This is a genomic window from Streptomyces sp. NPDC001157 (genome assembly GCF_053598255.1).
Map to the genome: position 1 here is coordinate 223,354 of NZ_JBSFJW010000003.1, position 41,688 is coordinate 265,041.

Here is a 41,688-nt window from a genome sequence, read left to right on the forward strand (position 1 = left end):
GGCCGCCACCGCGGCACCGCTCCTGACCGGCCACCGCATCATCGGCGTCGACTGGTCCCAGGACGCCCTGAAACGGGCCCGCACCCACCTGTCGTACGCCATCCGCGGCGAACTCACCGACGGCGGGCTCCCGTTCAAGGCCGCCTCCGCCGACGCGGTGCTGTTCAGCGAGGTGATCGAGCACCTCGTCGACCCGGATGCCGCCCTCGACGAGATCCGCCGTGTCCTGCGTCCGGGCGGCCATCTGATGCTCTCCACCCCGAACCTGGCCGCCTGGTACAACCGCGCCCTGCTGCTGGCGGGCGTACAGCCCGTCTTCTCCGAGGTCAGTCTGCGGGCGATCCACGGCCGACCGGGAACGGAGGTGGTCGGACACCTGCGGCTGTACACCGCCCGTGCGCTGCGGGAGTTCGTCGCCGCGTCCGGCTTCGAGATCGTGGATGTCAAGGGCGCCCCGTTCCACGGCGTACCCCGCCCCCTCCGTCCCCTCGACCGGCTGGCCTGCTCCAGACCCTCGCTCGCCTCGATCCTTCTCCTGCACGCCCGCAGGACAAAGACGTAGAGGGGGCACGTCATGTGGTGGGGAGTGGCCGCGGCCCTGATGGCGAACACCCTGTACAGCCTCGGTTTCGTCCTGGAGAAACGGGCGCTCACCTCGCTCCCCGAGGTGACGATCCGCAACCCCGTACGGCTGATCGGACTGGTGCTGGGCAGCCCCCTGTGGATCGGTGGTTCCCTCGCCCTCGCCTCCGGTTTCGGCGCACAGCTCGTCGTGTACCGGACGCTGCCGATCGCCGCCGCCCAGGGCATCTTCGTCTCCGGTCTGGTACTCCTCGTCCTGCTCTCCGCCCGGCTGCTGGGCGAGGAGACGACCGGACGGGAACGGTACGCGCTCGGCGCGATCCTCGCCGCGCTGCTGATGGTCGTGCTCTCCCTCAAGGAGGGCTCGGACACGGTCAGCCGCAGCGCCCCGTACCAGCTGATCCTGCTGGTGTGCGTGCCGTCGCTGGCGGGTGGGGTGTGGCTCTACGGGGCCGCCGAGCGCAGGACCAAGCACCGCCACCGGGCGCCGACCACAGGCGTGGAGTACGGGGTGGCCGTCGGCCTGCTGTACGGGGTCAGCTCGCTCGCCATCAAGGGCGTGTCGAGCTACCTGACCTCGAGCGGGCTGGGTGGTGCGGTGGTCGACCTGCTCAAGTCCCCGTACCCGTATCTCCTCCTCTTCACCGGCGCGTTCGGACTGGTGATGTCGCAGGCCGCGCTGCAGCGCTGCCGGGCCTCGCTGATCGTGCCGGTGTGCACGACGGTGACCTGCCTCTACACGGCCGTACTCGGCACCCTCTCCTTCGGCGAGGCGCTCCCGCACGACCCGCTGCGGCTCTCCCTGCGGCTGGCGGGCACGGTCCTCGCCGTCTCCGTCCTGCTGGCCATGCCCAAGCACGACCGGCACGCACCCCAAGATCCTCCCCAACCCCCCGTCGCCACCAAGGAGTTGACCCCTCCATGAACCCCGACGACCCGCTGCTGCGGATCCTGGCGTGCCCGCTCGACAAGGGGCCGCTGCACCTCGTCAGGCCGGACGGCCCGACCGTCCCGGAGTCCCTGTACAACCCGCGCCTGCACCGCCGTTACCCGATCGTCGACGGCATCCCGCAGCTGCTGCCGTCGTCCGGGGAACAGGTGACGGACGACGAGCACGAGGCCTTGCTCAAGCGGATGGCCCAGTGACCGTGACCCCGCCCCGCACCCTGGCCGCCCGGCTGGCCCCGCTCCTCCCCCTCCGCTTGGTGGCCGCCGCCGCCCGGGCGGTCTACCCCCGCTTCGAGCCCGAGCTGGCCCGGCTGGCGGACCTGTGCCCGCCGGGCTGCGGCACCGCCGTGGACGTCGGCGGCTGGTACGGGCCATGGACCCGGCGCCTGGCTCCCCGCGCCCGCCAGGTGGTGACCGTCGAACCGGTCCCCCATCTGGCCCGCCTGCTCACCTCCACCGCCCCGCCGAACGTCCGTGTCGTCCAGGCCGCCGCCTCGGACCGGCCCGGCACCGCCCGTCTGTGGTTCCCACCGGACGACGCGGGCGACCGGGGCGTGTCCTCGCTGGTCCGCCGCGACATCCACGCCCGGGCCCTGCACGTCCCCTGCGTCACCCTCGACGAACTCGGCCTGCGGGACGTCGACTTCATCAAGATCGACGTGGACGGCAACGAGCTCGCGGTCCTGCGCGGTGCCACGGGCCTGCTGGCCCGGGACCGCCCGGCCCTCTTCGTGGAACTGGAGTCCCGGATCCAGCCGATCGCCCCCGTCGTCACCTATCTGTCCCTGCTCCGCTACGACGGCTGGGTGCTGCCCGGCTCGGCCTGGGTGCCGCTCGCGAAGTTCCCCTTGGAGGCCCACCAGACGAGCACCTCGCACGTTGTCGCCCAGGGCCTGCTGGGCCGTGTCCTGCCCTTCCGCAGGCACACCCGCTACGTCAACTCGGTCCTGTTCCTCCCGGACGGCCGCCGGCCCGGTGTCAGTGGCGTGAGCAACCATGGTGCCCATGCCCTCCGGAAAGCGCCCCGCTAGCCCGTTCACCCCCCTCGACTTCCAGCTGGTCCTGCTGCGCCGCATGGCCGACCACACCCCGGACCTGGTGGAGGACGCCCGCCGCGAGCTGGGCGTCTCGATCGCCGACATGAGGGAGGCCAACAAACGCTGGCAGGCGATGCTGCACTCGCCACGTTCCCGCGCCGCAGCCTCCCGCTACCGCTCGATCCTGGGCGCCCCCGAATCGACGACCACCCGAAAGATCGGCGACCTGGACTGCGAAGCCCTGCTCTGGCCCGTTCCGCTCTGGCCGGACCTGCGCTTCGAGGTCCTCCTCGCCCCGAACGGCGCCGTCTGGAACGAATGGCTGGTCCGCGCTCCCGGAGCCGAAGGACCGGTTCTGAAGACCCTCGACGACCTCACCCCCTGGTCCTGCACGGTCGACGAGGCCGCCCGCGCCTTCGCGCCCGCCCGGCCGCTGGAGGGCACGGCGCCCACGCGGTGGGGGCTGGCGTTCACGGCGCCGGACGGGGAAGGCGTACAGCGGCGGGTGGTCGCCGAGTTCACTTGGGGGCTGTTGCAACGGACGGCGATCGACGAATGACCAGCGCCCCGAACGGACGGCGAATGGCCGGTCAGGGCTTGCGTTGCCGTCCCCGCAACGGGGGCCGAGGCCGGGTGGGGCGTATGGGCCCCACCCACCCGTCTTGCCTTACGGGGAAGTCGGGCGGGCGCGTAACCCGAAAGCGACGGCAAGGTTAGGCGAAAGACCATCCGCTCCACCGCTCGACCCGAATGGCGACTGCGGGGCCCTTGGGAGGGGACTCCTTGTACTGCTCGTACTTGCCGCATAGCAACTCCACCGCGCGGCGCGGCTCCTGCCCGTCCTCCAGCACTTCGCCACGGCCGTCGGCGCGAGCCCACCACAGCATCGACCAGTCCTTGTCGTAGTGGTCCACGAGCACGGTCACCGACGGGTTCTCCCGAATGTTGCGCAACCTCCGCAGATCCCACGTGCTCTTGGGCTTGTGGTCGACCGCGAAATAGAGGACGTCGCTCAGGACGACGAAAGTGATGGGGACCGCGTGGGGCACCCCGTGGGCGTCGGCTGTCGCCAGCCTGGCGACGGGGGATGCGGCAAAGCGTTCCCGGGCGACGAGCGGCGAGAGCTTCATGTGCCCCACCGTAGCGAGGCTCTGACAGCGGAGGAGCCTGCCGTCCGGCCGAGGGCGGTGATCTGCGCGCCGCTGTGAGCGTCTGCGGCTGCCGACCTGCTGGCCGCGGACGTGGTGGATCAACCGGGCTGGGTTACCGGAAGGCTTTAGCCGCCTTGCAAAGGATCCGTTGCAAAGAATACGTTGCAACAGATCCTTTGCAAGGCTACCTTTGTACGCATGAACGAGCCCCAGGACCCACAGGTCCGCAGTCTCGACGCCCGCTCCCTGCGCGGGCTCGCACACCCCCTGCGCATGCAGCTGCTGGACGCCCTGCGCTTCGGCGGTCCGGCCACCGCGTCCCAACTCGCCGAAAAACTCGGCGAGTCAAGCGGCGCCACCAGCTACCACCTGCGGCAGCTCGCGGCCCACGGCTTCATTGAGGACGCCCCCGAGCGCGGCAAAGGACGGGAGCGGTGGTGGAGGGCGGTCCACAAGGGGCTGCGCTTCGACGACGCGCTGCTCACGGATACCAACCCGGACGTTCGCGGGGCCGCCGACCTGTACCTCCACGAGGTCGCCACCGCTCAGACCAGAGACCTGTCGACCTGGCTCGGCAACCGCCAGGCATGGCCGCAGGAGTGGAACCGCACCTGGGACATGAGCAGCGCGACACTGCGGCTGACGCCCGAACTCACCCGGGAACTCGTCGAGAAGATGCACGCGCTCGTCGACACCTACCGCGATCGGGCCGCAGACGAGGACGACGCCGACACCGCCCAGGTACGCATCCACACGCACGCGTTCCCCCTCACCACGGAATGAAAGGCAGCAGCCCGATGCACCCCCAGACCCACCTGGTCCTGCACCACGCCCGCGCCGCCGAACTCCGTGCCGAAGCCGACGCATACCGCCTCTCCGCCGCAGCCCGCCACCGCCGCGACCTCCGCACCCGCCTGGGCTGGACCCTCGTGGAGGTCGGCCTGCGGCTGGCGGCCGCGCCCAAGACGGCAGCCGCTCTTCCCTAGGGAATCGCCATGGGACGAGGAGGAGTTACTGGTGTTCCGATGGGCCTTGCCGTCGGGAGAGGGCCAGCCTGCGTCGCTCTCGGTCGATCCCGGTGACGACGACCGTGACCTCGTCGCCGACCTGGACGACTTCCGCCGGATTTTGCACGGGCATCCGGGTGAGCTCTCGCAGGTGGACCAGTCCCTCGATTCCGTCGGCGACCTGAACGAAGACGCCGAACGGGACTAGCTTGGTGACCTGTCCGTGCAGTTTCTGCCGCACCGCGGTGCCGTCGGCGAATGCTTCGAAGGGGTCCGGCTGCGTCGCTCGCAAGGACAGTCTGGCCTCCAGGTTCCATGTGTCGAACTGGAGGAACTCGCATGAGACCCGCTGTCCGACCTGCACGACATCAGAGTTCCGGGTTCTCAGACGGTCCGCTAATCATCCTCCCAGCCTTTCACGAGGAGCTGCGCATTGGGCGGGAGGTGTGGTCACGCTGCGGTCTTGAAGGGACGTCCGGGTGATCCGCATTGGCCGCGAGGCGTTACGCGGCCTGTTCGCCCGTCACGGTGTCCCCTTCCAGCGCATCAAGAAGTGGCTCGGGCTGGGCACCACCGGGTGAAAGGCCGGCCGAGTTCGGTCGAGCGGGTGGTGGCCGTAGCGATGACGAAGTCCTCGTCATCGGAACTGAGTTGGCGGGGAGACCGCGTAGGTTGGCCGGCGGAGCATTGGCGGGTCAGCGCCGGGCCAGCGTGCGGGTGAGTCCGGCAGCGATGGTCGTGGCGAGGATCCAGCCGGCGGCGATGAGCACTGCGGCCAGCCACTGCTGCCAGCCGTGCGGGTTGAAGGCCTGCTGCTGGCCGAAGCCCACCACGGGCAACAGCAGGTCCAGCGTGTACAAGAGTGGGTTGAACGGCGGTGCTTCGACCGGCTTCACCGCGAGCGGATGGTGTACGGCAAACGCCCACGTCCCAGTGAGTAGCAACAAGAGCAGCCATCCTGCGGCCCGCAGAGGCCGGTATCCGTAGCCGACCGTCCAGTCCTGCAGCAGACCCCACCAGCGCAAGGCGGCCGGCTGTATCGCCTGTCGCCTGCGGTACTTGGCCAGGAGCACATCTCGCGCCGCATCATCGAGGCCTTGCCGGATGTAGGCGGCGGCGAGCTGCTCGTAGGGTTGGGGCAGGTAACCGGCGCGCTCTCTGGCCAGCCAGGCCAGCCGCTCCCCCACCGGGTGAGTGACCTTCAGATGGTCGTAGGTGAGGCCGTCCAGGAGGAGGACCTGGGGCCAGCGCGCCGGGAGGTCCGCGAGGACGCCAATGCGTGCATGCCGGAGATCGACCAGGCCGTGGAGCTGCGTGCTGTGATTGGTCCTGAGTGAACCTGCGGTGATCCTGTTCAGCGTGAGCGCTCCGTCGATGGTTGTTCCCTCAAGACACAGGTCGCTGTGGATGCGGCTGTTGGTCAGGGATATGTGGCCATCGGAGAGGAACCCGTTGCAGCAGTCGAGCGTGCCGCCGACGGAGAGCCCCCAGGCCGTGAGGGTGTTGCCCGATGGGTTCGTCAGGCGAGCGTCCGGGAGTTCCACACTGGCGCCCACGCGCGCATCGGTGAGCACAATCTGCCCGGTGGAGACCAGCCCTTCCCCGCCAATGCGCCCGAGCACGTGCAGCCGTCGCGCCGAAAGGGTCTCACCATGTGGGTGGTACAACTGTGCGCCGGCGAGAACGACGGATCCGTCCACGTGCGTCTCCTCCAGCATCAGCTGCCCGGTCGCAGTGAAACCGGAGCCGGCAGCAAGGTCGCCACTGATGCGGGCGAGGGAGGCATCCAGAGCGCGCTCGCCGGCACCGTCAAGGGTTGCGCCCTGCAGCAAAAGCGGGCCCTGCACACTGGCCCCCGTCAAAACGACCGAGCCCTCAGCCGTGAATCCCGCGTCCAGGGCGAGAGGACCATCCACGTGCAGGCGTTCGGCGTTGAATGCAGTGCCGCTCCCGTTGCGAAGCCTCGCGCCCGACAGCCTGCAGCAGCGGGATATTTTCGCGTCTTGCAACCGAAGTTCGCCCTCGGAGACCAGCGGGCGTCCACGCGCTGGAAGGGACGCCCCACCGAAGAGTCCTCCCTCCACGACGAGCCCGTCGCCGTTGAGGGTCGCACCCGCGCGGTGGGTGATGCTGGCGCCTTCCAGGACCAGGGTTCCGCCGACTCGCGCGCTCCACAGCAGTACCTCTCCATCGATGGTTGCATCGCGGCACAGCAGATCACGCTCCACGACGAGGCTGTCGCCATGCAGAGCGGGAGCACCGCCAGTACTCAGGCCAGTCAGGTCCACCGTCCCGACCACGTGGGCGCGGGTGAGCCGGACCGGCCGGCTGCTGCGGCAGCCCGTGAGCCGTAGAAACCCGTCCACGCGCGCGTCTTGCAGGAGCAGCCCTGGAAACGCTGAACCACTGAGATCGATGAGTCCGGTGGACGCGGCTTCCAGTACCGGCTGCTGGTCAAACGTGCAGTCCTGGGCGACCAAGGCATACTGGAGGTCGCAGCCCGACAAGTCCAGAACTCCCGTGACAGTCGCGCCGCGCAGCCGAAGCGCAGGCACGCACCCCGGCCTTGACTCACACTCACCTAGCAAGAGACGAACAAGGACTTCCGCCCGGACGACTGCACTGGAGACAGGCGGGGGGTCCGCGACGTGATGACGCAGATCGACCTGTCGTCCGGCAGGGAACGCATCCCACACCGATTGCTCTACCTCGGACAGCCCGGTTCCGGACACTCCACCCCCCGCGCCGTCGTCTCCACAGAGTTCCCTCTGGAGATCCTCGGCAGGAATGTGCAGTTCCAACCCAGGCGGCTGTTCCCCGGCTGTCGGAGCTTACGCCGACAGCCGGGGAACGGTTACCGGATCGGTTACTGCTGTCCTTGTCTCAGCGGGCTCTCAGCGGATCTAGCAGCCGACCTCCGCAAGGATCGCCCCCACCACGGCGGATACCGACCCGGGATGCAGATCGAGGAACAGATTCGGCTCGACCAGCTCCAGCTCCATCAGCCGCGGTTCCCCGTCCTCCCCGTCGACGAGGTCCACGCGCGCGTACAGCAACTCCGGAGCATCCGGTACGGCGGCCAACGCCCGCTCCGCGACGGCCAGTTCGGCCGGACTCGGGGCCCATGGCACCAGGTCCGGGTGGGCCACCTTGTCGTCGTCGTAAGCCGTGCCCGGCGCCAGTACGGCGCCCTTGCGGCTGGCGTGCAGGAAGCGGCCGCCGAAGAACTGCAGGGCCCGCTCGCCGCTGACGTCGATGCCGGACAGATAGGGCTGGACCATCGCGGTCAGCCCCTCCTCGTGCATGCGCGCCAGGTGCCGTACCGCCGTGTCGTGGTCGTCCGGCGTGTAACGGGCGGCGTACCGGGCGCCCGCGCCCGAGGTCGGCTTGATGACGTACTCGTGGTCGTCCTGGAGGCCGGGGGCGTCGCCGGGTGCGAGGTACCGGGTGGGGACGACGGGGACTCCCGCCTCCGCCAGGTCCCCGAGGTACCGCTTGTCGGTGTTCCAGCGCACGACCTCCGCCGGGTTGGCCAGCCGGGTGACCTGGGCGCACTTCTCGGCCCACGCCACGAATTCCTCCGCCCGCCAGCTGTAGTCCCAGGTCGACCGGATGACGACGAGGTCGAACCCGCTCCAGTCGGTGTCCGGGTCGTCCCACGGGACGGCGACGGCCTCGGCCCCGGCATCCCGCAGCGCCTGCACCAGTACGGGCAGGTCACGGTCCTTGCTCGGCTGCGCGCCGGGGTCGTAGGTGGCGAGTGCGACTCGGGGCACGGCGGACTCCAGTTCGTACGTCATACGGCGGTGGATCGCTTCGCAGGCTAACCAGGGCCTCCGCAACCGAAGCAACCGGATTGACCTTCCCCCACGGTGAAGCCCCAGCATCGGTGACAGGAACACGGGGAGGACTGACTGCCGGATGCGCAGCGACATGCTCACGATCGGTGCCTTCGCACGGGCCTGCCGGCTCTCGCCGAAGGCTCTTCGCCTCTACGACGAGCTGGAGCTGCTGCGCCCCGCCCGGGTCGACCCGCACACCGGCTACCGCTACTACGCCGCCCGGCAGCTGGAGCAGGCCCGGCTGGTGGCGTGGCTGCGGCGGCTGGGCATGCCGCTGGCCCGGATCCGGGAGGTGTGCGCCCTCGAACCGGCGGCCGCCGCCGGGGAGATCCGCGCGTACTGGGCGCGGGTGGAGGCCGAGACGGCGGTACGGCGGGATCTCGCCGCGTTCCTCGTGGATCACCTGACGGAACAGGAACAGCCGAGGAAGGACACCATCATGCTGGAGCTGCGGTACTTCGCCCACTCCGACCGCGGCCGGGTCCGGCCCGCCAACCAGGACACTGCCTATGCGGGCCCACGGCTGCTCGCCGTCGCCGACGGGTTCGGGCCTGCCGGTGCGCCCGCGAGCAGCGCGGCCGTCGAGGCGCTGAGGTTCCTGGACACGGAGGAGCTGTCGGCGGGCAGCGTGCTCAACCTCCTGGAGGACGCCGTGCAGGGCGCGACCGAGGCGGTCCGGGATGCCACGGACGGCACCGAGGACAACGGCACGACCCTCACCGCCCTGCTCTGGACGGGCTCCCGCCTCGCCCTCGTCCACATCGGCGACTCCCGCGCCTACCTGCTGCGCGACGGAGAACTCTTCCGTATCACCCACGACCACACGGTCGTCCAGTCGCTGATCGACGAGGGCCGCCTGACCGAGGAGGAGGCCACGGCCCACCCGCAGCGCACCCTCCTCCTCAAGGCCCTCGGCGCCGCCACCCCGGACCTGCGCCTTCACGACGCCGCCCCCGGCGACCGTTACCTGCTCTGCTCCGACGGTCTGCCGACCGTGCTCCCCGACGCCCGCATACGACAGCTCCTCGCCACCGAGACGCCGGACGCGGCCGTAAGGGCCCTGGTCGACGCGGCGAACGAGGCCGGGGGCCCGGACAACGTCAGCTGCGTGGTGGCGGACGTGGTGCGGGAGGCCTTTTGATCGTCAAGGGCGGGGCGGCTGGTGTAGGAACGGTGGTGTCGTTCTGCCCTCACGGATGGAGTGCATCGCGTGTCCTCTCTCTTTCCCGCCCTGGTGAGCCGGAGCGAGCAGGTGGCTCTGCGCTTCGGCGACCGGTCCCTGACGTACGCCGAGCTCGCCACCGCGACCGGTGCTCTCGCGGCCCGGCTCCCGCCCGGCGGACGGGTCGCGATCTGGGCGACGCCGGCGCTGGAGACCGCGGTGGCCGTGGTGGCGGCGCTGCGGGCCGGAGCGGCCGCCGTACCGCTCAACCCGAAGTCGGGCGAGAAGGAGCTCGGGCACATCCTGTCCGACAGTGCGCCCAGTGTGGTGCTCGCGGCTCCCGGCGACGAACTCCCCACCCCGGTGCGGGACTTGGAGCGTATCGACGTCGACGCGACCGGCACCGGAAGCACCGCCCTCGCCCTCCTGATCGACGACGAGGCCCCCGCCCTGATCGTCTACACCTCCGGCACCACCGGCCCGCCCAAGGGTGCCGTCCTGCCCCGCCGGGCGATCGCCACCACCCTGGACGCGCTCGCCGACGCCTGGCAGTGGACCGGTGACGACGTACTCGTGCACGGGCTGCCGCTGTTCCATGTGCACGGGCTGGTGCTGGGCATCCTGGGCCCGCTGAGGCGCGGCGGATCCGTGCGCCACCTGGGGCGGTTCACCACGGAGGGCGTGGCGCGCGAGCTGAACTCGGGCGCGACCATGTTGTTCGGCGTGCCCACCATGTACCACCGGATCGCTGGGGCGCTCTCCGAGGAACCGGAGTTGGCGAAGGCCCTCGGCCGGGCGCGGCTGCTGGTCTCCGGTTCCGCCGCGCTCCCGGTCCACGACCACGAGCGCATCGCGGCCGCCACCGGACGGCGGGTCATCGAGCGGTACGGCATGACGGAGACCCTCATGAACACCAGCGTGCGGGCGGACGGCGAGCCGCGCGCGGGCACGGTGGGCGTGCCGCTGCCGGGTGTCGAGCTGCGGCTCGTGGAGGAGGACGGGACGGCGATCACCTCGTACGACGGCGAGACCGTCGGCGAGATCCAGGTGCGCGGCCCGAACCTGTTCACCGAGTACCTGAACCGGCCCGACGCCACGGCCGCCGCGTTCACCGCCGACGGGTTCTTCCGGACGGGCGACATGGCCGTCCGCGAGGCCGACGGCTATGTGCGGATCGTCGGCCGCAAGGCCACCGACCTGATCAAGAGCGGGGGTTACAAGATCGGGGCCGGTGAGATCGAGAACGCGCTGCTGGAGCATGCGGGGGTGCGGGAGGCTGCGGTCACCGGGGAGCCGGATGCGGATCTGGGTGAGCGGATCGTGGCATGGGTGGTGCCGGTGGACCCCCAATCACCTCCCGCTGCCGAGGAGTTGGCGGACCATGTCGCGGGCCGCCTCGCCCCGCACAAGCGTCCGCGCGTGGTCCACTACCTGGAGAGCCTCCCCCGCAACGACATGGGGAAGATCATGAAGCGGGCGCTGCACCGTGCCTGAGCCCCGCCTCTCCGCCCGCGAGATCCTCGCGCTGGTCACCGACGCCTCGACCTTCACCGAACTCCCGTACCCGGCAAGGGACTCCCGCCCCGACGGCCCCCTCGCCTGGCGGGGCTACGACGCCTCGCGCGCCCGCGCGTCCGAACGCACCGGCGAGACGGAGTCGGTCGTGTGCGGCACCGCGAGCGTCGCGGGCACCCGGGCCGTACTGATCGCCTTCGAGTTCGGCTTCCTCGGCGGCTCGCTCGGCGAACGGACCGGCGACCGTCTGGAGGCCGCCTACGGCCACGCCCGTGCGCACCGCCTCCCGGTCGTCCCGCTGGTCGCCACGGGCGGCAGCCGTATGCAGGAGGGCATGCTCGCCCTCACCCAACTCCAGCGCGTGGCCCACCAGTCGGCCCTCACGCGGGAGGCCGGCCTCCCCCAGATCGCAGTCCTTCGGGACCCGACAACCGGCGGCGGCTGGGCCACCCTCGGCGCGGGCGCAGACGTGATCCTCGCCCTGCCCGGCGCCCAGGTCGGCTTCGCGGGCTCCCGCGTCCGCCCCCCGGACGCGGACCCATCGGCGTACACGGCGGAGGCGCAGGTGGCGGCGGGGTCGGTGGATGCGGTGGTGCCTGTCGGCGAGCTGCGGGAGACGCTGGGATTGTGGCTCCGCCTGCTTTCCGCGCCCCAAAGGGGCGCGGGGAAGGGCGCGACCAGCCACAACAACGCCGCACACGCCATACGACCCAAAGCTGCACGACCTTCAGCGGCCCCGCCCCCGTTCGCCCTCGCCGCTCAGGAGCTGCCCGAAACTGGCTGGGACGCAGTCCAGAGCGCTCGCTCACCCCAACGCCCCCGCGCAGAGGCGTACTTGACGGCATACTTCACGCACCGCGCAGCGATCCACGGCGACCGCTGCGGCGGCACAGACCCGGAAGGCATCCTCTGCGGCTTCGGCGACCACGCCGGACGCCCCGTCGCCTACGCCGCCCAGACCGGCACCCCCACCCGCCCAGCGGGCTACCGCACCGCCACCCGCCTGGTCCGCCTGGCCGACCGCCTCGGCATCCCGGTGCTGACCCTGGTCGACACCCCGGGCGCGGCCAACGACGCGGAGGCGGAGCGGCAGGGCGCGGGCGCCGCGATCGCGGAGCTGTTCGGCGCGGTGGCGGCCGCCCGCGTACCGGTCACCACGCTGGTGATCGGCGAGGGCGGCTCCGGCGGCGCACTGGCCCTGGCCGCGCCCGGCAACACCTGGGCCACGCCGGACAGTTACTTCTCGGTGATCGCTCCGGAGCTCGCCGCCGCAATCCTCAAGCGCCCGGCGGAGGAGGTCGAGGCCACGGCCGACCAGCTGCGCATCCGGCCGCAGGACCTGGTGGAGCTGGAGGTGATCCGGGGCATCGTCGGGCCGTGACCGGCAACCCGTCCCCGCAGAACCCGGGACATCGCCAAGCACCGTCGGCAACAATGAAGTTCGGCGAGGTCACACGGCACACGGGGGAGCGAGCGGCACCATGGACGGGTTGATGGAGTTCAGGACCGAGGACGGTGCCCGGGTCGTCGTGGAGGGCGTGGAGAGCGAGACCGGCGCCCGGCTCGTCTCCCGCGGTGGCAGTCCCGTCCAGGCCGCGCGGACCTTCGAGGCCGCCCTGGACGGGGTGCGGGCGGCGGCCGAGTCGGCGCTGAGGGTGTTCCGGGACGGCTCGCTGAGGCCCGACACCGTGGAGCTCGAGTTCGGGGTGAAGCTCAGCGCGGAGACGGGCGCGGTCATCGCGAAGGGCGCCGCGGAGGGGCATCTGGTGGTGAAGCTCAGCTGGTCACCGGAGCCGTCCCGGCCCGCTCCGGAACCGCCGCAGGCTGCTCCCGCGGACACCGGCCGGTCATGAGCACAGCTGCCTGGCATGCCCGTGTCGAGTGCGGGAGCGAGGTCGGCGCGGGCTTCCTCGTCTCCGCTGGGCGGGTGCTGACGTGCGCCCATGTGGTGCGGCAGAGCGGCGCGGCGGACGTGACGGTGTCGTTCCCGCAGCGCAAGGAGCTCGGTGCGCTGTCCGCCACGGTGGCGGTGCACGGCGGCTGGGAGGGCGCCGCGGCCGACCCGGGTGACCTGGCCGTACTGGAGCTGGAGCGCGAAGTGCCGCTGGCCCCCGCGGTGTTCGCCCCGCCGGGGACCGAGCACGGCGTTCCCTCGCCGCTGCTGGAGGCCTACGGCTTCCCGGTCGGGTACGACGAGGGCACGCTCGCCCAGTACCGTGCCGTGTCGAGCACGCTGATCGCCGGTGAGTGGGTGCAGCTGGAGGCCGCCACGGCTCACGGGCAGCCGCTGGCCGCCGGGTTCAGCGGGGCGGCGGTGACGCTGGGGGACGGCCGGGTGGTCGGCATGGTCTCGGCGATCGCGGGCGCGAGGGACGTACGGGTGGGCCGGATGCTGCCCACCCAGGTGATGGCCCGCTACTGGCCCGAGCTGGGCGAACTGGTCCCCACGCCCGTGCACCGGCCGGACGCCATGAAGCGGCTGTACACGCTGGTGCGGCGGGCGGTGGCCGAGGGCACGGACTGCGACCCGGACCGGCTGTACGTCGATGCCGTGGGCCCTTTCGGGCCGCCGCTGCCCGAGGGCGGGTTCGGCTCGCTGTGGGACGCGACCGGGTATGTGCAGTGGGAGGTGCCCGACCCCGAGGCGGCGACCCGGCTCGCCGACCGGCTCGCGGAACTGCTCGACGCACCGGAGGCCGTCGCCGCCGCGTCCGCGTGGTCCCCGATCGTCGTCGAGATCGACCGCAGCGGCGCGGGTGCCGACCAGGTCACCGTGGAGGTGTCCGCCTACCGGGGCGGACAGCGACGGCGGGTGGGCTCGCACCGGCTGCCGCGCACCGCCGTACGGGCCTACGTGCAGGAGCGCATCGACGAGGCGTTCACCCAGCTCGCCCCGGACGCGGACGAGCTGATCACGTTCGTGCTGCCGCGCGAGTGGCTCAACGAGCCGGTGGCGCACTGGGAGTGCGGTGCCGACGACTCCACTCCGCTGGGCTGCGCCTATCCCCTCGTCGTGGTGGACCGGGCCCGGTACCGCAGTGGTGGCCTGCGCCACCGGCTGGCGAAGAAGTGGCAGAAGCTGGACGCCTGTCCGGGGGCGCGGCTGCACCGCGTCGAGTGCGGCACCCCGGAGCATCCGCCGAGCCTGCGCAAGCGGCTGCGGGACGACGACGCCGAGCTGGCCGGCTTCGGCTTCCCGCCCGCCACCGCACGGCACCACTTCGAGATCGGCCTCAACACGCCCGTCCCGGTGCTGCTGTGGCCGCGGACGGGCTGCGCCGACTCCCGGCACGAGGCCCCGTGCACCGGTGCCGCGTTCCTCGACGAGCTCGGCGCCTTTGTCACCGGCATCCCGCCCGCAGAACTCCCCTCCCACATAAGGGAGTTGCGCGAGACCGCAGAAGCGGACGAAGCCCCGGAGCGGCACTGGGCGAGGGACGTACAGCTCCTCTGGGACGATCCGCGCTGCTTCCCCGAGCCCGCCGCCAGCCTCCACTCCCCCGTCGCCTGAGCCGCCCGCCGCACCTCACGGAGAGAAGCCCCATGCCCCTGTGGCCCGTCTACACCGGCACCAACGAGCCGCACGACGGCATCACCGAGCTGCCGCCGCCCCCGCCCTGGCGGGCCTTCGACGGCGGACCGGTCCTCGGCCTGCCGGACGCGGACGAGGACGCAGCGGCCACCTCCCCGGACCGCACGCATCGCGCCGAGACGTACCGGGCCACGGAGCAGACCGTCCAACTGGTCAACGCGGCTCTGTATCTGCGCCGCCCGCTGCTGGTCACCGGACCGCCCGGCACGGGCAAGTCCTCGCTGGTCTACGCGGTCGCCCGCGAGCTGCGCCTGGGCCCGGTGCTGCGCTGGAACATCACCAGCCGCAGCACCCTGCACGACGCCCTCTACCAGTACGACCCGCTCTCCCGCCTGTACGCGGCCCGAAACAGCACGACCCAGGAGACGGGCATCGAGGACCATCTGCGCCTGGGCCCCCTGGGCACCGCGCTCCTCCCCTACGCCCGCCCCCGCGCCCTGCTCATCGACGAGATCGACAAGAGTGACCTCGACCTGCCGAACGACCTGCTGAACGTGCTGGAGGAGGGCCAGTACGAGATCCCGGAGCTGGTCCGCGCCGCCCGCCGCACCCCCGAGGCGGAGGTGATGGTCGACGGCACCGACGAGCGGGTGACCGTCCGGCGCGGCCGGGTCCGCTGCAAGGCGTTCCCCTTCGTCGTGCTCACCAGCAACGGCGAACGCGAGTTCCCGCCCGCCTTCCTGCGCCGCTGTGTCACCCTGCGTCTGCGCCAGCCCGACGACAGCCGGCTCGCCGACATCGTCCGAGCCCACTTCCACGAGGAGCCCGACGCGGACGCGCAGCGGCTGATCGACCGGTTCCTGTCCCGGGTGGGCGGCGGCGACCTGGCCACCGACCAGCTCCTGAACGCGATCTACCTGGCCCGCTCCTCCGACCTGCCCGCCGAGAACCTCGACGAACTGGCGGAGCAGCTCATGCCCTACCTCGGCGAGACCTCGCAGAGCGATGCCTTCTGAACCCTCCGGCACCCCGGAACCCCTCGCCCGCCTGGCCGACGTACTGGCCCAGGCCGCCGACGGCACCCGCCCGACGCCGCTCGAACTCGCCGAACTCCTCTGGCTGGCCGGCCACATGGAGCCCGCGGGCGAGGCTGCCGCGCCCGCGGCGCCGGAACCTCCCGCCCCGGACGCCCGCCCCACGCGGACCGCCGAGCCCCCGCCCCCACCGCTCCCGCCTCGGCGCGACCCGATCCCCACCCCGCCGTCGCGGCCCCACCGCGTCCCCCTGCACCTGCCCGGCCCCGGACCGGCGACGAAGCCACACGCCACCCTGCTGGCCCCCGCACCCCCGATGCTGCGTCACCCCCTGGCCCTGCAGCGCTCCCTGCGCCCGCTCAAACGCCGTATCGACGCCCCCGTACGCCTCGAACTGGACGAGCAGGCCACCGCCGACCGCATCGCCCGCCTGGGCGCGGCCCCCGAGTGGTGGCTGCCGGTCATGCGCCCCGCCCAGGAGCGCTGGCTGCGCCTGAACCTGGTCTACGACGACGGACCCACGATGCCGGTCTGGCGCCCCCTGATCCACGAACTGCACACCGCACTGGCCCAGTCGGGCATCTTCCGCACGGTCGCCCTCCACCGCGCCGCCCCCGACGGCACGATCCGCCACCACGCCTCCCACACCCCCCGCGACGGCCGCACGGTCACCCTCCTGGTCAGCGACTGCATGGGCCCGCAATGGAGGGAGGGCCCCGCGGGCAGCCGCTGGTACGGCATGCTGCGCCGCTGGGCCTGGCGGATGCCGCTGGCCGTCGTACAGCCCCTGCCCGAGCACCTCTGGCAGGACACCGCCCTGCCGACGGCACCCGGACGGCTGTCCGCCCCGCACCCGGCGGCCCCCACCGCCGCGCTCACCTTCACGCCGTACGACCCGACGGACCATCACGAGGGGGACGGCGCCATCGCCCTTCCCGTGCTGGAACCGGGCCCGCAGTGGCTGGCGAACTGGGCGGCACTGGTCGCGACACCGGGAGGCACGGAGCACCCCGCCTCGGCCGCCCTCCTCAGCCGCCCCCTCCCGGCCGACGACGACGACCGCACGGACGTCGCCCGCCTCTCCGCCGAGGACCTGGTCCTCCGGTTCCGGGCGACGGCCTCCGCGGAGGCCTTCCGGCTGGCCGGTCACCTCGCCCTCGGCCGCCCCGACCTGCCGGTCATGCGACTGGTGCACGCGGCCCTCGAACCCCGGCCGCGGCCCCAGCACCTCGCCGAAGTGATCCTGAGCGGCATGCTCACGACGGTCCCGGGCCCACCCGGTTCGTACGCCTTCCGGCCCGGGGTGCGGGATCTGCTGCTGCGCGGCCTGCCCCGGACGGCGCGGGGCCGGACGGCCGAACTGCTCGCCCGGGTGGGCGGGTTGATCGACGAGCGGGCCGGGGCGGCACCCGGGGAGTTCCGGGCCACGGCACCCGCGGCCGGCGGAACGCCGACGGCGGTGGACGGCGAGGCGTTCGCGACGGTGCGTCCGGAGAGTGCGCGGCAGCTGGGTGGGGAGGGCGGGGTGCCACCGTCGGTCCCGGAAGGTCTCGGCAGCCGCTACCGGCTGATCCAGCGGCTCAAGCCGACCAGGTCCCTGTGGAAGGCGCAGGACACCGAGGAGAACCGCACCGTCGTGCTGCGCCTGCACGAGCCGGTGGCGGATCAGGCCTGGCGCGAGGCCTTCCTGCGGGACGCGGCACGACTGCGGGACCTGGACCACCGCAACGTCGTCACCGTCCACGACTTCGGTATCGACGACGACGTCCCCTACGTCGTCATGGAGCTCTTGGACGGCCTCCCGCTGAACAGCCTTGCCGCGCCCTTCGGTTACCGTCTGCCGGCGCCGCTGACGGTGTCGGTCGGCAGTCAGCTGGCCGACGCCCTCTCGGCCGTCCACGCCGCGGGCCTGACGCACGGCGGCCTCCACATGTCCCGGGTGGTGCTCCTCGCGGACGGAACGGTGAAAATCAGCCTCTTCGAGCCGGGCCGGGCCTCGGGCCCGCCGGGGCGCGCGGAGGACCTGCGAGCACTGTGCGAGCTCATGCTGCAACTGGCCTCGGGCACGTCACGGCTGACGACACCCATCGAGTCCGACTGGCTGGGAAATCTGCCGTTCGAAGTGCGGGGGACGTACGCACGGGCCTTCAACATGCTGATGTCGCGCTCCCTGTGGACCCAGCAGCAGGGCATGAAGTTGCTCATGGAACCGGAGCTGCGGCCGAGCGCCCTGGCGGCGTACGACCAGCGCTTCTACTACGTCCTGGGTCCGCTGGGCGTCGCACTCCCGCACTCGGCTCCCGAGTTGGAGCCGGACGAGCGGGCCATGCTCGCCATGCTGCTCCTCAAGACCGGCCACACGGTGCCCTACGACGACCTCAGGGCAGGCATCTGGAACCGGGGCGAGGAGCCGAGAGACGCCATGGCCGAGCTCGGCCGGCTCGCGTCCCGGCTGCGGACGGTGCTGGGCCCCGGCGTCCTGGCGACCCGCCCCGACGGTTACGCCGTGCACACCAGCGCGGACCACGTGGACCTGGTCCACTGCGACGAGCTGGTGTGGCGGGCCGAGGCGCTGCGCACCGGGGACGCCCTCACCGAGGCGTACGAGGTGATCACCGAGGCGCTGAGCCTGTGGCGCAGCGGCGATCCGCTGGCGGACGTGCCCGGTCCCGCCGCCAGGAGCGCCCGCACCCGGCTACTTCAACTCCGCCTCGGCCTGTACCGCACCCGTGCCGAACTCGACCTGGACCTGGGCGAGTTCGAGACGGCCGCGACCAGTCTCGACAGGCTGGTCCGCGAGTACCCGTCCCGCGAGGACTTCCGCCGTCTGTACCTGATCGCCCTGAAGCGCCAGGGCCGGATCGCCGAGGCTCTGGAGGCCTACGAGGAGTACCGGCTCTCCGGCGGCACGAATCCGGAACTGCGCCTGCTGGGGCGGGAACTGCGCGAGGAGTTCGGCGAGACCCTCGAAGACGCGGAGGAACCGGAGTACGAGCCGGGCCCGGACCAGAACACCAGCTTCGGCCTGTTCGCTCCGGACGAGACACCGGAGGGGAGCTTCCGTCCGGAGGAGCTGTCTTCGCTGCTGTACCCGGACGAGGAGCCCGCCGAGGCCCCGCCCGGGTATGCGGCCGTCGCTTTCTACGACCTCGCCGACGGCCCCGAGGACCAGGACTCCCTCCCGGCACTGGGCCGCTGCGTGCTGCGGCTGATCACGGCGAGCGGGCTGGAGGAGACGTACTACGAGTTGCACAGGCGGGACAGGGGCTACGGGGTGTCCCTGGACTCCGGCGCCGTGAGACCCCTTCTCAGCGCCACCTTGCGTCAGTTGCGGGCCAGGCTCGTGGAACTGCCCGGCGCCCGCATGGCCATCAGCTTCCAGGCCGTCGACGACGAAGAGCCCGACTGGGCGGCGGCCCGGCAACTCCTGGACACATCCGGCGCGCCCGGCGTCATCAACGTGTCGCCCGCCCTACGTGCCGGGCTGGGCGAGACCGACAGCCCGACGGCCGACTGGTACGACCTCCCCCATCTGCCGAGTACGTCCGACGGCGGCACCCCTCCCGCGTCTCCCGCACTGGGCCCGTTTCCTCTGCCCACCGCACAGCCCCTCCCTGAGTCCCACGGCATGACGAGGAGCGTCGTCTACGCCCGCCCCGGCGGCGAGGTCAGCCTCACCCGCACGCCGGACGCCGAGAGCTACTACGAGGTCGACCTCACCGTCCAGCACGACGCCATCGAGCTTGGCCTGCCGAGCAGCGGAGTCGGCGACTTCGTCGCCTGGGCCGAATTGGCCTGGCACGTCGACGACCCGGTCGCGTTTGTCCACGGCGGGATGAACAACATTTCCGAACGCCTCCTCGCCCACTTCACGGAGGAAGCGCGCCGCGTCTCCGGCCGCTACCCGCTCACGCGCGCCGGGGCAGCCCGTCGCGCCGTACGCGAGGCACTGCGCCACTGGCCGGTGCCGGGTCTGTCGGTGGCGTGCTCGATTCAGCTGACGTCCTTGCGACGACGAGAGCGTCGAACGTAAACCGCAGAACCCCCATTCAGCAGCACCCCGACCGGCCCCCCAAAAAAAGCGCCGCCGGCCTCCTGCACCGCACGATGCCATTGGGACCCGCTGCCCGGCGGCCCCACGGTCTGCGTTTCTCTGGAGGACCCTGCATGACCGCACGTCTGGAGCAGTTGCGGCGCTGCCATTTCGCCGTCGACCTGGGGGCGGCCCGGACCCGTGTCTACGTCAGGGGCGTCGGCCTCGTCGTCGACCAGCCGTCCGTCGCCGCCGTGAACACCCGTAGCGGTGCCCTCATCGCCGTGGGTGACTTCGCCGAGCGGATGCGGGGCCGTACCCCGGCGCACATCCGTGTGGTGCGCCCGGTGTCCGGCGGCACCGTCGTCGACATCGAGATGGCGCAGCGCATGCTCCGGGGCCTGCTCGGCGACAGGCTGCGCCGGGCCCTGCGCCGCAAGCCCTTCCTGCGGGCGGCTGCCTGCACCCCGCACGAGGCCGACCCGCTGGCCCGGCGGGCGGCCGTAGAGACGCTCGTCGGGCTCGGCGCCCGGCGCGTGGAGCTCGTCGACACGCTCATCGCCGCCGCCGTGGGGTGCGGGCTGCCCGTGCAGCAGCCCGAGGCCACCATGATCATGGCCTGCGGGACCGCGACCACCCAGGTGGCCGTGCTCTCGCTCGGCTCGACCGTGAGTTCCGAGCGCATTCCCGTCGGCGGCGACGCCGTCGACCACGCGATCGTCCAGCACCTGCGCCACCAGCACGAGTTGATGCTTCCCAGCCAGTCCGTACGCCCCCTGCACATCGCCCTCTCCGACATAGGGCTCACCGCCCAGGGTCCGAAGTCCACCGTGATCCGGGGGCGGGACGTGGTCACCGGTCTCGTCCGTTCGGTGCAGGTCGACACCGCCGCCGTGCGTGAGGCGATCGAGACCCCGCTGACCGCCGTGGTCGACGTCATCGGCCGGGTGCTGCGGGAGTGCCCGCCCGATCTGGTCGCCGACCTCGCCGACCGCGGGATCATGCTGGTGGGCGGCAGCGCGCTGCTGCCGGGCCTGGACGAGATGGTGCGGCAGGCCACCGGCATGCCGGTGCACATCGCCGAACGGCCCGACGTGTGTGCCGTCCAGGGCCTGGGCTACATGCTGGAGGGCAGGATCGAGCCCCTGGTGCTCGGCCCGACCGTCATGTGAGCCCGGACCGACGCCGAGGAGGTCACCTCAACACCGCGATGTCCCGGGTCAGTTGTCGTGCGATCGTGGCCGCCTCCGCCGTGTCCTTGCGGTCCGCCGCCTCCCTGGCCTTCTTCAGGTCGGCCGTGAGAGCTGCCGACCCGGGTGTGTCACCCCGCCGGCGTACGAGTTCGAGGCTGGTCACGTCCCCGGCGACGGAGCCCGCGTCACGAGCCCGTGCGTCGATCCCCAACTGCCGTGCCCACATGTCGAGACGGGCCCGGTCGACGGCCCCGAGCGGCTCGTGGCGCAGCAGCAGATCCGTCGTGTTCTGCTCGGCCCGCAGCGCGGCCGCGCGGTCCTGCGGTGCCTTGCGCCAGGTGCCCAGGTCGCGTGCCATCTGCCGCGCGAGCAGCGCCGGTACGGCCTCGGAGGCGCGGTAGGCGTCCCAGGCCTCGCGCACCGCGCGGACCGTCGCGGGTGCGGGGTCGGCGTGGGCCGTGCGGACCGCCTTGTCGAGCGTGGCCAGCCCGGCCGGGACGGGTGCCCGCTGCGCGTCCGTCGGTACGGCGAGCGACACCGCCTCCAGGTCGCCGCCCGCCGAGCCGGTGGAGAACTCGCCGTACCCGGGGGCGAAGACCTTGTCCTCGGTGGTGCCGTCCATGTGCAGTTCGTGCACGGTGATCGCGTTCCTGATCCTCCCGTACGGCCCGTCGACGGTCTGGCCGACGGCCCGGACCGTGACCTGCTCGAAGACGACGCCGGGGTCGTTCTCGGTGCGGTAGACGTCGCCCTTGTGCGGGTGTGCGGGCATGATCATCGCGCCGGGGGCGTGCCGGTGGCCCGCCTGCCAGGTGCCCTCCGTGTCGGCGACGACGCCGTGGTCGTAGTTGAACACGTTCTCGCCGAGGTACCAGACGGAGCCGTCGTCCGCCTGGGCGTACCAGTCGTCGGCGACCTCTTCGACACGGCCCGCGGAGAAGGCGACGTACTGCGAGGTCACGGCGTGGATGGTGCGGTCGCCCCAGGTGATGGTCCTGGTGCCGGGGAGGAGGGTGACCTCGGTGCGGAAGGGTTTGCCGGACTCCTGGCCGCCGTAGATCGTCTGGGTGACCCGGGAGGTGGGGTGGAGGGGGTTGGTGATGCGGGCGGAGTGGGTGAAGCGCGGTTGCGCGAGGTCGACGCGGTCGCTCTTCGGTGCGAGCGGGAGGCAGGACGCAGCCGTGCGCCCGGTGCTCTCGTCGACGACGTGGACGCAGTCGCCGTGGTGCGCCTGGTTCCCGGAGCACGCGCCGGCCAGCAGCACGGCGGCTCCCAGAACGGGCCAGATGGTCTTGTTCCTCATGCCGGCCAGCGTCCCGCCGCACCGCTGAACGGAGGCTGAACACACCTGACGGAGCGTTCAGTTCCGCTCCCCCGACGGCAGGGTCACCACAAACCGTGCCCCGTCCTCCACCCGGACGCTCCCGCCGTGCGCCGCCGCCACCTCGGCGACGATCGCGAGGCCCAGCCCGGCGCCGCCCGCCTCGCGCGAACGGGACGCGTCGAGCCGTACGAACCGCTCGAAGACCCGGGCCCGGTCGGCGGCCGCAATCCCGGGGCCGTCGTCCTCGACGACCAGCCGCACCCGCCCGTCGCCCGGGTCGGCCAGCGTGAACGCCACGCGCGTGCGTGCGTGACGTGCCGCGTTCTCCCCGAGGTTGCGCACCAGGCGGCGCAGCGCGTCCTCGTCGCCGGACACCCGGGCGGCGCCCACCGCGGTGCCGTCGATGCGCAGACCGGTCGTCGAGCGCAGCCGCCGCAGCTCCTCCAGGACGAGGTCGTCGAGGTCCACGGGCTGTCTGGGGGCGGCCGGTGCGCCCTCGTCGGCGCGGGCGAGCAGCAGCAGGTCGTCGACGAGGCGCTGCATGCGTACGGCCTCCTCGTGCACGGTCCCCGCAAGCGCCTGCGCATCGGCCCGCTCCGGGTGGGCGAGGGCGACCTCGGTGTGCTGGCGGACGGCGGCGACGGGCGAGCGCAGTTCGTGCGAGGCGTCGGAGACGAAGCGGCGCTGGGCCGCCTCCGCGCGGGCCACCCGGCGCAGCGACAGGCCCACGGCGGCCCAGGTCGCGGCGGCCGCGAGCACCAGCAGCACGGGCAGGCCGATGAGCAGCAGCCGGGTGACCGTCGAGGTGGCCTCGGCGACCCCGGCGGGCGCCCGGCCGTCGAGGACGACGAGCTTCCGGTCGCCGTCCCGGGCGCCGACGGCGACGACGAGGAAGGGGTCCTCGTCGAGCGGGGTACGGACGGACGCGCTCGCGCCGGGCTTCAGCCGGGCCAGCGCCGGCCGGCCCGCGACATTGCTGCTGGCGGCCACCACCCCGCCCGCCCCGTCCACGACCTGCAGGAACTCCTCGGCGGGATCGGTCACGGTCGCCGCGGGCACCCCGCGTCCCGCGTCGATCACCCGGGCCACCTGCTGCGCCCGGGCGCGGGCGGCGTCCCGTACGTCGCCCGAGAGTTCGGAGCGCAGCCCGAGGACCAGCGCCGTACCGCCCGCGACCAGGGCGATCGCCACGGCCAGCACGGCGACGAGCGTGGCCCGCACGCGCACGGCCCGCAGCCGCCGCTGCTGCCGCCGCTCACCCGTCATCGGGCACCAGCCGATACCCGTGCCCCCGCATCGTCAGCAGCGACCGCCGCCCGAAGGGCCGGTCGAGCTTGTTGCGCAGCCGTCGTACATACACCTCGACGATGTTCGGATCGCCCTCGAAGTCGTCGCCCCAGACGTGGTCGAGGATGGTCCGCTTGGTCACCGCCTCACCGGCGCGGCGCAGCAGGAACTCCAGCACCGCGAACTCGCGCGCGGTGACCTCGATGCCGCGCCCGGCCCGGCTCACGATGCGAGTCGCGGGGTCGAGCTGCAGATCACCGGCGGCGAGCACGGCGGGCCGCTCCCGTGCCTTGCGGCGCAGCAGCGCCCGCAGCCGGGCGAGGAGCACTCCGTACGAGACCGGTTTGGTCAGATAGTCGTCGGCGCCGGTGTCGAGGCCCTCGATCTCGTCCCACTCGCCCTCCTTGGCGGTGAGCATGAGGATCGGAGTCCAGTCGCCCTCGCCGCGCAGCGCCCGGCAGACCCGGTAGCCGTTGAGGCGCGGCAGCATGATGTCGAGGACGATCGCGTCGTAGGCGTTCTCCCGGGCCAGCCACAGCCCGTCCACGCCGTCGGGCGCGACGTCCACCGCGAAGCCCTCGGCCTCCAGCCCGTCCCTGAGCCCGGCCGCGAACCGCTCCTCGTCCTCGACGACCAGCACGCGCATACGTTCACGCTACGTCGGTCCCGGCCGACCGGTGCGAAGTCCGCTACGGTTCGGCAGCCCCGTAAGGGGCACGGGGCTGTGTCGCGCCGCAGCCGAAATCACCGGGCAAACCAGCACCGCACAGTGGTACCACCCGGCCCGGTGTGCACCCGCACAAGGTCCGCGACGAGATTGACCATGAGAAGCCCACGCCCGCCGCGCTGGTCGCGGGGAACGGGCCGACGCCCGGCCAGCGGGTCACTGAGGTGACCCCGATCCCGCACGTCGCACACCACGTACCCGCCCTCGCCCCACACCCCCAGCGCCCCCGAACCCCCACCGTGCACCACGCTGTTGGTGACCAGCTCGGCGGTGGCCAGCGCCAGGTCCTCGACCCGGTCGTACGGAAGACCGAGGCGCACGCCCTCGTCGACAGCGAGGTGCCGGGCCTCGGAGACCGAGTCGGCGTCGAAACGGAAGGACAGGACGGGCGGCACGTCCGGCACCGGCGGCAGCGGTTCGTTGTAGCGGGCCACGACCTCCGCGGGCGCGTAGGCCCCGCTGTCCTCCTGCCGCCCGGAGTCGGCCCGGACGAGGGTGGGGTGGGTGGCGTAGGCGTCCGCGACGACCCGCGGGTCGAGGTGCCGGATGTCGTACGGGCACAGGATGGTCGCTCTCCGGCCGCGGAAGGCCGCGTTGATCAGTGCCTCGTGCTGGACGCAGGCCGGGTATTCGGCGGGTGTGCGGCCGGCCCAGATCGGCTCGCCGATGATGCTCACGCGGGTGCCGGGCGGCTGGGCGTCGGCGAAGGCGCGCAGCACCGCGGGGATGATCCGGCCGGGGTTGCGCCCGGCCTCCCGCATGTCCAGGAACCGCACGGCCAAGGCGTCGTCGCCCAGCGCCTCCCGGACCAGCCGGAGTCGCTCCGCGGGCACGGCCACGGCGACGGGTTCGCCGGCCGCGAGGGCGTCCCGGACGAAGGGGACGGTGCCCGCGAGGTACTCGCGCTCGTCGCCGTAGAGGAGCGCGGGGTGCACGAAGGGGGCGAGACCGGCGCCGTCGTCGGGGGTCACTGCCGACCACTCCCGTCGACGTGCATGCTCACCACCGCCTCTCCTGCCCCACCGGCTCCCTCTACGTCAGCCCGCGTACCCGGATGGACGGCTGTCACTCCCCCGAAGCCTGGTGAGTCCGCGTGCGGTGTCAGTACGGCAGGATCCGCCCCGAAGGCGTCCTGCGGTCGATGGTGGTGTCGCGGGGCGTGGCGGGCCTGCGGTTGACACGGACGCGGGTCTGACGGTTCATGACGCCCTCCTCGGACCGGCTGGCTGACGTGAACCAGCCTGGTCCGCGCGCCATTTCGGCACATCGTGCCCACGGAGGCACCTGCCATGCCTCCGCAGCACGACTCGGGGCAGAATCCACTACTTCCCCGGGAGGAGGATGACCCTTAGAAACCCATTAGCCCCCTATGTGCGAGCTGGTTTGAACCAGTCGGGGTCGGCCCAGCGTTCGCGTCCGGCCAGGTCCGGTCGGTAGCCGGGGTCGCGTTCCCGGCGCAGCCGGACGCTCCAGTGGAGTACCGCCTCGGGAGGTACGGGACGCGCCCGTCTGCCCACGAGGATCCACGCCGCGCCGTTGTGGTGGACGGGGGCGTCGGCGAAGACCTCGGTCACCGCGGTCACCGCACCGTAGGCGCCCGGCCGGAAGTCCAGGTCGTCGCAGACACCGTCGGTGATCCACTTGAGGGGGATGGTGGAGAGCAGGGGTGCGTCCGGGGCATGGTCGAACGTGCCGCCGACGTCGCAGTGCACCCCGGCGAACCACACCTCCTCGGCCGTGCTCGTGTCCGTGTCGGGGCCGGGGCTGCGCGGCTTGACGAGGAACTCCCGGTACGGGCGCCGCCTCTCGTCGAGGGACACGGCGTGCCGGATGCGGGCGGCGTTGGGCAGGGAGTGGGTGTACGGCCAGCGCAGGTTGCCGAGGCGGAGGAGACCGGCCGCCTTCACGGTGTCCCAGACGCCCAGGTAGGCCACCGGCAGGGCGTGGTGCGAGACCTGCCGGGGATCGTTGCGCTTCACCTGCTCCCACAGCGGCTCGCGGTCGGTGCGCAGGCAGAAGGCGTGCGAGAAGCGGGCGACCTCCTGCTCGCTCTTCTCGATGTCCTGGTTGAAGGCGTACTTCGCCACCGCATACGGCACGAGGTTCTCCGCACCGGGCCGCATCAGCCCTGGCTTGTTGAGCATCCCGACCAGCGCACGGGCCGTGTAGGCGCCGCGGCTGAACCCGAGGACGTACACCGCGTCCCCCGGCTGCCAGTGCTGCATGAGGTACGTGTACGCCTCGGTGAGGTTGGCCTTCAGCCCCGTTCCGAAGGCGAGGCCGCCGAGCCGGGAGAGCCCGCGGCCCAGCGGCCCGCGCGCGGTGGCCGACGACATGGTGCCGACCCCGGGGTCGTAGTAGAGCAGCTGCCTCGACGGGTCGGCCGTCTCCAGCATCTCGTAGAACCTGACCACGTTCGTGGGGTTGCGTGCGCCGACCTGGTTGCCCGAGCCGTCCAGGCAGACGACGATCCTGCGCGGCATGACCACGGCCCGCCTAACCGGCCCGGCGGGTGCCGCCGCGCGCCCCGCGGGAACGCGGCCGGGTGGCGGCGGTGCGCGCCCCGGGCGTGATCTGCTGCTGGAACGCCTCCAGCGCCATCGGGCTGTCCGCCGGGAGCACGGCCATGACACGGCGCCGCTGCGCCTTGGCCACGACGTCCCCGGCCGGAGTGCCGTGCCGGGCGTGGACGATGCGCAGACGTCCGTCGCCGGAGCCGCGGGCGGCCACGGGGGCGACGCCGGCGTGGGTGCCGTCGGGCAGCGTCACCCACAGGTTGAAGTCGTCGTACCGGATGTAGTCGGCGCCCTTGATGGGCCAGGGGTAGTGGTGCTCCCCGGCCGCCTTCGGCAGGATCCCCTGGTGGTTCCCGCGGGTCAGCGGCACGCAGGCGTTGAACAGCGAGTCGGTCCAGGCCGCGACGCCCTCGGCGTCCGTGATCGGGGTCTGAAGCAGCTTGCGGGCCCGCTTGTAGCCGAGGGCCTCCAGCGCCGGAAGGGTCTGCGGGAAGGCGGCGACGAGGTCGGCGGCCTCCTGCCGCAGCCGGTCGACCTTCGCGGGGTCGGCACAGAACTGCATGCTCCACTCGATGCCGACCCGGGCCCGGAACATCCGCCAGCCCGCGTCCGTCTTCACCCAGAGACTGCCGCCGTGGTGCATCTCGTAAGGCCCCGGCCCATACGGCCGATCGGTCTTCCCCAGCTCTTGAAGGATCTTGTTCACGGCCGTCTTCGCGGCGCGGAACTCCGCGGACTCGGTGCGTTCCTGGTGCTTGACGAGCTGTATCTCCCAGGGGTGGTCCTCCGGTTCCGTCTTGCCGAAGGTGAGGGAGGGAGGGGTCTTCGTCGCCGTCGCGGATCGGTCGTTGGCCATGGCGGCCTCCTTCTGTCGACCTGTCGACACTCCTCTTCTCATCGTCCTCCCAGGGCTCACTTCTCGCTCTGCGTAACACCTGGACCGTTCAACGACATAACGGCCGACCGTTCAACGATCGTTGTGGAGCGATGAACGATCGTTGAGAGCCGCGGGTGCGGGCGGCACCGCCCCGGCCGACAACGTCTGGTGGAGTTCTTCGGCGTCGGGGGAGGCGAGGCGTTCTTCACTGCACCCGCCACCGAGTCCCTCGACCGCTTACTGCAGTCCGTCCTGCGGGCGTTGGAGGCAACGGCCGAACAGCGGGATCCCCGCCCTGCCCGCCGACCTGGTGGTCGACGCTCCGGCCGCGGCTCGCACGCCCCGCGCCGGCTGACCGACCTCGGTCTGCCGCAGGTCACGAGCGCGAGGTGAACGCCGCGAAGGCGCCGGGCCGGGGCGGCATCATCGTGCCCATCGAGGGCGGCCGCCGGATCGTCACGCTCCCGGGCACCCGGGGCGGCGAACCGGGCCCCGCCCCCGACACCTTCACGGACTTCACCGCCGCCGCCACTACGAGAAGTGGTGGCACTGGCCGGACGGCTTCACGGTCCTCGGCGACGCGATCGCCGGCTCCGACCCGGTCTACGGCCATGGCCTCACCGCCGCCTCCAGCACGCCGCGGCCCGGGACCTCGCCGTGGGGCGGGACGCGTTCCACCCCGGTGCGACGGACACTCCCCCGACCGCCGTGGAACGCCTCCTCGCCCGCTTCATCGACCGCGCGGTAGCGGCAGGGCCCCGCAACCCCCGGTCGACATCCCACCCTGACCGAGCCGGACCGCACGACGGCCGCCCCGTACTGACCGAACGGACCGGCTCGCGGCGTCCGCGGCGCACACTGGAGCCATGCGCATACGCACACCCCCGGGCCCCGTCCGGTGGCCCCGCGCCGCACGGACGCTCGCCCGCCTCCACCACCGCCCGGCCCCCGCCCGTCCTTCACACCGGGCCCAGTTGCTCGCCCTGGTCGCCGTCCTGGACGAGGCGGTGGCCGCCCAGACACCGGCCGACGCGGCAGCGGCGGCCTGCGGCGAACCGGGTCCCGTTTCCTGCCGGACGGCCCGCATGTGCAGCCGCCAGAGCAGCACCCTGCACCGGCTGCGCACCCGCCTGCAGGACCTGGAACTCACCGAGCCGGACCTGCAGCGGGCACAGGCCCACGCCGCACGGCTCCTCGCCTTCGACCTCTGGATGCTGCGCGAGTCCCTCGACCTGGCCTTCACGCTCCGCCCCGACCCCCGCACCGAGGCCACCCGGCTGCGCCTCAACGGCCTGGGCCGCCACGCCGACGACCTGCGCCGCCTGCGCGACGGGCTGCGCGAGGAAGCGGGCTGAGAACCGCCCTACCCGAGGACCGACGAGGTGGCCGAGGGGGGATCGGTCGGCCTGGGCGAGGTCGCCTCGCCGGAGTCGGCCTGGAGCATGAGAACGACCGCTATGACCGCCATGGTCACGGCCGTCAGCGTGACCAGCCACCACATCCTGATCGGTTTCGCATGCCCGCCCATGACGCCCTCCCTTGGGCGCGAGCCTACGCGCAACGGCGACGCCGAGGCCCCCCTTCACAGCACCCCGACAAGCACAACACCGCAGCAACGCACCAGCGTTGGCGGGAACGGCCGGACAGCGGTCCGTGGATCAGAACGTCACAGCGGGTCAGAACGTTTCTTCTGGCCCGCGAAGGGTGGGGCGGGTGGGACTCGAACCCACAGCCGACGGATTATGAGTCCTTCGAGGATCTTGGCGCCCCTTGTCGATCCCTGCTCATCTTGGCCGTTCTCCCAGGTCAGATGCGGTTTGGCGCCTCAGCCCTTCCCGGCCCTTGTCAGTCTTTTCCGATCCTTGTGTCCAACCTGTGTCCGGAACGCGCCCTGGAACGACAAGCCCAACCAGCTTCCGAGGGGCTCGGCGGACCTCTGAAGCCGAAGCCCTGCCGGTCCTGCCGTAATCGGCTAGAGCCGGGCACCGATTCCGGTCAGCGCCCGGACTTCCATCTCCGCATGCTTGTCCGGATCTGCTGAACGCCTGCTGAACACGGTGCCGAAGTATCCGCACAGGAACGAGAGCGGAATCGACACCAGGCCGGGATTCATGAGCGGGAACCAGTGGAAGTCGACGCTCGTGATGATCGACGTGCGGGTACCCGAGACCGCCGGTGAGGAGATGATGAGCACGAGGCAGGACACCAGACCCCCGTAAATGCTCCACAGCGTCCCTGAAGTGTTGAAGCGTTTCCAGTACAGCGTGTAGAGCATCGTTGGCAGATTGGCCGACGCTGCGAGCGCCAGGGCCAGCGACACGAGGAAGGCGACGTTCTGACCGTCGGCCACGATGCCGCCGATGATGGCCAGGAAACCGACCACGATCGCTGTCAGTCGGGCCACCCGTATCTCGGACCGGGGATCGGCCTTACCGCGCCGCACCACGTTGGCGTACACGTCATGGGCGAACGAAGCCGAAGCGGCCAGGGTCAGACCGGCCACGACCGCCAGGATCGTCGCAAAGGCCACGGCGGAGACGATTCCCAGGAGCACAACTCCACCGATACGGAAGGCAAGCAGAGGTGCTGCGGAGTTCTCCCCGCCCGGGGCGTGAACAATCGCGTCGGAACCGACCAGGGCTGTGGCACCGTAACCGACGACCAGGATTCCCAGGTAGAACGTGAACATCGACCAGGAGCACCACACCACCGACCTGCGCGCCTCCTTGGCATTGGGCACGGTGTAGAAGCGCATCAGCACGTGCGGCAGGCTGGAGATGCCGAGGACCAGCGCCAAAGCCAGAGAGACGAAGTCGAGTTGACTCGTCGCACTGTGGCCGTACGCACTGCCTGGCTCGAGTAGTCGCTCGCCCAACGGGCTGTGCTGTGTGGCCTGTTGAAGGAGTGCCGAGAAGCTGAATCCGAACTTGCCGATGATGAAAACGCTCATGAAGGTCACGCAGACCAGGAGCAGGCCGGCTTTGATGATCTGCACCCAAGTCGTGCCCTTCATCCCGCCCACCAGCACATACAGGAGCATGACAACGCCCACGCCGGTGATCAGGAGTGCTTGCCCGCCCCTTGTGTGCACACCCAGCAGCAAGGCGATCAGCCCGCCCGCGCCGGCCATCTGGGCCAGCATGTAGAAGAACGTGATCACCAGGGTGGCGTTGGCCGCCGCCGCCCGCACCGGCCGCTGCCTCATACGGAAGGCCATCACGTCGCCCACGGTGAATCGCCCGGTGTTGCGCAGTCTCTCACCAATGAGCAGGAGGGCGACCAGCCAGGCGACGAGCCATCCGACGGAATAGAGGAAGCCGTCATATCCATGGACGGCGATCGCCCCGGAGATTCCCAGGAAGGAAGCGGCGGAGAGGAAGTCGCCGGACATCGCGATGCCGTTCTGCACGCCGGTGAAGGCGCTGCCCGCGGCGTAGTAGTCGGATGCCGTCTGGTTTCTGTTGGTGGCCTTGTAGACGATGAGCAGAGTGACGACGACGAATATGAGGAACACGCTCAGATTGAGCACGGGGCTACCCGTCGTGCTCGCGGCGATCTGCGATGTCATTCCTTGTCGACTCCTGCCAGTTCGTGGATCCTGTCCACTTCCGGATCAATCTTCTTCCCGGCGAAACGCCGGTACGTCAGGACGATCACGATCGTGGACGCGAACTGCATCAGACCGAGGATGGTGCCCGTGTTGATTTCGCCCGCCACCTTGTGGCTCATGAACCCGTGGGCGTAGGCGGAAAGCAGTGTGAACGTCATGTACCAGACGAAGAAGAGCGCGCTCATCGGGAAGACGAACAGCCGAAGCCGTCTGCGCAGCCGCAAGAACTCCTCGCTCTGCTGAATCGCGCGGTAGTCGGGCTCACCTTCGTGACGAGGGTCGATGAATTTCCGTCCGGCCGGCCGCTCGGACTCTTCGAAGGAGGGCGAGCCCACCGGTCTGGTCACGTTCCTCTTCCTGGGGATGCGGGCAGGGGGTCGCTGGGGCGCCCTGCGGTGCGAGCGATGGGAAGGAGCAAGCCGTAGCCCCTGAGCGTGCAGAGTGTAGTGAGGTGCCGCACACCGTCAAACAACGCCCCCCGACGCACGCAGTGGGCACCGAATTCCGCATGGTTGCCTTGGTGTATCACTGGGAGCCACTTGACCACTCACCACCCCGAGCGTTTGAGCCTTGAAGGTGACTTGGTCTCCTGATTACCTGTCATTTACTGAACCGAACTATGGTGCACGGCGTCGCCGACCGGCCCACCGAACATGGAGAACGTGTGAGTAACGGGGCTGGTCCGTCGACGCCCGGAGCGAGGGGGCCCTATTGTTGCCGTTCACCTGGCTGCCCTAAACTCCCCTGAGCTCCACAGCACTTGGCAGGTGGGCACTTGGCGTGCGGGGCCGGATCGCATCCGAGAACCGAGAAATGGAACAATCAATGGGTTTCCTTGAGCGCACCCGCGACGTCTCAGGGTCGGCTGGGAGCCTTTGCCTGAAGCCTCCCTTAGCTGTTCAGATGCAATTCTCCAGCGGCCGGAGCGTATGCCCGATCCTGGGCTCGCGCGCAGTGGCGTGACCGCGCTGTAGTTGCGCCCAATCTCCGGCACCTCTCTTGGCTGCCGGGTGTTCCCCATCCTGCTCAGGTGAAGACCCATGAGAAAGCGGCATCGTGATAGGTCCCTGTGAGCAAGCCCTTCCGAGTAAGGAGCTCGTCTCATGACTGCGGCGAGGCATGCGGCCGCGCGCGCAGTCCGGCCACCGTGGTGGGCCCCGGTCGTGCGGTGGCGGAACTGGCCCCTGCTGGTAAAGCTGGCGTCGGTGCTGGTCGTGCCCGCCCTGCTGGCCGTCGGCCTGGGGGTCGTACAGATCCATGACGACGTCACACACGCCAACTCCTACGCCGGCATGCAACGGCTGGTCAGGATGCGCGGTGAGCTGCGGACTTTGCTGGAAGCCCTGCAGATGGAACGCACGATGTCCGTCGAACGGCTGAGTGGCGACACTGTGGTTGATCCCTCCGATCTACGACAGCAGAAGCGGGGCGTCGACAGCGCCCGGGCCGCCATCGCCGGCACCAGGGAACAGGGAGTCTCCCTTACGGGCGTTGCGGCGAATCGCTATCGCGACGCCGTCAGCCTCCTGGCCCACCTGCCCGCCCTGCGCGCACAGGTTGCATCCGGCAGCATCAATTCCTGGACCGCGCTGGGCGACTACGGCACGATCGTCACGGGACTGCTTACTCTGGACCAAGCACTCGTCAGCGGGTTCGGCACCCCTCAACTCACCAGGCCGGCAACCGCGTTGTACGACCTGGAGGCGGTCGAGGAGCAGATCCACCTCGAGCACGCGATTCTGCTGCAGGCAGCCCACCGGGGCCATCCGATGACCCCGAGGCTCTTCAAGGCGCTGCAGGAGGCGGACGTACGCCTGCAGGACAGGCTCAGCGGCTTCCGGGCCGTGGCCACCCCCGCGGAGCAGAGGGATTATCAGCGGACGGTCACCGGCCCGGCCGTCAGTCGACGTGCACACGTGGTGAGCGCCGTGCTGGCCGGTTCGCTCGGCTCGGACGCACAGCGGAACGCCACCACGTCGCTGCCCGTCTCCGTCGACAGCTGGAACGGCGACTCGGAGACCACCGGAACGCTCGTCGACAAGGCGACTGACGGCTACCTCCACACGTTGCGCACCACTGCGGCCAGGCTGCAGGACGAGACGAGCAACCAGGCAGGCGTGGCGTCCGTCATCCTCTTCGGCGTGCTCCTGCTCGCCCTTGCCATCGGCCTCGCGATCGGCCGGCATCTCCTGCGGTCGCTGACCGTCCTGCGCTCGACGGCACTCGATGTGGCCGAGCACCGGCTGCCCGCCGCGGTCGAGAGCATGCGCGAGGGGCGGAAGGCGAACACCGTGGTCGACGTCGTGCCGGTCCACACCACGGAGGAGTTCGGCCAGCTCGCCAGGGCCTTCGACACGGTGCACGCCCAGGCCGTACGCCTGGCAGCGGAGCAGGCCGCGCTGCGCGGTGACCTCAGGAACACTCTGGTCAACCTCTCCAGGCGGAGCCAGAGCCTGGTGGACCGTCTGCTGCTGTTGATGGAACAGCTCGAGCGGCACGAAGAGGACCCGGAGCAACTGGCCAGCCTCTTCACGCTCGATCACCTGGCGACGCGTATGCGGCGCAACAACGAGAACATGATGATCCTGTGCGGCAGCACTCTGGTGCGCTCGTCCCACAGTGCGGCACTGGACACCGTGCTGAGGGGTGCCGTCTCCGAGATCGAGCACTACCAGCGCGTGCTCGTTCAGCCCAGCCCTCCCGTCGCGGTGATCGGGTACGCAGCGGGTGACGTGGGGCGGCTTGTCGCCGAACTGCTCGACAACGCCACCGCGTTCTCCCCGCCGCGCACCCAGGTGGTCATCGGCGGTGCCCGGTACCCCGACGGCTCGCTGCTGATCGAGATCCAGGACGAGGGAATCGGGATGAGCGAGAGCGACCTGGCCATGGCCAACCGGCGCGTGGCGACGGACGCCGCCACGGATGCGCCGGCGTCCCGGCAGCTGGGACTGTTCGTGGTCGGTCGCTTGGCCGGTCGGCACGGCATCGCCGTCAACCTGAGCTCACAGCCGGGCGGGAGGGGATTGCGGGCCCGTGTTCTGATACCGGCCAAGCTGGTCACGGCGCAAACGCCGTCCCGCGCCGACCGGCCGGGCACGATGGCCGAACGCCCTGCTGCCGCGCTTCCGACGCGGACGCCCGCCGGCCTGGCGAACGCCGGTCGGACGGACGGCGGTGACGCGGCATCGCGCCCGCCGCAGCGGTCGTTCGCGTCCGTTACGACAGGGCCCGTCCCGGCCGGCAAGAAGGCACCACCGGAGCCCGACGGCCCGTCGTGGTTCGCCCTCGCCGCATCGGCAACGGCAGCCCCCGGCGCCGGGAACAGCGTGGACACGCCCGTGCCGCGCCCTGCGGCGGAGGAGCCCGCGCCTGTCCCGCCGTCCTCGGCCAAGCCACCCGGAGCCCTGGATCCGACGGGCCGACCGGCGCCCACACCTGCTGTCCGACGCCCGGCCGGGCGCGGTGGGGAGAAGCCAGACCAGTCGGGCGACCTCACCCAGGCCGGTTTGCCCAAAAGGGTTCCCCTTACCCGATCCGCCCCGACCCGAGCTGAGCGGCCTGCCACCGGGGACGGGGCAACCGTGAACCCGAACGCCAGCCGCGCCCACAGCTTCCTCAGTAGCTATCAGTCGGGCATCCGTCGGGCGCAGCCCGATCAGACGCACAATCCATCGGCGACGGGCAGGAAGAACCCATGACATCACCCCACTCCCCGGAGGTGAGCCAGTTCGGATGGCTGGTCACCAACTTCACGGAGCGAGTTCCCAATGTGGCGCACGCCGTTGTGATCTCAGCCGACGGACTGCTGCTCACCGCGTCGGACCAGCTGTCGGACGATCGCGCCGAGCAGCTCTCCACCATCGCGGCGGGTGCCATCAGCCTGGTCCAGGCTGCCGCCCACTGCATGGACACCGGGAACGCGCTGCGCACGGTGATCCAGATGGAGAACGGCAACATGCTGATGATGTCGGTCCGAGACGGCTCGTGTCTGGTTGCCCTGGCAGCTCCGGACTGCGAAATCGGCCAGATCGCCTATGAGATGACCGTACTCGTCGACCAGGTCGGCGAGATGCTGACCCCGGAACTCCGTACCGAGTTGCAGCAGTTCCACCAGGCTGCGGCCCGATAGCCCGGACGAGGAGAACATGAGCACCGGTGAAGGCCCGTCCGGCCCTCGAAGAGATCAGGAAGCGGAGGACGATCAGACCTTCGCCGACGTGCTCAACGCGTTCAGTTTCGGCAGCGGACGACGGAGGCGGAAGACCTCCGGTACTCCTGGCACGCCGCAGGCCATGCCGTCCGACGAGAACAAGGCCTCGTGGCCGCCTGCCGACGAGTCGTACGGACCTTCCCAGGTGGACCACCAGCCGGCCACCTGGGAACCCGGCAACGTGGAGCCAGGAGCACCAGCCGCATTCGTCCGCGCCTACGCATGGACGGGCGGCCGGACCAGGTCGCACCACCACTTCGAGATCGAGACCCTGGTCACTGCAGCTGATCCCATCGGCGTTCCCGGCGCTGCCACGCAGTGGGATCGTGCGGTGCTCGACCTGTGCCGGGAACCGATGTCGGTGGCCGAGGTGGCGGCGCTCGTGGCGGTGCCGCTGGGCGTGGCCAAGGTCCTCCTCGGTGACATGGCGGACCGCGGGATGATCGTCGTCCACGAGGCGGCGACCGATGCCGGCGATGCCCCGACCCAAGCACTGATGGAAAGAGTTCTGATCGGACTGCGCCGGCTCTGACGGGCCGGTGTGGATCACGCGGACCCAACAGCCGTACGCCACTGAGATTGCGGGACACCCACGGTCTGCCGTCCACCCCTCGCCTGCCTCCGTCTCGCAGAGCAGTGTCGACAGGATGGCCAGGTGGCCTGCCGGTGCCCACTCGGTCATCGCCAGACGCGCTCTCAACAGGTACCTGCGCCACTGAACACCAGGTGCACTCTCGGTCCGGAGATACCACCGCCTGGACACGGACGCGCCGCCCCGGCCCCTGTACGGCCCCTGGGTCTTGGCACCGGCCCTCAGTCGTCGCCCCGCTGCTGGTTCCCGCCTCGGAGCCGGACGGGCTCGCGGTGGCCGTGGCCGACGGGGACGCGGAGGCTCTGGGCGATGGGCTGGACGTCGCCGAGCCGGTGGCCTTCACCACGATCGCCGCGGTGTCGTTCGACGCGTCGTCGTCACGATCGGGGTACTTGGGGTTCTCCACCACCCGCACGCCGCCCCGCGCGCCGGGGACGACCCGGTCGATCCGCACACAGCGCAGGCACTCTTCGTACCTGAAGCTTGCCCGGCTGGCCCTCGCAGGGTCGTGCGCACCCGGTATCCGGCTCCTCGGCGGACGACGCAGCGCGGTCAGGCTTCCGCGGACCACCCGGCCCTCCCGGGCGGCGTCGATACCGCCGTGCCGACGCCCCTTCGCGGCAGACTTGATAATCGCTTATCGAAAACGTACTGTCGAAAACACGTTTTCGATCCATGCTGTCCAGACGGGCGGTCATGGACCGGCAACTTGGACGACGGGAATCACTGATGAGCAAGCAGGCACCGGCATCCAACCGGCGCAAGCGGCTGACGGAGGAGCGCGAGCGCGAGATCCTCGACGTCACCTTCGACCTGGTCGCCGAGGTCGGCTATGAGCAGGCGACCGTGGACGAGGTGGCCAGACGGACGAAAGCGAGCACGGCCACGCTGTACCGGCAATGGGAGAACAAGCCCAAGCTCGTGATCACGGCGATGATGGCGCGCAAGTATCCGCCCCTGCCGCACATCGATGCCGGTAGCCTCCGTGACGACCTGGTGGCGCTGGCCCGTACGATGCCGGCGCCACACCCGGAGGGCGCCCCGGGGCTGGGAATCTGGCAGGCGGTCGTGTCCGACCCCGCCCTCGCCCAGGCCCTGAGGGATGTCCTGTTCGCCCCCTACCTCGACGCGCTGCGCACGATCCTGGCCCGGCACGTCGAGCGGGGAACGATCCGTCCCGACAATCCGGCCCTGGCGCACTCCGAGATGTTCCTGATGGGCAGCGTCTTCGTGGAGAAGCTCTTCACCGGCACCGAGGCGGACGCCGACCAGCTCATCGCGGTCATGGATGCCCTGCTGTTGCCGGCGCTGACCAGCTAGCCGCAGATGACCCGTTCCTCATCCGGCCGGCATCCCCTCGGCCAGCCAGTACGAGGACGAGAAGGCAAAGGAACTTGGCCATGAGCAGCACTTCGACCGATACCGTCCTCGTCACTGGAGGCTCCGGATTCCTGGGCGGCCGTGTGATAGCCCAGGCGCTCGGTAAGGGCTACCAGGTCCGCACCACGGTGCGGACCCTCAGCCGCGAGGCACAGGTTCGCAGGGACTTGGAGTCCATGGGCGTGCACGCGGGTGACCGGCTCACGTTCGTGGAGGCGGACCTCACCGCGGATGGAGGGTGGGCCGAGGCAGTGGCAGACTGCCGCTACGTCCTGCACATCGCCTCCCCTTTCCCAGGCGGCGAGCCCGACCACGAGGACGACCTGATCGTCCCGGCCCGAGAAGGCACGCTGCGCGTGCTGCGTGCCGCCCGCGACGCAGGCGTCGAACGCGTGGTGGCCACCTCCTCGTTCGCCGCCGTCGGCTACGGCAGGGCCGCCACCGAACGGCCCTTCACCGAGAACGACTGGACCGACCTGGACAGCGACCTCCCCGCCTACATCAGGTCCAAGGCGCTGGCCGAACGAGCCGCCTGGGACTTCGTCGAGCGCGAGGGCAACGGCCTCCAGCTCGCCACCGTCGCCCCGGTCGGCATCTTCGGCCCCGTCGTCGGCAGCGACCACTCCTCCTCGATCGACATGATCATCGGCCTGTTCAGCGGCGCCATGCCGGGCGTACCCCGGCTGTACTTCGCCGTCATCGATGTCCGGGACGCCGCCGACCTGCACCTCAAGGCCATGACCGACCCCAGGGCAGTCGGCGAACGCTTCATCGCCGCCGCCGGCGACGCCGTCTCCCTGCACCAGATCGCACTCGCCATCCGCGACCGCCTCGGCGATGCGGCCAGTGCCGTCCCGACCACCGAGCTTCCGGACGAGACGGTGCGCAAGGCCGCCGAGGCCAACCCGGCACTGCAGGGTGTGCTGTCCAACCTCGGCAGGGTCCGCCACGTCAGCAACGACAAGGCCCGTACCGTCCTCGACTGGAACCCCCGCAGCAGCGACGAAGCCGTCGTGGCCACCGCCGAAAGCCTCCTGGAGCTCGGCCTTCTGCCCGCCGCGCAGCCCGCATAGATACAAGCGCGCACGTGTGTGCTCTTGCCTTCTCGACAGAGTCCACGGCAGCCGGCGTGCCGAAGACGGATCCCGGCCGCCGGCCCGCCGTTCACTCGCAAGCGCAGTTCGGGACGGAGCGTGAACGGAGGGCTTGCACAAGCCTGTGCACACCGATGCCGCCCCACCAGCTTTCAACGGCGTTACACGGAACATGGACTTCCCGACGGAGGAAACATGCCAAAAGCGATCACGCTGACCGACATCGGCGGTCCTGACGTCCTGCGATGGACCGATGTCCCGCTTCCCCAGCCGGGCGAGGGGCAGATCAGGGTGAAGGTGAAAGCCGCGGGCGTCGGCCCGACCGACCTCGCCCTGCGGTCGGGCCGCCTCAAGGCCTTTTCGCTACGGCGGAACGCCGTACTCGGCTTCGAGGTAGCGGGCACTGTCGACGCAGTCGGGCCCGGAGTCAACGGAACGCAGATCGGCGAAGAAGTATCGGCACTGCTTTTCGACCTTGGTGGATACGCTGAATATGCGGTTGCCTCGATGTGGGTCGCAAAGCCACCTTCCGTCCCGTGGGCGGCCGCAGCCTCTCTGCCGGCCTCGGCGGAGGCGGCAGCGGGGGTTCTGCGACAGCTGGCGGTGAAGACGGGCGACACACTGCTGGTGCTCGGTGGTGGCGGGGCTGTCGGCTTGATCGCAACCCAGTTGGCTGTCGCTCAGGGCATCAAAGTGGTGAGTGCCGTAGGCGAGCGGGACGACGCACTGGTCACGTCCTTGGGTGCCACGCCCGTACGCTACGGCGCGAAGCTGGTGGACGCGGTCAGGCGTGTCGGGGCTGTCGGCTTCGCGTTCGACGCCTCTGGCAAGGGAATGCTGGCGGACGCGATCGCGTTGACCGGAGCCGCCGACCGGGTGATCACCTTGTCCGACCCCGCTGCGGCGGACTTCGGTGTCGCACTGTCACATCCCAGTCCCCAGCGGGCTCCTCACGCGTTGAAGGACACCATGTCCATGTTGGCGCAGGGGCGGCTCAGACTGCGGGAGTACAGAACCATGCGCATGCAGGACGCCAACGAGGCGCACCGTCTACTCGAAGGCGGTCAGGTGCACGAGCGAGTCGTACTGACCCTCTGATCGCGATTCCACGCATTGCCCCCCGTTTCGCTTCGGATGGTTGAGCTGGGGTGACAGTGGCGGACGGGTGCTGTCGGCCTCTGGTTGTTCAGTGGCCGCAGCCTCGGAAGAAGCGGGACTCACTCTGTTCCACGACGACCGCGACTTCGAAGCCATCGCCCGCCCGACAGGGCAGCCGGTCCGCATGATCGACCTCAGGCAGTAAAGCTCGCGCGGTGCCGACGGGCACCAGGCTTCTGACCGACCCGGGCCGCCCGGCGGTCAGTCCGCTGTGGCCTGGGCCGTCTCCCGACACCCAGGGGCCACCGGGCGACACCGCTTCCGGATCCTCGCGTCCAGCCGACGTCCAGAATGCGACGTCCAGGCGCCCACACAGCCCCCACGACGCCATCCTCCAGCCGCAGGCCGATACGTCTACGCAGGTCGAAACGATCCCAACGCACACTGACGGCTGCAGAGTTGAACTCGCGAGCAGCGGATTCAGCTGGTCAGATCGTTTCTCCTCGCGTAGCGAGTGGTGGGGCGGGTGGGACTCGAACCCACGGCCGACGGATTATGAGTCCTTTGAGGATCATCCGTGATCTTCCGAATCCTGCCGCAGTCTTCCTGTTTCCGCAGGTCAGAGGCCTCGGAGCGGCCGTCCCTGTCCGGCTCGTTCCTGCTCCTTCCTGGTCTTTCCGTCCACTGCGTGTCCACTACGGCCCTGAGCAGCCACTTCCTGACCCGTCCCCGGAGACAGCCGTTTGGAATTTCATGCAGGTCGCTGCCTCGCTCTTGAAGTCGCGAGCAGCGGAGTTCCTTACCGGCGAAAGAGGCTCCTTCACTCCTCGCCCCGGATGGAAGCGCGCGACTTCTTCACAGGTCAGCAGTCGGGACACCAATTGGCGCGTCAGCCCCCGAACTAGCCGTTGCCGGAAGTCGCTGTTCGCAAGGGACAGACGCAGACGCCGAAACGCTCACTCGTCCTCCTCCCGCAGTGGCTCAAGTACCAATATCTCACTCGCCATACCCAAGAAGGCGGTGCTGTTGTACACGACAACCCCGTAGACCGGCAATGGTATGAAGATCACTGCTACGGGACGTGCCGAAACCAGGTCCCACACCCGCATCGTGTTGTCGCGGCTGGTAGTGACGGCGTGGGCGCGTTCGTCGATTTTTGCCACCGCGATCGCGCTCACCGAGCCCGTGTGGCCGGTAAGGGTGGCACGTTCTCTCCCCGCCTCCAGGTCCCACACCCGCACCGACCCGTCGTCGCTGGTGGTGACAGCATGAGGACGGCCCTCGATCCGCACCACCACAACCGAAGTCACCGAGCCCGTGTGGCCGGTAAGGGTGGCACGTTCTCTCCCCGCCTCCAGGTCCCACACCCGCACCGAGCCGTCGTCGCTGGTGGTGACAGCATGAGGACGGCCCTCGATCCGCGCCACGGCGACCGCAGTCACCGGGCCAGTGTGGCCGAGGGTGGCCCGTTCTCTCCTCGCCCACAGGTCCCATACCCGCACCGACTCGTCGTCGCTGATGGTGACGGCATGAGGACGGTCCTCGATCGGCACCACCGCGACCGCAGTCACCGGGCCAGTGTGGCCGAGGGTGGCCCATTCTCTCCCCGCCTGCAGGTCCCACACCCGCACCGACGTGTCGTCGCTGGTGGTGACGGCATGAGGACACCCGTGGATCTGCGCCACCACCACCGAAGTCACCGAGCCCGTGTGGCCGGTGAGGGTGGCACGTTCTATCCCCGCCTGCAGGTCCCACACCCGCACCGACTCGTCGCGGCTGGTGGTGACGGCATGAGGACGCCCCTCTATCTGCGCCACGGCAACCGCAGTCACCGGGCCGATGTGGCCGGTGAGGGTGGCACGTTCTATCCCCGCCTGCAGGTCCCACACCCGCACCGACTCGTCGCGGCTGGTGGTGACGGCATGAGGACGCCCCTC

General features: G+C 70.7%; 35 protein-coding genes and 3 pseudogenes (1 of these 38 only partly in view). 23 read left to right on the forward strand and 15 right to left on the reverse strand.

The features are described from left to right. The 5 genes in view from ACWDAG_RS07135 to ACWDAG_RS07155 are tightly spaced (at most 24 nt apart) and all read left to right on the forward strand, a layout consistent with a single transcriptional unit that may run on beyond the window. On the forward strand, nucleotides 1-562 hold the 3' portion of the coding sequence (locus ACWDAG_RS07135) for a methyltransferase domain-containing protein (protein ID WP_450694581.1). Its footprint begins 188 nt before the window's first position; the window shows 562 of its 750 coding nt (coding positions 189-750); its start codon lies beyond the left edge, outside the window; its stop codon occupies nucleotides 560-562. 24 nt (nucleotides 563-586) lie between these two features. Then, on the forward strand, nucleotides 587-1,507 hold the full coding sequence (locus ACWDAG_RS07140) for a hypothetical protein (protein ID WP_450694800.1): 921 nt from the start codon (nucleotides 587-589) through the stop codon (nucleotides 1,505-1,507). Then, complete coding sequence (locus ACWDAG_RS07145; RefSeq protein ID WP_450694582.1) at nucleotides 1,504-1,728, forward strand: Trm112 family protein; 225 nt, start codon at nucleotides 1,504-1,506, stop codon at nucleotides 1,726-1,728. The genes ACWDAG_RS07140 and ACWDAG_RS07145 overlap by 4 nt, the downstream gene beginning before the upstream one ends. Before the next feature lie 2 nt (nucleotides 1,729-1,730). Continuing rightward, nucleotides 1,731-2,561: an FkbM family methyltransferase gene (locus ACWDAG_RS07150; protein ID WP_450694801.1), complete on the forward strand. Its 831-nt coding sequence runs from the start codon at nucleotides 1,731-1,733 to the stop codon at nucleotides 2,559-2,561. After that, complete coding sequence (locus ACWDAG_RS07155; RefSeq protein ID WP_450694583.1) at nucleotides 2,527-3,126, forward strand: hypothetical protein; 600 nt, start codon at nucleotides 2,527-2,529, stop codon at nucleotides 3,124-3,126. Before ACWDAG_RS07150 ends, ACWDAG_RS07155 begins: the two co-directional genes overlap by 35 nt. 154 nt (nucleotides 3,127-3,280) lie before the next feature. Here ACWDAG_RS07155 and ACWDAG_RS07160 read toward each other — a convergent pair whose 3' ends face one another. Further along, a complete protein-coding gene (locus tag ACWDAG_RS07160) occupies nucleotides 3,281-3,697 on the reverse strand; it encodes a TIGR03668 family PPOX class F420-dependent oxidoreductase (RefSeq protein WP_450694584.1) in 417 nt (138 codons plus the stop codon). Nucleotides 3,698-3,916: 219 nt separating this feature from the next. On the opposite strand from ACWDAG_RS07160, the gene ACWDAG_RS07165 reads away from it, so the two are divergent. Together ACWDAG_RS07165 and ACWDAG_RS07170 are read left to right on the forward strand one after the other, a co-directional pair. After that, a complete protein-coding gene (locus ACWDAG_RS07165; protein WP_450694585.1) occupies nucleotides 3,917-4,501 on the forward strand; it encodes an ArsR/SmtB family transcription factor in 585 nt (194 codons plus the stop codon). A 14-nt stretch (nucleotides 4,502-4,515) separates the two neighbouring features. Beyond that, nucleotides 4,516-4,704: a hypothetical protein gene (locus tag ACWDAG_RS07170; protein ID WP_450694586.1), complete on the forward strand. Its 189-nt coding sequence runs from the start codon at nucleotides 4,516-4,518 to the stop codon at nucleotides 4,702-4,704. Between the two features lie 25 nt (nucleotides 4,705-4,729). On the opposite strand, the gene ACWDAG_RS07175 is transcribed toward ACWDAG_RS07170, so the two are convergent. The 4 genes and pseudogenes from ACWDAG_RS07175 to ACWDAG_RS07190 form a co-directional block, all read right to left on the reverse strand. After that, the gene (locus ACWDAG_RS07175) at nucleotides 4,730-5,089 is read right to left on the reverse strand and encodes a S1 RNA-binding domain-containing protein (protein WP_450694587.1); all 360 of its coding nucleotides are present in this window, start codon (nucleotides 5,087-5,089) and stop codon (nucleotides 4,730-4,732) included. A gap of 206 nt (nucleotides 5,090-5,295) precedes the next feature. Continuing rightward, nucleotides 5,296-5,385 (reverse strand): annotated as a pseudogene (locus ACWDAG_RS07180) (transposase); the annotation flags it as partial. Between the two features lie 35 nt (nucleotides 5,386-5,420). Further along, nucleotides 5,421-7,232, reverse strand: coding sequence for a hypothetical protein (locus tag ACWDAG_RS07185; protein ID WP_450694588.1), 1,812 nt, complete (start codon nucleotides 7,230-7,232; stop codon nucleotides 5,421-5,423). Between the two features lie 396 nt (nucleotides 7,233-7,628). Continuing rightward, nucleotides 7,629-8,501, reverse strand: coding sequence for an ATP-grasp domain-containing protein (locus ACWDAG_RS07190; RefSeq protein ID WP_450694802.1), 873 nt, complete (start codon nucleotides 8,499-8,501; stop codon nucleotides 7,629-7,631). 145 nt (nucleotides 8,502-8,646) lie between these two features. On the opposite strand from ACWDAG_RS07190, the gene ACWDAG_RS07195 reads away from it, so the two are divergent. The 8 genes from ACWDAG_RS07195 to mreB all read left to right on the forward strand — a co-directional run bounded on the left by ACWDAG_RS07195 (nucleotide 8,647) and on the right by mreB (nucleotide 21,015). Continuing rightward, nucleotides 8,647-9,708, forward strand: coding sequence for a MerR family transcriptional regulator (locus ACWDAG_RS07195; protein ID WP_450694589.1), 1,062 nt, complete (start codon nucleotides 8,647-8,649; stop codon nucleotides 9,706-9,708). A 69-nt stretch (nucleotides 9,709-9,777) separates the two neighbouring features. After that, nucleotides 9,778-11,223 (forward strand): acyl-CoA synthetase, encoded by a 1,446-nt coding sequence (locus ACWDAG_RS07200; protein WP_450694590.1) that lies wholly within the window; start codon nucleotides 9,778-9,780, stop codon nucleotides 11,221-11,223. Further along, nucleotides 11,216-12,625, forward strand: a complete 1,410-nt coding sequence (locus ACWDAG_RS07205) for a carboxyl transferase domain-containing protein (RefSeq protein ID WP_450694591.1) — start codon at nucleotides 11,216-11,218, stop codon at nucleotides 12,623-12,625. The genes ACWDAG_RS07200 and ACWDAG_RS07205 overlap by 8 nt, the downstream gene beginning before the upstream one ends. Before the next feature lie 100 nt (nucleotides 12,626-12,725). After that, nucleotides 12,726-13,097: a CU044_2847 family protein gene (locus tag ACWDAG_RS07210; protein WP_450694592.1), complete on the forward strand. Its 372-nt coding sequence runs from the start codon at nucleotides 12,726-12,728 to the stop codon at nucleotides 13,095-13,097. Continuing rightward, on the forward strand, nucleotides 13,094-14,755 hold the full coding sequence (locus ACWDAG_RS07215) for a VMAP-C domain-containing protein (RefSeq protein ID WP_450694593.1): 1,662 nt from the start codon (nucleotides 13,094-13,096) through the stop codon (nucleotides 14,753-14,755). The genes ACWDAG_RS07210 and ACWDAG_RS07215 overlap by 4 nt, the downstream gene beginning before the upstream one ends. A 32-nt stretch (nucleotides 14,756-14,787) precedes the next feature. Next, nucleotides 14,788-15,792 carry an AAA family ATPase gene (locus tag ACWDAG_RS07220; protein ID WP_450694594.1) on the forward strand — a complete coding sequence of 335 codons (1,005 nt, stop codon included), beginning with the start codon at nucleotides 14,788-14,790 and terminating at the stop codon, nucleotides 15,790-15,792. After that, the gene (locus tag ACWDAG_RS07225; protein WP_450694595.1) at nucleotides 15,782-19,843 is read left to right on the forward strand and encodes an SAV_2336 N-terminal domain-related protein; all 4,062 of its coding nucleotides are present in this window, start codon (nucleotides 15,782-15,784) and stop codon (nucleotides 19,841-19,843) included. Before ACWDAG_RS07220 ends, ACWDAG_RS07225 begins: the two co-directional genes overlap by 11 nt. Before the next feature lie 134 nt (nucleotides 19,844-19,977). Further along, nucleotides 19,978-21,015, forward strand: a complete 1,038-nt coding sequence (gene mreB, locus ACWDAG_RS07230; RefSeq protein ID WP_450694596.1) for a rod shape-determining protein MreB — start codon at nucleotides 19,978-19,980, stop codon at nucleotides 21,013-21,015. Nucleotides 21,016-21,037: 22 nt separating this feature from the next. Here the strand turns inward: mreB and ACWDAG_RS07235 are convergent, their stop codons facing one another. The 6 genes from ACWDAG_RS07235 to ACWDAG_RS07260 all read right to left on the reverse strand — a co-directional run bounded on the left by ACWDAG_RS07235 (nucleotide 21,038) and on the right by ACWDAG_RS07260 (nucleotide 27,746). Continuing rightward, nucleotides 21,038-22,339: a hypothetical protein gene (locus ACWDAG_RS07235; RefSeq protein ID WP_450694597.1), complete on the reverse strand. Its 1,302-nt coding sequence runs from the start codon at nucleotides 22,337-22,339 to the stop codon at nucleotides 21,038-21,040. 57 nt (nucleotides 22,340-22,396) lie between these two features. After that, nucleotides 22,397-23,626, reverse strand: a complete 1,230-nt coding sequence (locus ACWDAG_RS07240) for a sensor histidine kinase (RefSeq protein WP_450694598.1) — start codon at nucleotides 23,624-23,626, stop codon at nucleotides 22,397-22,399. Next, complete coding sequence (locus tag ACWDAG_RS07245; RefSeq protein WP_450694599.1) at nucleotides 23,616-24,293, reverse strand: response regulator transcription factor; 678 nt, start codon at nucleotides 24,291-24,293, stop codon at nucleotides 23,616-23,618. Before ACWDAG_RS07245 ends, ACWDAG_RS07240 begins: the two co-directional genes overlap by 11 nt. Before the next feature lie 98 nt (nucleotides 24,294-24,391). Then, complete coding sequence (locus ACWDAG_RS07250; RefSeq protein WP_450694600.1) at nucleotides 24,392-25,345, reverse strand: anti-sigma factor RsbA family regulatory protein; 954 nt, start codon at nucleotides 25,343-25,345, stop codon at nucleotides 24,392-24,394. Nucleotides 25,346-25,741: 396 nt separating this feature from the next. Beyond that, nucleotides 25,742-26,857, reverse strand: a complete 1,116-nt coding sequence (locus tag ACWDAG_RS07255; RefSeq protein WP_450694601.1) for a DUF2235 domain-containing protein — start codon at nucleotides 26,855-26,857, stop codon at nucleotides 25,742-25,744. Between the two features lie 13 nt (nucleotides 26,858-26,870). Next, entirely contained in the window at nucleotides 26,871-27,746 is an 876-nt protein-coding gene (locus tag ACWDAG_RS07260; RefSeq protein WP_450694602.1) for a DUF6424 family protein, read from the reverse strand. Between the two features lie 419 nt (nucleotides 27,747-28,165). Here ACWDAG_RS07260 and ACWDAG_RS07265 point away from each other — a divergent pair. Together ACWDAG_RS07265 and ACWDAG_RS07270 are read left to right on the forward strand one after the other, a co-directional pair. Next, a pseudogene (locus ACWDAG_RS07265) lies at nucleotides 28,166-28,541 on the forward strand (pyridine nucleotide-disulfide oxidoreductase); the annotation flags it as partial. A gap of 92 nt (nucleotides 28,542-28,633) precedes the next feature. After that, nucleotides 28,634-29,122: a hypothetical protein gene (locus ACWDAG_RS07270; RefSeq protein ID WP_450694603.1), complete on the forward strand. Its 489-nt coding sequence runs from the start codon at nucleotides 28,634-28,636 to the stop codon at nucleotides 29,120-29,122. Between the two features lie 8 nt (nucleotides 29,123-29,130). Here the strand turns inward: ACWDAG_RS07270 and ACWDAG_RS07275 are convergent, their stop codons facing one another. The 3 genes from ACWDAG_RS07275 to ACWDAG_RS07285 form a co-directional block, all read right to left on the reverse strand. Beyond that, a complete protein-coding gene (locus ACWDAG_RS07275) occupies nucleotides 29,131-29,295 on the reverse strand; it encodes a hypothetical protein (RefSeq protein ID WP_450694604.1) in 165 nt (54 codons plus the stop codon). Between the two features lie 444 nt (nucleotides 29,296-29,739). After that, nucleotides 29,740-31,335, reverse strand: coding sequence for a solute symporter family protein (locus tag ACWDAG_RS07280; RefSeq protein ID WP_450694605.1), 1,596 nt, complete (start codon nucleotides 31,333-31,335; stop codon nucleotides 29,740-29,742). Continuing rightward, on the reverse strand, nucleotides 31,332-31,724 hold the full coding sequence (locus ACWDAG_RS07285) for a DUF485 domain-containing protein (RefSeq protein WP_450694606.1): 393 nt from the start codon (nucleotides 31,722-31,724) through the stop codon (nucleotides 31,332-31,334). The genes ACWDAG_RS07280 and ACWDAG_RS07285 overlap by 4 nt, the downstream gene beginning before the upstream one ends. Nucleotides 31,725-32,480: 756 nt before the next feature. Between ACWDAG_RS07285 and ACWDAG_RS07290 the strand changes: the two genes are divergently transcribed. From ACWDAG_RS07290 to ACWDAG_RS07315, 6 genes are all read left to right on the forward strand, one after another. Then, nucleotides 32,481-35,075: a nitrate- and nitrite sensing domain-containing protein gene (locus tag ACWDAG_RS07290; protein ID WP_450694607.1), complete on the forward strand. Its 2,595-nt coding sequence runs from the start codon at nucleotides 32,481-32,483 to the stop codon at nucleotides 35,073-35,075. Further along, a complete protein-coding gene (locus ACWDAG_RS07295) occupies nucleotides 35,072-35,506 on the forward strand; it encodes a roadblock/LC7 domain-containing protein (RefSeq protein WP_450694608.1) in 435 nt (144 codons plus the stop codon). The genes ACWDAG_RS07290 and ACWDAG_RS07295 overlap by 4 nt, the downstream gene beginning before the upstream one ends. Nucleotides 35,507-35,522: 16 nt before the next feature. Beyond that, nucleotides 35,523-36,119: a DUF742 domain-containing protein gene (locus ACWDAG_RS07300; RefSeq protein WP_450694609.1), complete on the forward strand. Its 597-nt coding sequence runs from the start codon at nucleotides 35,523-35,525 to the stop codon at nucleotides 36,117-36,119. A 789-nt stretch (nucleotides 36,120-36,908) separates the two neighbouring features. After that, nucleotides 36,909-37,499 (forward strand): TetR/AcrR family transcriptional regulator, encoded by a 591-nt coding sequence (locus ACWDAG_RS07305; protein ID WP_450694610.1) that lies wholly within the window; start codon nucleotides 36,909-36,911, stop codon nucleotides 37,497-37,499. Between the two features lie 80 nt (nucleotides 37,500-37,579). Beyond that, nucleotides 37,580-38,632, forward strand: a complete 1,053-nt coding sequence (locus ACWDAG_RS07310) for an SDR family oxidoreductase (RefSeq protein WP_450694611.1) — start codon at nucleotides 37,580-37,582, stop codon at nucleotides 38,630-38,632. A gap of 120 nt (nucleotides 38,633-38,752) precedes the next feature. Continuing rightward, nucleotides 38,753-39,751 carry an alcohol dehydrogenase catalytic domain-containing protein gene (locus tag ACWDAG_RS07315; RefSeq protein WP_450694612.1) on the forward strand — a complete coding sequence of 333 codons (999 nt, stop codon included), beginning with the start codon at nucleotides 38,753-38,755 and terminating at the stop codon, nucleotides 39,749-39,751. Nucleotides 39,752-40,707: 956 nt separating this feature from the next. Here the strand turns inward: ACWDAG_RS07315 and ACWDAG_RS07320 are convergent. Further along, nucleotides 40,708-41,688, reverse strand: a pseudogene (locus ACWDAG_RS07320) (hypothetical protein); the annotation flags it as partial.

Excerpts from the sequence above, each read along its gene's own strand:
- ACWDAG_RS07245 (WP_450694599.1), bottom strand. The coding sequence starts at position 24,293 with ATGCGCGTGCTGGTCGTCGAGGACGAGGAGCGGTTCGCGGCCGGGCTC.
- ACWDAG_RS07220 (WP_450694594.1), top strand. The coding sequence starts at position 14,788 with ATGCCCCTGTGGCCCGTCTACACCGGCACCAACGAGCCGCACGACGGC.
- ACWDAG_RS07290 (WP_450694607.1), top strand. The coding sequence starts at position 32,481 with ATGACTGCGGCGAGGCATGCGGCCGCGCGCGCAGTCCGGCCACCGTGG.
- ACWDAG_RS07295 (WP_450694608.1), top strand. The coding sequence starts at position 35,072 with ATGACATCACCCCACTCCCCGGAGGTGAGCCAGTTCGGATGGCTGGTC.
- ACWDAG_RS07160 (WP_450694584.1), bottom strand. The coding sequence starts at position 3,697 with ATGAAGCTCTCGCCGCTCGTCGCCCGGGAACGCTTTGCCGCATCCCCC.
- ACWDAG_RS07255 (WP_450694601.1), bottom strand. The coding sequence starts at position 26,857 with ATGCCGCGCAGGATCGTCGTCTGCCTGGACGGCTCGGGCAACCAGGTC.
- ACWDAG_RS07235 (WP_450694597.1), bottom strand. The coding sequence starts at position 22,339 with ATGAGGAACAAGACCATCTGGCCCGTTCTGGGAGCCGCCGTGCTGCTG.
- ACWDAG_RS07310 (WP_450694611.1), top strand. The coding sequence starts at position 37,580 with ATGAGCAGCACTTCGACCGATACCGTCCTCGTCACTGGAGGCTCCGGA.
- ACWDAG_RS07195 (WP_450694589.1), top strand. The coding sequence starts at position 8,647 with ATGCGCAGCGACATGCTCACGATCGGTGCCTTCGCACGGGCCTGCCGG.
- ACWDAG_RS07165 (WP_450694585.1), top strand. The coding sequence starts at position 3,917 with ATGAACGAGCCCCAGGACCCACAGGTCCGCAGTCTCGACGCCCGCTCC.
- ACWDAG_RS07300 (WP_450694609.1), top strand. The coding sequence starts at position 35,523 with ATGAGCACCGGTGAAGGCCCGTCCGGCCCTCGAAGAGATCAGGAAGCG.
- ACWDAG_RS07225 (WP_450694595.1), top strand. The coding sequence starts at position 15,782 with ATGCCTTCTGAACCCTCCGGCACCCCGGAACCCCTCGCCCGCCTGGCC.
- ACWDAG_RS07275 (WP_450694604.1), bottom strand. The coding sequence starts at position 29,295 with ATGGGCGGGCATGCGAAACCGATCAGGATGTGGTGGCTGGTCACGCTG.
- ACWDAG_RS07305 (WP_450694610.1), top strand. The coding sequence starts at position 36,909 with ATGAGCAAGCAGGCACCGGCATCCAACCGGCGCAAGCGGCTGACGGAG.
- ACWDAG_RS07240 (WP_450694598.1), bottom strand. The coding sequence starts at position 23,626 with ATGACGGGTGAGCGGCGGCAGCAGCGGCGGCTGCGGGCCGTGCGCGTG.
- ACWDAG_RS07215 (WP_450694593.1), top strand. The coding sequence starts at position 13,094 with ATGAGCACAGCTGCCTGGCATGCCCGTGTCGAGTGCGGGAGCGAGGTC.
- ACWDAG_RS07145 (WP_450694582.1), top strand. The coding sequence starts at position 1,504 with ATGAACCCCGACGACCCGCTGCTGCGGATCCTGGCGTGCCCGCTCGAC.
- ACWDAG_RS07260 (WP_450694602.1), bottom strand. The coding sequence starts at position 27,746 with ATGGCCAACGACCGATCCGCGACGGCGACGAAGACCCCTCCCTCCCTC.
- ACWDAG_RS07280 (WP_450694605.1), bottom strand. The coding sequence starts at position 31,335 with ATGACATCGCAGATCGCCGCGAGCACGACGGGTAGCCCCGTGCTCAAT.
- ACWDAG_RS07270 (WP_450694603.1), top strand. The coding sequence starts at position 28,634 with ATGCGCATACGCACACCCCCGGGCCCCGTCCGGTGGCCCCGCGCCGCA.
- mreB (WP_450694596.1), top strand. The coding sequence starts at position 19,978 with ATGACCGCACGTCTGGAGCAGTTGCGGCGCTGCCATTTCGCCGTCGAC.
- ACWDAG_RS07170 (WP_450694586.1), top strand. The coding sequence starts at position 4,516 with ATGCACCCCCAGACCCACCTGGTCCTGCACCACGCCCGCGCCGCCGAA.
- ACWDAG_RS07210 (WP_450694592.1), top strand. The coding sequence starts at position 12,726 with ATGGACGGGTTGATGGAGTTCAGGACCGAGGACGGTGCCCGGGTCGTC.
- ACWDAG_RS07155 (WP_450694583.1), top strand. The coding sequence starts at position 2,527 with ATGGTGCCCATGCCCTCCGGAAAGCGCCCCGCTAGCCCGTTCACCCCC.